Origin of the sequence: Pseudoalteromonas sp. SR43-3 (assembly GCF_014163875.1) — a bacterium.
Classification (GTDB): Bacteria; Pseudomonadota; Gammaproteobacteria; order Enterobacterales; family Alteromonadaceae; genus Pseudoalteromonas; species Pseudoalteromonas distincta.
This window is the reverse complement of sequence record NZ_JACJEC010000002.1, coordinates 97,838-155,508: the sequence shown is the minus strand read 5'-3', so window position 1 is coordinate 155,508 and position 57,671 is coordinate 97,838. Positions and strand designations below refer to the sequence as shown.

Below are 57,671 nucleotides of genomic sequence, written 5' to 3'. Positions count from 1 at the left end.
GTGGCCAACTATAAGTATTACGCACCAAACTATTCAAAGCTTTAGTAGTGAAGTTAAATTTGATGTTGTTATCTCTAATCCACCGTATTTTAATCATAGTTTAAAAGGCGATAATGCTGCGCGTAATACCGCGCGCCATACCGACGGCTTAAGTTTTGAAGAGTTAATAAATGCGTTTAAACGTTTAAGCCATAGTGGTTCTCGCTTTAGCTTAATACTCCCAAGCGTTGAAGGCGCATTATTTATTGAGCTTGCTACTCAAAATGGGCTTTATTTAAATACTCATTGCCAAGTAAAAGCCACGCCCAACAAAGATATTAGCCGCAGTTTAATGACATTTAGCTACGTAAAAAGCGATATAGAATCATCAATCCTGTGTATTAGAAACTTAGATAATACCTACACTGCTGATTATATAGCCCTATGCAAAGCATTTTATTTGAAAATGTAAATTGCCAAGTTATGTAGGTTATCTAGTAATAAAGGATAATTTACCTATTATGCATACGTATTCAGTTTTTATTTAATCAATTCTCAATCTAGTGTTAACCACTTGTAAATAACATCGGGTAGTTGTTTTGCTCGCTCAACAGTTGGATCACACACTATGAAACTCAATAAAATAATCACCACCGCAGGTTTAAGCCTAGGGTTGCTCTTACCGAGTATTGCCACAGCTACGCCCACCGCATTTGTGCATTTGTTTGAATGGAATTGGCAAGATGTAGCGCAAGAATGTGAGCAATACCTAGGACCAAAAGGCTACGCTGCAGTACAGGTCTCGCCGCCTAATGAGCACATTACAGGAAGCCAATGGTGGACACGTTATCAGCCAGTAAGTTATGAACTGCAAAGTCGTGGCGGAAACCGTGCGCAGTTTATCGATATGGTAAATCGCTGTAGTGCAGCTGGGGTTGATATTTACGTTGATACGCTTATTAATCATATGGCAGCAGGAAGTGGCACTGGCACAGCGGGAAATAGCTTTGGTAATAAAAGCTTTCCTATTTATAGCCCACAAGATTTTCATGAAAGTTGTACCATTAATAGTTCTGACTATGGCAACGATCGCTACCGAGTACAAAATTGTGAACTCGTTGGACTTGCCGATTTAGATACCGCTTCAAACTATGTGCAAAATACCATTGCAGCATATATTAACGACTTACAAGCTATTGGCGTAAAAGGCTTTCGGTTTGATGCTTCTAAACATGTTGCAGCAAGCGATATCCAAAGTTTAATGGCCAAAGTAAATGGCTCGCCAGTGGTTTTTCAAGAAGTGATTGATCAAGGTGGGGAGGCTGTTGGTGCCTCTGAATATTTAAGCACAGGTTTAGTAACTGAATTTAAATATAGCACTGAGCTTGGTAACACCTTTAGAAACGGCTCGCTTGCATGGCTGAGTAATTTTGGCGAAGGGTGGGGCTTAATGCCAAGCTCTTCTGCGGTGGTTTTTGTAGATAATCACGACAATCAGCGCGGGCACGGCGGCGCTGGTAATGTAATTACCTTTGAGGATGGCCGCTTATATGACTTAGCCAATGTATTTATGTTGGCTTATCCGTACGGTTATCCAAAAGTAATGTCGAGTTATGATTTTCATGGTGATACAGATGCTGGTGGGCCAAATGTACCTGTACATAATAATGGTAACTTAGAGTGCTTTGCTAGTAATTGGAAGTGTGAGCATCGCTGGTCATATATTGCAGGCGGGGTCGATTTTAGAAATAACACCGCCGACAATTGGGCAGTAACAAACTGGTGGGATAACACAAATAATCAAATATCATTTGGCCGAGGTAGCTCGGGTCATATGGCTATTAACAAAGAAGACTCAACACTTAGAGCAACTGTGCAAACCGATATGGCGCCAGGGCAATACTGTAATGTGTTAAAAGGCGAGTTGTCAGCTGATGCTAAAAGTTGTGGTGGTGAGGTTATAGCGGTTAATTCCGACGGTACTATTAATCTTAATATTGGCGCTTGGGATGCGATGGCAATTCATAAAAATGCCAAGTTAAATACAAGTTCAGCCCCAAGCACTGAAGGTGACTGGCAGCGAACGGTTATTTTTATTAATGCACAAACACAAAGCGGACAAGATATGTTTTTGCGCGGTGGGATTGACCACGCTTATGCAAACGCAAACCTTGGTCGAAATTGCCAAACAAGTAATTTTGAGTGTGCAATGCCTATTCGTCATAATAATTTAAAAAATGTAACAACAAGCCCTTGGAAAGCAAATGATAACTACCTTGATTGGTATGGTATAGAAAGTGGGCAAAGTAGCGAAGCAGAAGGTTCTGCGACCGACTGGACAACGAACGTTTGGCCTGCTGGTTGGGGCGCTGAAAAAACGGTAAACACCGATGGTTTTGGTGTAACACCATTAAATATATGGGGCGAACACTATTGGATGCTTGATGTGGATATGGATTGCAGTAAAGCGGTTAATGGATGGTTTGAACTAAAAGCATTCATTAAAAATGGCCAAGGATGGGAGACAGCCATTGCACAAGGCAATACACCTTATACAAGCACTAATCATATGGCGCAATGCGGAAAAGTTAATAAATTTGAGTTTAATAATTCAAGTGTAGTAATTCGTAGTTTTTAAAAGTAAACAAAAAAGCTCATATGAAAACCTAAACTAATGATTATTAGTTTAGTTTTTTTATTTTAGGTACAGCGCTTTAATAGTTTGTTTATAAATCACCTGTTATGATTCACTCATTAGTTACATTGAATTAAGACAACACAATGAAAAAATTAAATAAAATAATACTACTAAATACATTCTCTGCGGTTGTTTTGGCAAGCCAAAGTGCACTGGCAGCCATGACCCCAGTTGGGCTTTGGAAAACGATTGACGAGGATACAAACCAAGCTAAGTCGTATGTACGTATTACCCAAACCAACGGTACTTTAAGCGGTAAAGTTGAAACAATTCTTAACCCTGCAAAACAAAACGATATATGCAGTAAGTGTGATGATGAGCTAAAAGATCAGCCTATTTTAGGAATGACTATAATCACCGATGTAAAAGCAAAAGATGATGGCGTATGGGGAGACGGTGAAATACTCGATCCAACAAATGGTAAAACCTACACCTTACAATTAACCCCGCAGGATGAAGGTAAAAAGCTCGAAGTGCGCGGTTACATTGGCTTTTTTTACCGAAACCAATATTGGCTAAGAGTTGAGTAAGTTTAACTACTTACTTAATTACTAAACGTTAAATAATTAAGCATTAACTGAAATCATTTTTGCGCTTTGCCTTTCTTACTCACTAAGCCTGCCATATTTAATTGGCATAAAATTTTGAGTAAATAAAAGGGTAAAATATGATTAAGTACATAGTTGCTTTAATAATGCTTAGCACACTGTTAATAAGCGGTACGGCAAACGCAAAGGATGATGCGGTAAACACGGGCTGGTTTAATAACACGGCTATTAAAGGGTACGACAGTGTTGCTTATTTTACGCAAAATAAAGCCGTTAAAGGCAATGACAAATATACGTTTAGTTATTTAGGTGCCGACTGGCATTTTTCGAGTGAAGAAAACAAAACGGCATTTGCAGAAAACCCAAAGCGTTATGCTCCGCAATACGGTGGCTGGTGCGCTTATGCAATGGCTGATGAGGGGGATGCCGTAGGGGTTGACCCAGAAGCATTTTATATTCACGAAGGTAAGCTTTACTTAAATTACAGCCAAAGCGTACAACAAAAATGGTTAAGTAATTTATTGCCGTACATTGTAATGGCTGATGGATATTACCCACAAACGACCAATGTTATGACGTTTCAATAAATTACTCATATTACTAATCAAAAGCCCGCAACTAAACTAGTTGCGGGCTTTTTACTTATTAGCTAATTAATTAAAGCGTTTCGCTATATTCAGTCATTACCTGTTCAACCCATGTTGCAATACGCTCATCGCTTAGCTCGTATTGGCTGTCTTCGTCGAGCGCAAGACCAACAAACTGTTTACCATCAGGGGTTAATGCTTTTGAGGCTTCAAACTCGTAGCTACTGTCATTTGGCCAAAAACCAAGTTGAGTAAATGTTTGCGTATTTATTTCGTCGTGTAGCATGCCTAGGGCATCTTGAAACCATTGCCCGTAACCTTGTTGATCGCCCATGCCAAATAAAGCAATGGTTTTACCATTTAGGTTTACGTCGGCTATGTCGTCCCACTTTGACTCCCAGTCTTCTTGTATTTCACCAAAATCCCATGTTGAAATACCAAAGATGATAAAGTCGTACTGCTCTGCATTTTTTAGTGGCTCGTCTTTAATATTGTGCAGGGTAACTATATCGGCACCAATAATGTCGCGAATCTTTTCTGCTGCCATTTCGGTGTAGCACGTAGTAGAACCAAAAAATAAACCAATTTGCATCGTATTTATCACTGTGTAATTGCCTGATATGATAGGCTCAAGTTTACCGTAAGGTATTTTTAATTGATACCTTAGCAAAGCATGAGAGCATAATGTGACAACGCTATCTGACGATTCTTTTGAAAATAACAGCAGTATGAGCAGTAATAGCGACTACCTAGAAACCTTTTTAGATAGCCTGTACTTAGAACAAGGCGTAAGCGAAAATACATTAAGCGCTTATCGCAGTGATTTAGATAAGTTTTGCCTATTTTTAAAGGGCGAAAATTTAATGACGGTAACGGGGCTCGACATAGAAAGCTATTTAGCGCATCGAGTTGATTTAGGTTTAAAACCACGCAGTACAGCACGTAGCATTAGTGCGCTAAAGCGTTTTTATCAGTACTTTGTGCGCGAAAAAATAATTAGTGATTCGCCCATGCTAAACATAGCTCAACCAAAAGCCGGACAGTCGTTACCAAAAACACTCTCAGAAGCTGAAGTTGAGGCATTGTTAAATGCGCCCAACACAGAAGAAGCGATGGGACTGCGCGACAAAGCCATGCTAGAGCTACTTTATGCAACGGGGTTGCGTGTAAGTGAGCTTGTTGGACTGCGCATGGAGCAAATTAATTTGCGCCAAGCGGTGGTGTTTGTAAAAGGTAAAGGTAATAAAGAGCGCTTAGTGCCATTGGGTGAAGAAGCCATGTATTGGCTGGAGCAATTTTTAAAGGGTGGGCGTGCACAAATGATAAAACACGCCACCGATTTTGTGTTCCCATCTAAGCGCGGAGTAGGCATGACGCGACAAACCTTTTGGCATAGAATTAAACACTATGCTATTTTGGCATCAGTTGAGTCTCCATTATCGCCCCATACCATGCGCCATGCTTTTGCTACGCACTTATTAAATCATGGGGCAGATTTACGTGTGGTACAAATGATGTTGGGCCATAGCGATTTATCAACGACGCAAATTTATACCCATGTTGCCAATGAACGGTTAAAGTCGGTACACGCAGAGCATCATCCGCGAGCGTAAGTTTGAAAGTAAATATTATTAAGCCGGTCAATATATTAAGTATTTTTAGGATAGAGAGAAGTTATGAAAAAATTAATGTTAGCAGGTGCCATGTTGTGCACAAGTATTAGTGCATTTGCAAATGGCGTTGCTGTAACACCAGATGCTAATGATCCTATTATTACTAAATTTGCCGAGCTTGGTGTAACTGTAAAGCAAATTAACCCAAGCCCAGTAGCGGGTTTAAAAGAGTTGATCACTAATAAGGGCGTGCTTTACGCAAGTCCAGATGGTCAATTTTTAATGCAAGGCACGTTAATCGATTTAAATAATCGTAACAACTTAACAGAGCAAGCATTAAACGGCGTGCGTGTAGAGGGCATTAAAGAATACGAAGATTCGATGATTGTGTACAAAGCACCAAACGAAAAACACAGTATTACCGTATTTACCGACATTAGCTGTGGTTACTGTCGTAAATTACATCGCGAGTTAGACGATTTACTTGATGCGGGTATTACCGTTAAGTACCTTGCGTTTCCACGTGGTGGCTTACAAGGTTCAGGCTACGCCGATTTAATGAACGTATGGTGTGCACGCGATCAGCAAGAAGCACTAACAGAAGCTAAGTCGGGTACAAGCACTAAAGTAGTTGCAGGCTGTAGCGCACCGGTTGCAGAGCATTACCAGCTTGGTCAAAGCTTTGGTATTAGCGGCACACCTGCCATTATTTTAGAAGATGGTACGATGATCCCAGGTTACCAGCCAGCAGCAGCACTAAAAGCAGCATTAGATGCTAACAAAGCGTCGTAATACGTTTTATAGCTAATAAAAAGGCCTTAATGGCCTTTTTTTGTCTTTTTAATACGACCCAATAAGTTAAAACTCTGCATGAAAAAACTAATCATTGCGCGTGAAAACGTTGACGACTCGCATCTACCGAGTAATTTACACCCTGTAATTAAACAAATTTATGCTAACCGCAATGTATTTAATGCCGATGAGCTAAATAACAGCGTAGCTACGCTTCACGACTTTAAGTTGTTTAAAGATATCGACAAAGCCAGCGATTTATTAATTGAAGCATTAAAGACGCAAAGCCAAATATTAATAGTCGGCGATTTTGATGCTGATGGCGCAACAAGCACTGCAACATTAATGCAAGGCCTTGAGATGTTTGGCTTTAAGCATTTAGATTACTTAATTCCTGACCGGTTTAGCTTAGGTTATGGTTTAAGCCCCGCACTTGCAGAGCAAATAGTACAAATAAAGCCTGATTTAGTGATCACCGTAGATAACGGCATATCGTGTATTGCTGGTATTGATATTTTAAAAGCGGTTGGTATTAAAGTGCTGGTAACAGATCATCACTTACAAGGTGAGCAGCTGCCAAATGCCGATGCAATAGTAAATCCAAATAGGCACGAATGTAACTTCCCGTCTAAATCTATAGCAGGCGTTGGCGTTGCTTTTTACTTACTAATAGCACTGAGAAGCGTAATGCGAGACCTTGGTTATTTTGAGCAGCAACCGCCGCCTAATTTAGCTAACTTGCTCGACATTGTAGCGCTTGGTACGGTTGCTGACGTGGTCGCACTTGATGCAAATAACCGCACCCTAGTACATCAAGGTTTAGCACGTATTCGCAGTGGTAAAACACGCCCTGGCATCACCGCGCTTATTGAAGTGGCTAACCGCAATGCTGCGCGCTTAAGCGCAAGCGACTTTGGCTTTTCACTTGCGCCGCGTTTAAATGCAGCAGGGCGATTAGACGACATGAGTTTGGGTATAGCATGCTTACTTAGCACCGATATAAATCAAGCACGTAGTATTGCCAGCGAGCTCGATAGCTTAAACTTTGCAAGGCGCGAAATAGAACAAGGCATGCAAGCCGAGGCGCAAGCCGTGCTTGATAGACTCGCATTTAGCGACGATAACGTCCCTGATGCAATCTGCTTGTTTCAAGACGATTGGCATCAAGGTGTTATTGGCATTTTGGCTGGTCGCTTAAAAGAAAAATACCACCGACCAACCGTTATATTTGCTGGTGGCGAAAACGGTGAAATAAAAGGTTCGTGCCGCTCTATAGAAGGGTTGCACATGCGCGACTTACTCGAAGGGCTAAATACAGCCGACCCACACTTAATTAATAAGTTTGGTGGCCATGCAATGGCCGCTGGTTTAAGTATTAATGAGCAACACTTTAATGACTTTAAAAAAGCATTTGATGCTGCCGTGAGTGCGCAACTGAGTGAAGAAAGTAAACGCTGCATTGTATTTACCGACGGTGAGCTGCCAAACGACTGCTTTACGATGGAGTTTGCTCAGCTATTAAAGCAATCGGGCCCGTGGGGGCAGCAATTTCCTGAGCCGGTGTTTGAGCACACCTTTGAAGTAATACAGCAGCGCATAGTCGGCGAAAAGCATTTAAAGCTGGTGCTAAAGCATCAATCAGGGCGATTAGTTGACGCCATTGCCTTTGGTATTGATGTAAAAGAATGGCCCGACACAGAAGCGAAGTTTGTAAAAGTAGCCTATCAACTCGATATAAATGAGTTTAGAGGTAAATTTACGCTGCAATTAATAGTTAGAGAGCTTGAAAAAGTGCACTAAAAAATATGCACAAATCATGCATAAAAGGCTAATAAAGCGCGCGGTTTTTTGTTAAAATCGGGCGTTTTTATCATTTGACGATAATTTGTTGCGAAAATCCCATGTAAAGGGGCGCAATTACCTAGCCATTTTGGAGTGATGTACATGTTTGAAGTGAATCCTGTGATTAACCAAATCAAGGAAATTCGCGAACGTACTGAATTGCTTCGGGGGTACCTTTGACTACGCTCTTAAACAAGAACGCCTAGAAGAAGTTAACGCCGAACTTGAAGATTCAGCCGTATGGAATGAGCCTGAACGCGCACAAGCGCTTGGCCGTGAAAAATCAGCATTAGAGGCTGTTGTTGAAACAATCGACAACCTTGTAGCCGGTACTGACGACGTTGAAGGTCTACTTGAACTTGCTGTAGAAGCCGAAGATCAAGATACCTTTGATGAAGCACAAAGCGAACTTAGCGATCTAAACGAGCAGTTAGAAGGTTTAGAGTTTCGTCGTATGTTTTCAGGTCCTCATGACTCAAACGATGCGTACCTTGATTTACAATCGGGTTCTGGCGGCACTGAAGCACAAGACTGGTGTAATATTCTACTTCGTATGTATTTACGTTGGGGCGAGGCTAAAGGCTTTAAAGTTGAGCTAGTTGAAGCAACCGACGGTGATGTTGCCGGTATTAAAGGCGCAACAGTTCGCTTTGTTGGCGAATACGCTTACGGTTGGTTACGTACAGAAACAGGCGTTCACCGTTTAGTGCGTAAAAGCCCGTTTGACTCAAGTGGTCGTCGTCATACCTCATTTGCTTCTGCGTTTGTATACCCAGAGATTGACGATAATATTGAAATTGATATTAATCCGTCAGACCTACGTATAGACGTTTACCGTGCATCAGGCGCGGGTGGTCAGCACGTTAATACCACCGAATCGGCGGTTCGTATTACTCACGTACCAACCAATACCGTAGTGCAGTGTCAAAACGAGCGTTCACAGCATAAAAATAAAGCCCAAGCGATGAAGCAATTAAAAGCTAAATTATTTGAGCTTGAGCTACAGCAGCAAAATGCTGAAAAACAAACGCAAGAAGACGCTAAATCTGATATAGGTTGGGGTAGCCAAATACGTTCATACGTACTTGATGACGCACGTATTAAAGATTTACGTACAGGCGTTGAAAACCGCAATACCCAATCGGTACTTGACGGTAACTTAGATAAATTTATTGAAGCCAGCCTTAAATCTGGCCTATAACCACCAAGCTAATAAAGAGCTAAAAAATGACTGATAAAATCCAAGACGAAAACAAGTTAATCGCTGAGCGTCGCGGCAAGTTAGACGCGATACGCGAAAATTGCCCAGCCAACGGTCATCCAAACCAATTCCGTCGTGAGCATTACACGGCTGATTTGCAAGCCCAGTTTGGTGATAAGAGCAAAGAAGAATTAGTTGAACTACAAGAAGTTGTGTCTATTGCTGGACGTATTTTAGCAAAGCGTGGACCGTTTTTTGTAATTCAAGACATGAAAGGTCGCGTACAAGCGTATGCATCTAAAGATGTTCAAAAAGACCTTAAAGAAAAATATGGTCAGCTAGACACTGGCGATATTATAGGTGTTAAAGGCGCGTTAAATAAATCGGGTAAAGGAGATTTATACGTAGAAATGACTGAGTATCAATTACTAACTAAGTCACTTCGTCCATTACCTGAAAAATTCCATGGCTTATCAGATCAAGAAACAAAGTACCGCCAACGTTATGTTGACTTAATTACTAACGAAGCAACGCGCGAAACATTCCGCATTCGCTCACAAGTAGTTGAAGGCATTCGTCGCTTTTTAGCAGACCGTGACTTTATGGAAGTAGAAACACCTATGCTACAGGTTATACCTGGTGGTGCATCTGCGCGTCCGTTTGTAACTCACCATAACGCGCTTGATATCGACATGTACCTACGTATAGCGCCAGAGCTTTACTTAAAGCGCTTAGTGGTAGGTGGTTTTGATCGTGTATTTGAAATTAACCGTAACTTCCGTAACGAAGGGTTATCTACACGCCACAACCCAGAATTTACAATGATTGAATTTTACCAAGCATACGCTGATTACATCGACCTGATGAACATTACCGAAGACATGCTACGTACTGTTGCAGAAAACGTACTAGGTAGTGCAATTGTAGTTAATACAACTAAGGACGAAAACGGCGAAGTTATCGATTCAGTTGAATACGACTTTGGCCAACCGTTTACACGTTTAAGTATGGCGGATGCTATCTTAAAATATAACCCTGAGTTTGATGCTGCGGTATTTAACGACCCAGAAAACCATTTTGAAGAGTTAAAAGCGTACGCTAAACAAGTGCACGTTAAAATTCCTGAGAACTGTGTTTGGGGTCCAGGTAAGTTTCTTTGTGAAATATTTGAAGAAACAGCAGAGCACATGCTTATTCAACCTACGTTTATTACTGGTTACCCGTGGGAAGTATCACCACTTGCACGCCGTAACGACGAAAACCCATTTGTTACCGACCGTTTTGAGTTTTTTGTTGGCGGCCGTGAACTTGCAAATGGTTTCTCTGAGCTTAACGATGCACAGGACCAAGCTGAGCGCTTCACTCGTCAAGTTGAAGAGAAAGACGCAGGCGATGATGAAGCAATGCACTACGACGAAGACTACATACGCGCACTAGAGTACGGCTTACCGCCAACGGCTGGTGAAGGTATTGGTATTGACCGTTTAGTAATGTTGTTTACTGATTCATCAACAATTAAAGACGTTATTTTGTTCCCGCATATGCGTCCACAAGCTGACTAATCTTTAGTAGTACAAAGTAAGTTAATAAACGCCGCTTAATAGCGGCGTTTTTTTTGCTTATAATTAGTGTTTTAATTAATAAGTACTACACTAAAAATTAAAGGTAATTATTAGTGCTGATTAATGTGCAATTCAGCTTCACTAACTTATTGTTATTGGAAGTTTTTAATATTAAAACTAACAGTGCTATAACTTTTTAGTATGATTGTTTTTTAAACATATGTTGTGTTTATACAAAGGTTTTAGCTAGAATACGCACGAAATTTACACTGCTGGTATTTAGCAGTTAAATATAGATTCTTAAAGGACTTAGAATAATAGTATGAAAGACAAACGAGTAGATGATTTATCAGAAGAGTGTACGTCAGAGCAAGAACGAAACGCTTACTACCGTGCTTGTATCGCTGAATTTCAACAATTAGGTTACCAAGAACAGTATTTGGCTCAGTTAACTGATGACTTAGTTCCCGTGCTAGGTGTTAATCCTTCAAATAAAAATACGTAACCCGCTTAAATTTCAAACTAATTACACTTTTAAACCAAGCATATGTGCAATCTGTAACCATATAGTCGTTTTTGGTAGAAAAGTGTTTGACATATTTTCTGAAATCTTTATTATACGCCCCACAAGACGGAGAGGTGTCCGAGTGGCCGAAGGAGCTCCCCTGCTAAGGGAGTATAGAGTTTGTAGCTCTATCGAGGGTTCGAATCCCTCCCTCTCCACCATTTCTTTTAATGGCGTGTTTTGTAAAATTTTAAAGTATGGGTGCATAGCTCAGCTGGATAGAGTACTCGGCTACGAACCGAGCGGTCGGAGGTTCGAATCCTCCTGCGCCCACCATACTTTAATAACTCGCTTAGAGTCTAAATAAGCAAAAGCTCTACTTAGAGTTAAAATAAGTAAACTATAAAGTGGGTGCATAGCTCAGCTGGATAGAGTACTCGGCTACGAACCGAGCGGTCGGAGGTTCGAATCCTCCTGCGCCCACCACTTTATAGACTCATACTTAGAGTATAAAAAAGTAAAGTGTTGGCTAAAGCCAAACGGTCGGAGGTTCATTCTTACAAGATACGTCCTGGGCCCACCACTTTATAGACTCTCACTTAGAGTAAAAACAAGTAATAGTAAAAATGAAAGCGGGTGCATAGCTCAGCTGGATAGAGTACTCGGCTACGAACCGAGCGGTCGGAGGTTCGAATCCTCCTGCGCCCACCACTTTCATGTTTTCATACACTTTTAAGTGTAAGAAAAATAAACCGATGGAAATCGGTTTTTTTATGCCTGAATTAATACGCTCTGCTTAGAGTTTAAATAAGCAATCTATGAAAGTGGGTGCATAGCTCAGCTGGATAGAGTACTCGGCTACGAACCGAGCGGTCGGAGGTTCGAATCCTCCTGCGCCCACCACTTTCATAAACAAGCCGACATTAAGTCGGTTTTTTTGTGCCTAAAATAAAGTGAAGTGAAGTGAAGTGAAGTGAAGTGTAGGTTTAGGTGAATTGAGAACCAAGCAGTCGGAGGTTCACTCTTACAAGATACGTCCTGCGCCCACCACTTTTCATAAACAAGCCGACATTAAGTCGGTTTTTTTGTGCCTAAAATAAAGTGAAATGTAAACTACCACTCCTGTAGCCGCAGAGCTTGCTCGCGTGAGAAGCGCCAGCTTCTAATTACTTACCACCGATATAACTGATACTTTATTTACGAGCTTCGCTCGTCGCGTCAGCAAGCTGTATGCCTACAAGTAAAACCAGTGCTAATCGTTAAATCCAAACTCCGAGCTTATTCATCTGTGGTAGACGCTGAGCTTGCTCGCGTGAGAAGCGACTGCTTCTATTCCCCCTCAAAATATAATTTATAAGATTTTATTCGTTGGCAACGCCAGAAGTAAGTAATTTATTCACAAAGAGGTTAAGAGGCGCTGCGCTTTTAGAGGTAGTAATAAAGCTAAGCTAAACTAATAAACCCGAGTTTATGTCTTCTCATTTACTTCTCTTTCGCTTCTCTTTGTATAATAGATCTTTAAGTGGTTCATTGACCAAGAAATTAAATAACTAGAAGCGTTTAGCTCTAAGAAGGTTAAATACGGTCTTTAAGCTTAAAATGAGAGGTGGTATTTTCAAATAAAACTAGCTCTAATCTTTAAATCTAGACTCCGAGTTTATTTATCCGTTGTAGACGCTGAGCTTGCTCGCGTGAGAAGCGCCAGCTTCTAATGGCTATATCTAATCACTATATCTAAGCCCACTTAACCCCTTTCTAAAGCTGCTCTTTATTATTACCTATGTTATTTTAAACGCCTTGTTTAAAAGGATATTGCAGTATGTTTAAAACCCTATTTATTACGTTGTTTTTTATTTTTAGCGCCATTTTTATTGCAAGTGTGCAAGCCAACGAAGCTAATAACTCACTTGTAGTAGGTGCGCAGCAATATGCTAAATATTTACCGCAGTTAAAAAATAAACGTGTAGGGCTAGTCGTTAATCAAACATCAAGCGTAGGGGAAACTCACTTAGTAGATACTCTACTGACTAAAAACATAAACATAACTAAAATTTTTGCACCTGAGCATGGCTTTCGTGGCGATCACGATGCGGGCGCCCATGTGAAAAATGCTGTTGATGGTAAAACTGGTATTCCGCTTATTTCTATTTACGGTAAAAATAAAAAACCAAGCCAAGCTGCTTTAGCCGATGTTGATGTCATTATTTTTGACATTCAAGATGTGGGAGTGCGTTTTTATACCTACATAAGCTCTATGCACTACATGATGGAAGCCGCTGCAGAGCAGGGGATAGAATTTTTAGTACTCGATAGGCCCAATCCAAATATTGCCTACGTTGATGGGCCAATATTAGAGTCAGAATTTAAATCGTTTGTAGGCATGCACCCAATTCCTGTTTTACACGGCATGACCGTTGGCGAACTTGCCAAAATGATCAAGGGCGAGGGTTGGATCAATAAAGCGGCCGATTTAAAATTAACGGTGATCCCTGTTGATCATTACACTCGCAAAAGTACTTACAGCTTGCCTGTAAAACCCAGCCCTAACTTACCTAACGATCAAGCCATTGCGCTTTACCCATCACTTTGCTTTTTTGAAGCAACGCCTATTAGCATTGGTAGAGGCACCGACTTTGCATTTCAAGTAATTGGCTATTCGCCAGTAGCATTAGGTGATTTTAATTTTACACCGCGCGCAATTAAAGGCGCTGCTTTAAACCCTAAATTTAAAAACCAAACCGTGCAAGGGCTCGATTTAAGACAAGCAAATATCACAGGTTTAAATTTAACTTACTTAATAAATGCGTACACGAAGCTTACTAAAAATAACATCTCGCTTTTTGAGCGCGCTGACTTTATGGATAAGCTAGCGGGTACTAATAAATTGCGCTTAGCTATTGAAGCAGGGCAATCAGAAGCGCAAATAAAACAAAGCTGGCAGGCGGGGCTTGCGCAATTTAAAGCGCAAAGAGCGCCTTACTTGTTATATAAATAAGGGCTAAGCATGTTTATTGCTGTAAAATATCAAAGGTGTGGTTATATCAAACAAGCATTTATAGCGGCATTGAGCTTTATTATTGTGGGTTGTAGTACACCACCGGAGCCTATTAGCTCGGTGCTACCACTTACAAAAAGCCAACTTGTAGAGCTGCCTAATGCACAAGTGGTTGTAACGTTTCCTGAGGTAAATCCAAGTAGCCGGTTTTATGTAAATAACCGAGGAACGTTTAAAGCTTACAAAGGGCGCGGGCAATTATTAATACAAAACCATAACGCACAAAGCGCCGATATTTACATTAATAATCAAAAGCTCGACGTTAACCAACTAAGCGCCAACACCTTATACAATTACAGCTTGGCAAAAAATACTCACAACGGTGTTAATACCTTTAAAGTTGAAAATATTCTCCCTGCTGGCGCAAGTTTAACGCTGCGTTTTGCATTTCCTACTTTAAGCGATGAACCAAAAAAGCATATAGATTTTACTGAAGTAGACACATTAATTGAACGCGATGTTAAAGCAGGTTTTCCTGGGGCTGTGCTGGCCGTTGTTAAAAATGGCGAGCTAATAAAATTAACCGCCTATGGCGATGCAAAGCAATACCAGCAAAGTGATTTAATGCTACTACGCCCAGAGCCCATGCAAACTAATACTTTGTTTGATCTTGCCTCAAACACCAAAATATTTGCCACAAACTTTGCACTTATGAAATTAGTAAGTGAAGGGCTGTTAAATATTAATAAACCCGTGCAAAGCTACCTAAGCGAATATAAAGGCGAAGGGCGAGCAAAGCGCACAGTAAAAGACTTACTCACACACAGCGCTGGATACCCGCCAGTATTTGACTTTCATCGTAAAGATGGCAGCTACGGCGACGCGTTTTATTCGCAAAACAGTAAAACCACCAAACAGCTATTACTTACCAGCGTGCCTTTTAGTAGTAAATCATCTGGGCAGCATGTTTACTCAGATATTGATTACATGATTTTAGGCGTACTCATTGAGCGCATAACTGGGCAGCCCCTTGACGAATACCTAGAGCAGCAAGTGTACGCGCCATTAAAATTAACTAACACGTTATTTAATCCACTTAAAAAAGGCTTTAAGCCGCAGCAATTTGCAGCCACTGAGCTTAGCGGCAACACACGAGATGGGCGCATTAAGTTTGATAATGTTCGTACCACTGTTTTACAAGGCCAAGTGCATGATGAGCGCGCTTACTATTCTCTTGATGGCGTAGCAGGGCATGCAGGATTATTTAGTAATGCTCACGACTTAGCCGTGCTTTGCCAGCTATTACTAAATAATGGTGGCTACGGCGACCAACAATTATTTAGTGCAAGCGCCTTAGCGCAATTTTTAACGCCGCAATCAAGCGATGAAACCTACGGGCTTGGCTTTAGGCTTGCTGGTAACAACCAAGCAAGGCGCTGGCACTTTGGCCCTTATGCAAGCGCGCAGGCTTATGGGCACACAGGTTGGACGGGGACAGTGACCGTAGTTGACCCCGCTTACGATTTAGCTATTGTTTTACTTACCAATGCTCGCCATAGTGCAATTAAAGGCTCGCTAAAACGTTACGAATTTACAGGTAAACAATTTGAAACCGCGCAGTACGGATCGGTAGTGTCGCTTATTTATGAAGCGCTACTAAATCAATAAGCTATCGTATAGGTTAAAACGTACTAACAGCATTACTCTAAGTGATTTATTTACAGGTGACTTGAGTAAGGCAATCCATTAAGCTAAGCGGTTTACAAATCTAAGCCAGTTTATGCTGCTAGGCTTAACAAATAAGCGATAAAACGCGTACAAAGCGAGAGTGGCTCGCTAATAATTAAGGTTAACTTTTTATGCATTGGTATTCTATTTTACCGCCGCTAATTGCGATTGCTATCGTGTTTTGGCGAAAAGAAGTGATTATGGCGCTACTTGTTGCTGTTGCTTCTTCTGAGTTTTTACTTGCTTTTCAGGGCGAAGGTAATAGCTTGTTTGACACTTTTTTAAATACCATAGAACGTATTATTTCGGTTGCCAGCTCGCCAGGTAATACACGCATATTAATATTTAGTATTTTAATTGGTGCACTGCTTGCCTACATTCGCGAATCTGGCGGCGTTGCAGCAACTGTTAATATGTTAATGAACAAAGGTATTGCAAAAAGTAAGCGCCAAGTGGGCTTTTTAACCATGTTTACCGGCATTGCGGTGTTTATAGAATCTAACTTGAGCGTACTTACCTCAGGGATTTTATCGCGTGGCTTATTCGACAAATTTAAAATGAGCCGAGCGCGTCTAGCGTACATTATTGATAGCACCAGTGCGCCAGTGTGTATTTTAATACTGCTTAATGGCTGGGGTGCGTTTGTACTTGGTTTGTTAGGTAACTACGAGCTAGGTGAGTCGGCTGTATCGGTGTTGTGGGGCAGCGTAGGGTATAACTTTTACGCCATAATTACCCTTGCCATTGTTTTTTATACCATCGCGTTTGATAAAGTGCATGGCCCAATGAAAGAAGCCGAAGAAAAACTAGAGCTTCAAACAACTGACTTAAAAGAAGAAGTAAAAGGCTCTAAAGCGCGTTACATGTTAATCCCGCTTATTACGCTTATTACCAGCATGGTTGGCTTTATGTATTACACCGGTAATGGTGTGTTGGCAGAGGGCAGCGGCTCTAAATCAGTATTATATGCAACGGTTTTAGCCATTGTTGTCGCTTACTTTTTAATGATTGGCTCACGTAAATTTACGCATCATCAATTAGTTGATACCGGTTTTAAAGGTATGGGCGAATTAATGCCATTAGTCGCCATTGTACTGCTTTCGCTTACACTTGGCGCAAGCTTAAAAGAGTTGGGTACTGGTGTATTTGTAGCATCGCTTGTTGGCGACTACCTACCTATTTACTTAATAGTACCGGTGCTGTTTTTAACCGGCGCAGTTATGTCGTTTACTACGGGTACATCGTGGGGCACGTTTGCCATATTAATCCCAATTGGCGTGCCACTTATTCAAGCGCTAGGTTTACCGCCATCGCTTGTGGTAGGTGCTATTTTAGGTGGTGGTATATTTGGCGATCACTGCTCGCCTATATCCGACACCAGCGCTGTATCGGCTATTGCATCTGGATGTGACTTACTCACCCACGTTAAAACGCAGCTACCATATGCCTTATTTGGTGGCGGCCTTACGTTTATAGCGTACTTAATAACAAGCATTATTGTTTTATAAAATACGATTGCTTAAATAGTCAAAAGCCTGCTTATTGCAGGCTTTTTTGTTTTTAAATTAAGACCGAGGCTAGTAATACCAAGCTTAACGACGCTCTAGCTATTAAATAAACAATTTAAATATTGACTTAAGTACCCGTATTTATATTTTTTAGGTTATTGTATAGCATGAGCTTTAAGCTTTTTGGTAGCTATAAATTCTTACTTTTTAACTCATATAAGGCTGTAAACCCACACTATGTTTGTAATTGATAATATCATTCTCGTTAGTGCCATTTTAATTTTACTTGGAGTGATCTCGAGCAAGTTATCTGCACGCGTTGGCTTACCGGTGCTGGTGCTATTTTTACTTGTAGGTATGCTCGCAGGTGAAGATGGTATTGCAGGTATTTCATTCGACAACGCAGAGGCCGCACATGCTCTGGGTACTCTAGCGCTTGCTATTATTCTATTTGATGGTGGCTTACAAACGCCCACCAGTTCAATTAAACAAGTGTGGAAACCCGCGTCTGCTTTAGCAACCATCGGGGTGTTATTTACCGCTGTAATTACAGGCCTTGTGGCCACTTATATTTTAGACCTACCCATATTACAAGGTGTATTACTGGGCGCCATTGTTGGCTCTACAGATGCCGCAGCCGTGTTTGCACTTTTACGAAGTGCGGGTATTCACTTAAACAAAAAGCTTAAATCGACCCTTGAAATAGAAAGTGCATCGAACGATCCAATGGCTATTTTTCTAACGGTTGGATTGCTCGAAATGCTCGTTAACGACATGCCAATAGGGCTGGATTTACTACAGTTATTTGCTCAACAGATGGGTGTTGGCGCTATTTGTGGTCTTTTAATTGGTAAGGTATCGGTTTGGTTTATTAATCGAATTAAACTAAATGCATCGGGTTTGTATTTAGTGATGGTAACCGCATTTGGGCTGCTTTCTTTTGGCCTTTCTGCAACGCTCGGCGGCAGTGGATTTTTAGCTGTATTTATAACGGGTGTTATTTTAGGTAACAGCAAATTTGTATATAAACGCGGTATTTTTCTGTTTCATGACGGCTTAGCATGGCTTGGGCAAATAACCATGTTTGTTGTTTTAGGCCTCCTTATTAATCCGTCGTCATTGGTTGATGTATGGTTAGAAGGACTGCTTATTGCACTGGCACTCATTTTTGTTGCTCGCCCATTAGCGGTAGCGCCTATTTTAAAACTGTTTGGCTTTAATAATCGCGAAACCCTGTTTGTATCTTGGGTTGGCCTTAGGGGCTCAGTACCCATTATTTTAGCTATATTCCCATTACTATTTGGCCTTTCAGGGGCTGAGCTTATTTTTAATGTCGTTTTTTTCGTGGTATTAATTTCAGCCACGTTACAGGGCTCAACAATGCCGTGGATGGCTAAAAAACTAAATTTAGTAGAGCCGCCACCTGATTTGGCTGCTGCAACACTCGAAATCACAGCGTTAAACGATATTGATATAGAAATTGTAGAATACACCTTAAGTGACGTTTCTCGGGTTTCTGGGCGCAGCTTGTCACATGCTGCACTTCCTGAAAGTGTAGTTGTTGCTATGATTACACGGGGTCCGTCAATCATACCGCCACGAGGCTCAACTAAGTTAAAAGCAAATGACCATTTATTTGTTGTTTTAAAACCAGATAACAGACCTTTTGTTGATTTAGTTTTTACAGCAACCGATAAAACAAACCATCAAGATAGCCACTTAGCGCACAACGAACTTAAAGTGAAAGGGGTAACGTTGGTAGGCGATATATTTTACTCTTACCACATGCACATAGACGCCCCAGAAGAGATAAGCTTGGAAGAAGTGATCAACCAAAAGCTTTCAGGAGAAGTCAGTAAAGGCGATATTGTTGTTATTGGTAATGTGCAAATGCGCGTTATAACAATGGTACATACACGCATAGTGACCATTGGCTTAAAGTACTTAAATAATCCAGAAAAGCGACTTTTGAAGAAGTAATCATTAACAGAGGTTTATTAAGTGGTGACAGCACTTTTATAGCTAAGTAGGTTGGGTTGGGTGACACGAAACCCAACGGTCCACCAATACAATGAGCACCCCAAAGCTAGTTGTATGTGGTGTTTATTGTAGGCGCTTAGCTTGCTGGCGCGTCGGGCGGTAGCTTTATTTTTTTGCTTATTTTATTTCAAGAATTATTGTTTTGTACGTATGATTTTTAAATGCTCAAAGGCCTGCTTAATCGCAGGCCTTTTGTTTGGAAGTGAATGATTTAATATGCTATTTAACTGTTAAACGGGTAATCAACGTTTGTAAAAGGCCATTCGTTTTTAACCCATGTTTTAACGTTTGTTTTAAGCTCATCAAAAAGCGGTGTAGAAAGGTGCTCTTTAGCAACCCAGCTAAATACAGTGGCATCAAATTCACTATCAACCGTACCTGTAATATAAATACAGCCAATCACCTTCGTTTTATCGTTATTCATTACATGAAAAGTAAAAGATTCTTTATTATTAAATGCGATTAAGTCACTTTCCAATGATTGCGTGTTTTCTTGCAAAGTAAAGTCATCAGCAGGCCATGTGGTGCCTAAGCTAATTTGAATAAACTCGCGAGCAGACATAAGCGCTTTGTAATCAAGTTTTGTGTACTTAGGGTTTACCTTAACTAAGGTGAAATTTTCAAAGTGCTTTTCAATCGGTACTACAAATTCGTTATTTACTAAAGTCTCAGCCTGCACAAATGAGCAGCAAAATGTATAAATAGCAAAAACGAATATAAGTAGTTTTGTCATATTTCTTCCTTAAATTTAAACTAATAGCTCTATGAAAATTAAGTTAAATTATAGCTTTATAGGGCTGAGCCTTAAAGAACTAATATTGTGTATTTCTAAATGTGCTGAGAGTTGCTTTCAAGTTTTTAGTACATTAATTCTGGTGAACTATAATACTAAGTGTCATAGTTGGTGGTGTGATATTTATGGGTATATTTAAATCAAAATGGTTTAACAAGTGGGCTGCAAAAGAGGGCTTACCTGACAAGGTGTTAATTGATGCTGTTAGAGATTTAGAAAACGGACTTAACGATGGGGACTTAGGTGCTCATGTTTATAAAAAGCGAGCACCAGCGAAAGACAGGGTAAACGAGGTGGCTATAGAACCATAGTTGCTTTTAAAGTTGCGGATAAAGCATTTTTTATGTTTGGCTTTTCTAAAAACCAACGAGACAATATCGATAAAAAAGAATTAAAGGCACTAAAGTTAATGGCGAAAGAGTTACTAAGTTATTCACAGCAGCAACTCAAAATAGCTATTAATGAAGGCGAGCTAATAGAGGTAAAAAATCATGAGTAATAGTATTTTAGGCGTAATGCATGATACAGCTAAAGGGCTAAATGATGCCGGTGTTATGGATAGACAAACTATGCGGAGGTTTGATGCAATGTGTCTGCCTGAAGTCGAGCAATATGATGCCGCGCATATTAAAGCAATTCGTGAGCACGCTCATGTTAGCCAAGCGGTATTCGCCGCTTATTTAAATACCAGTGCTTCAACAGTTAGAGCTTGGGAGCAAGGTGGCAAGTCCCCAAAAGGTGCTTCCTTAAAGCTGTTAAATTTGGTCGCCAATAAAGGCTTAGATATACTTGTTTATTAATCTAAGCGGCCGGTAGCTAAGGTTGAGTGATACGAAATCCAATTCCACGATATTGCTCTAAAGCCTTATCCTATCTCCTTAGTTTAATCAGTAGTTTTACTAATTTCTCATATTGTAACCATATTTCAGGGTTCTCTTTGTGAGCTCGACGATAGAAAATATATGCTTCGTACCTATGGTAACTATTAATTATCTCCTGACCTGATAGTGAGTTTAATGCTTTTATTTCATATGCCTTTAAATCCACTCCTGTAGCTAGCTGCTCATATTTATTCAGGATATGGTGAAGAGTTTCTTTAGTATCGGATAAATTTACGACTTCCCTGACCTCATTAGCATGGAGCTTACCTGGGTATTTATTATTAAACTTAACAAGATACGGGATAACTTCTTGATGAAACTTCCCCCAATACTCTAAGGTTGATTTGATTCTCTCTTTTCTTGAGTTAACTATATAAATATAAATACCAAAAAGAAATGAGCATCCAGTAAACAGTACAGCGACTACTTTACTTATTTCTATTATGTAATTTAATTCCATTTCGATTACTCCGTGTAATTAGTTTAATCTTAGCTAAAATTTAGGTTAGACTAAAATATATCTAAGCCCCACACTGCCTAACCCCAGCACCCGCATGTTTAAGCGCAATAATTTGCCCTTTGCCGTTATGCGCCATAGCGAGCATATCACCGGTATTTATATTACTTTCGACCGCGTGTTTACCTTTTAAATCACTTAACAGTGAATGCTTAATTTGCACGAGCACCTCGTCATTACAGCTGGCTATGTACCAGTCGTTATCTACCTTCACTAGAGTGCCGTATTCTATGTGGCGTTGTTGGTGGCGGCGTAAATCGTTAGCTAATTGACTATCGAGGGCGTGTTTTTTCTCGTTTATGGAGCTTGCGTAGCTACCAGCTTGGTTTATTTCGTGTGTTTTAATAATTGAATAGTCGTGAATGTCTATAGTGTTAAATACGCTGTTAAGCACGGTTTTTGGCGCGTGGTTAATGCTATCGTTATTATCAAACACAATAAAAGAAAATACACCCAGTGCGCAGGCAAGGCTGGTTAGCTGCAGCGTAAAGCCGAACTTTTTAGGCTTTGTGTGCGTGGCCTTTTTAAGTAGCGCTTTTTGCTGAGTGCTTGTAAGTGTAGTGCGCGCTTTTCGCTCTTTGTAATGTTGTGTGAGCTTTTGATCAAGCGGCTCATCAGGCTTGTTCATTGTTTGCTCCTAATAAACGTTTAAGGTTTTGCTTGGCATAGCGCAGCCTTGTTTTAATGGTCTCGAGGCTGCTTTGCGTTATAAGTTCTATGTCGGTGAGCGAAAAGCCTTCTTGTTGTAATGTTATGGCTTCACGCTGTACAAAGCTGAGTTGTTTTAGGGCGGCGTCGAACGCTTCGTAACTTATGTTTGAGCTTCCTATATGCGAGTCTTTGCTAGTTAAGTCACCACTATTTAAGTTGTTTTCGCTTTTATCATTTTGTGCTGCTAAATGCGTGTTTTCGTCAAGCTCTACAAAGTGCTGTTGCCTGCGGTATTCGTCAATGAGTGTGTTGCGGGCAAGTTTAAACAACCATGCTTTTGGTGTGGTTTGGGCTTGGTAAAGGTGGCGTTTTTCGATTACTTTTAGCCATGTTTGTTGGCTTACGTCGTATGCTAAATGCGTATTAGATTGTGTAACAAGGTAGTGGTATAAGTCGTTACTGTAGAGGGCAATAAGCTGCTCTAAATAACGATTGTCGCCACTTTTTGCGTAACTTGCCATGCAGTCCTTGCTTGGCGTTTCAAATAACCATGACTTAATACTTAGTAGCATAGGCTCATCGCTTTTATTGTTGTAATTTGAAGTCGAGTTGTACGGTTTGACCTGTTTGTAATTGTGCCACACCTTCAATTACTTTGGGGCGATATTTCCAGCGTTTAATAGCTCTTATTGCTTCGCGGTCAAAGGTGCGTTTTGGCTCGGCGTTAATAACTACTGGGTCGATTACTTCACCGGTGGGCGAAATACTAAAGCTTAGTTGTACCCAACCTTCAATACCATCGCGCGCGGCTGTAGTTGGGTATTTAGGGTTTATGCGCACTATGGGTGTTGCATCCCCTGTTGGGCGATTAATGGTATTGTTAATGTCGCCACCAAAATCGTCAATTGTAACTGGCGTAAGGTCGCTAATTGCCAACACAGGATCGGCTGATGTATCAAGCGGTGGAGCTTTTTGCGGCACTTTAGGCATTGGCGGTGGCGGCTGTATTTTTTGTATATGCCTTAGCTTTGAATCCTCAGGCGCCTGAAAAATCTCTACTATAATATCGTCTCCTGGTTTAACCGGTGCGCGTTGCTCGCCACTTATTAAATATTGCATAAACGCAAAAGCTGCAAAGGTCATTGCGGCGCCGCCGATAACGGCAGTCGATGTTTTAATAAATACTGGGTTGTTGGGTATTTCAAGTGTGTGCATAAGCCGCTCCAAATTTTATTGACCACTACTATTAGGGTGTTTTCAAAGCTATAACGGGTGGCAAATCAAAAAGGGGTGAAATAATTTTATAAAAAATGTGGGGTTTAGTTACAATAGCCATTCGCATTCTTTTACTTATTAACTTTTTAGGCTGTTATGCAACTCATTGAAATAAATAAAGCGCGTTACCGTAAACATTTAAACCGTGTTATTGCAGGATGCGGTATTGGTTTGGCTGTAGGCAGCTTGGCTATATCGCAAACGCTGATTGCTTTATTTCCTGATGAAAGTGGTAGCCACTTTCATTGGAACTTAATAGGCGTTGCTATTACAAGCGTTGGGCTTGCGTGGTTACTTAATAAATACCGTACACATAGCTTTATGACTGAAGTTGTTTATGTGTGGGAGCTTAAAAAAGCACTTAATAAAATAACCCGTAAAATGGCTAAGTTAAAAGCCGCTGGCCGTGAAGGTAATGCCGATGCGTTATTGGCGATTCATTATAGCTACGCGGGCTCTCGGTTATTGTGGCAACTAGACGATAACCTAATCACCATGGACGATTTAGCCATTAAACAAGCTGAGCTTGAATCTGTTGCAGCGCAACATAACGTAACGCTTAACGTTGAAGATTACGATGAAAGCATTTTAAAACAGTTTTAAAGCTTAGATTTTTAAATTAGTTAGAGGAGCCTCAATGAAGAAAGTACTCATAGTGTGTTTAGGTAATATTTGCCGCTCGCCAACCGCAGAGGCGGTATTAAAAGCCCGTGCTAAAAAACTAGGTGTTAACGTTAAAGTAGATTCGGCAGGGACTATTGGTTACCACGAAGGTAAAACGCCTGATAGTCGCTCAATGGCAGCAGGGGAGAAGCGCGGTTACAGCTTTAAAGGTATTTATTCACGTAAAGTGCGTACAAGCGACTTTACTGAGTTTGATTTAATTTTAGCGGCCGATACGCAAAATTTAGCTGATTTAACAGCGCAATGCCCTGAGCATTTACGCTATAAGCTGGCGCTATTTTTAGAATATGGCGAGCAAGCCCAAAGCGCTATTCCCGATCCCTATTACGGCGGCGATGATAGCTTTGAAAATGTGCTCGATTTAATAGAAGCGGCTAGCGATAAAATACTCGCTAAAATTTAATCCCTATTTTATTACTAAAGCTAAATTTAACGAGCTTTTAGTCGTATTGCATGGTGTCCCTAAAGTAAGTACATTTTATACTTACTCAAAGGGAACTTTATGAAAATAAAAATATTACTACTCACTTTATCTATCGCTTCTTGTTCTACTTTTGCTAAGGATGTTAGTTTTTCGATTGGGGGTGGCTATCCTTACTTAGTTATTCCTGAGGTATCTTTATCGGCTAACGACGATACACAGCGCTGGTATGCAAATTATAAACTAGGCCTTGATGATGGTTTTTCAGCCGGTTTTGAACAAGCAGTTAGCGATAATAAAAAACATGCTTTTGGCGTACTTGTGGGCGCTATTGGTGCAAGAGATACAGACCAAGAGTGTGAAAGTTCAACTAATGATGTAGCAACTGACTTTGCTAATACGCTAGGTTGTGTAATTGGCGGTATTTTTGATGAAGAAACAACAAATGGTATAGGGCTTACGTACAACTACAACTTTAATGGATTGAACAGCGCTGGTTTTAGATTAGAGCTAGATGTGGGCTACGGTAAAGCAAGCGATAGCAATGAAAAAAGAGCCGATGGCGGAATTAGCGTAAGTTATGAATTTTAACTACGTAGAATTTGTATTAGTTGGTATTAAAAAAGACGCTTAAAGCGCCTTTTTTAATGAGCCGCTTTTAGTGGCGGTTAATTTTAAAGTCGAGTTGTACCTGAGAAATAGCGCTAACAGGTTTGCCATTTTCAAACTTTGGCGCGTAACGCCATTGCTCAAGCGCTGCTTTGGCTGATTTTTCAAATGCGCTGCCGCCTTCTGAGCTAAGTACTTTTGGGTTTTTTACAAAGCCAGCTGCGTCTACTTCAAACTCCATAACAACGCTACCATCGGTACTAAATCTGGCTTTGTTAACTGGGTATTTAGGATTAACACGATAGAGTGGTGTTTGCTCTTGCGATTCTTTCCATGGCACCATTTGAGCGATAGCTAGGCAATGTTTAGTTGCTTCTTCGCTTTTACCTTGTTTTTCGTACAGGCCTACAAGCTTTGAATGAGCTGTTAGCTCTGCACTGTGATCAAAGTTTAAGTTACTATCGAATACAGTAACTATACGGTTTAGCCTTTCAATCGCTTGATTGTATCTTTTACGACCCTCTGCGAATGAGGCCATTAAAAAATCGGCTTTTATGCGCTCTAGTGAGTTTTCAGGTAAGTTTTCTTGGTAGTATTCGTCGGCTTCTTCTAGGTAGTTTTTAGCCTCACGATATTTTTTAGAACTAAACTTTTTAGCCAGTAGCGTTGCAGCTTCAAGTTTCATGTCGTAGGGTTATTTTGTGTTTTAGCTATACCTATTACTTCTTCTAAAAAGTTAGCTGCTTTGTAAGCTGATGTTGTGTAGTTAGCTTTTCCGAGCAGTGCATCAACTGTTTCTATTGATTGTTTGCCGTGATTAGCCGCTAAAATAGTATGTGCTTCATCATAAAGTGCAAAACGTTGTTCGTATAGCTCATCGCCGTAGCCTTTAATAGCTTTAGCGTAGTTAATAGCTAAGTTAGCAGTATTGTCGTCGCTTTTACCGTAAACGGCTTTACCTGATGTGTAAGCAAGTTTGGCAGCTTGTTGTACGTTTTCGTCTGCTTTAACTGCTGCTAAATAGCCTTGGTATGCTTGGTTAAATACCGTTTGAGGATCGCTTGCTTGGCTGGCGAATGCTGTAGTGCTTAAAGTTGTTGCGCTTAAAGCAGACAAACTTAAACCTATAAATAAAGCGAGTTGCTGACGTTTCATAATAATCCCTATCGTTGTTTAAAATACAAAATACCAAACGTGCCTGCAGGTGTCACTGATTAAGGTAAATCAACGTAAATAATATTGGCGGTTATTTGTATTAATTTATTGCTTAACAATCATTGAAAATAACGCCTGTCGTCGCCATATATTTGCCATAAACAGTCTTGTACTACGGTGTATTTATCCTATTTTGTGATACTATCACTTTATTGTCGTGTCGTAGTTATTTAAATATTTGGATTTGTCGTGGCGCAAGTAAGAGCAAGAGTCCAGCTTAAAGTTGGCAGAAATAGTGATATCCCTGCAGAAATAATCTCATTTACTGATTTAAAAGATGGTAAAGAACATATTGCTATGGTGTTTAACAACGCCGATACAGAGCAAGATGTACCGCTAATTCGTATGCATTCAGAATGCCTAACGGGCGATGTATTTTACTCATCGCGTTGTGATTGCGGCGAGCAGCTAAATGAATGTATTGAAATGATGCACGAGCAAGGCGGTATTTTATTGTATTTACGCCAAGAAGGCCGTGGCATTGGTTTATACAACAAAATAGACGCTTACGTATTGCAATCGCAAGGTATGAACACCTACGAGGCTAATAATCATTTAGGCTTTGCTGATGATTTACGTGACTTTTCGGATGCAGTATTAATGCTCAATGCGCTTAATTTAAGTCACGTTAAATTAATGACTAATAATCCTAAAAAGCTTAATGCATTAAAAGATGCCGGTATTAATGTTGACTCGGTTGTGGGCACGCATGCGCACATTAAAGCGGGTGTTGCGGGTAATAAATCGTACCTAGAAACAAAAATTAAGCATGGCGCGCATATGTTAGATATTAAGAAAATTAAAAAACCTTAATCATTTAATTACGTTTCGTCTATTAATCCCCCCTTACGCCAAGTTATACTTGGCGTGTTTCGTTTTAAATTAAGAGCAAGTATGTCTACACAATTACGAATTTTTAAAGCCGATGCAGGGCTAAAGTGGTTAAAAGCCGGATGGCTTATTTTTAAAACCCAGCCAGCAACCTTTATTTTTATGCATTTATTTATTGGCATTGTAGGGCTGCTGTCTTTATTTTTACCGCTGCTGCAAGTAGTAGCAGCACTCGCTACGCCATTTTTAACCGCAGGGTTTTACCAAGCGGTGCTTAGTAAGCAACAGGGCGGAAAAATTATGCTAGCCGATATTCTCAAGCCATTTACGGCTAAGGGAAATCGTTTAGGGTTATTACGTTTAGCACTTTATCAAATGGGTGCGGGTATTTTAATGGCGTTACTTGCTAATGGCTTATTTGCCGATGCAGTGGCTGTTATGAGCCAACCAGGACTTGATCCAAACGTAGCACTTGAGCAAATGCTTGAGAGTATTTCGGGCGCGAATGTAATTTTATTTTTTATGGCAATGCTAATTTATTTAACGGCATTTGCGTACGCTGTGCCACTTGTTTATTTTAGTAAAGAAACACGCATTTTAACGGCGCTTAAAAAATCGTTAATGGTGTTTTATCATAATATTTTGCCACTTGGCGTTTTTGGCCTTATTTGCGCATTATTTATGGCGCTTTCGATGTTCTTATCGTTCTTACCACTGTTGATTTTAATGCCGATTTGCTACATTAGCTTTTTTGTATCTTATCAAGCCATTTTTATGCCTGTTGTGCCATTAAGTGACGACATTAATGTTAAGCCACTTAGCAGTGAAACAAGCGGACGTTTTGACGCTTAATGGATGATAAATTAAAGCAAAAACTAAAAAACTATGTACTTTGGTTACTAGGGCGCCAAGAATATTCGCGTCGTGAGTTAACGCTCAAATTACAGCAAAAAGAAGCGACAGAAGAGTTTATTGAAACGCTGCTTGATTGGTGCGAAAAGCACAATTTTATTAACGAGCAGCGATACTGTGAAGGCTTTGTAAGAAAACACATATTTAAATGCCACGGGCTTAAGCGAATACAAAGCGAAGCTATGGGCAAAGGGATTGATCGTTCGCTACTTGAAATGGTAGTTGAAGAGCTTGAAATAGATTGGTTTGAGCTTGCGCAGGATGCGTACAATAAAAAATATTCGAATACACCGCCAGACCTCGATTACAAAGATAAAGCTAAGCGCGTGCGCTACTTAATGTATCGGGGTTTTAGCTACGATGAAATTAATTTTGCAATGCAAGCACAGTAAATACAGGTGAGACTTTCAAATGCAGCACATGACTACCGCACAAATTAGGCAACAGTTTTTAGACTTTTTTGCCAGCAAGCAACATCAAATAGTACCTTCTAGCTCGCTTATACCGGGTAACGATGCCACGTTGTTATTTAATAATGCCGGCATGGTGCAATTTAAAGATGTATTTTTAGGCGCAGAAAGCCGCCCTTATACACGTGCGACAAGTTCGCAGCGCTGTGTACGTGCTGGCGGTAAGCATAACGATTTAGAAAACGTAGGCTACACTGCTCGCCACCATACATTTTTTGAAATGTTAGGTAACTTCAGCTTTGGCGATTACTTTAAGCAAGACGCGATTAAGTTTGCGTGGGAGTTTTTAACTGAGGTTGTTAAATTACCTCAAGAAAAACTGCTTGTTACTATTTATCACGATGATGAAGAAGCGTTTGAGTATTGGTCAAAAGATATTGGCTTAAGTGAAGATCGTATTATTCGTATTGCGACCTCTGACAACTTTTGGTCTATGGGCGATACTGGTCCATGTGGTCCGTGTTCTGAAATATTTTATGACCACGGCGAGCATATTTGGGGCGGACCTCCGGGCACTCCCGAGGAAGACGGCGACCGTTTCATCGAAATTTGGAACCTTGTATTTATGCAATACAACCGTCAAAGCGACGGTACTATGTTGCCTCTACCTAAGCAATCTGTTGATACAGGAATGGGCCTTGAGCGTATTTCTGCTATTTTGCAGGGTGTGCATTCAAACTACGAAATCGATTTATTCCAAGGCTTAATTGCAGCAGCTGCAAGTGTAACTAACGCGCAAGATATGGACGATAAGTCACTACGCGTAGTGGCGGATCATATTCGTTCGTGTGCGTTTTTAATCTCTGACGGTGTTATGCCATCTAACGAAGGTCGTGGTTATGTACTACGTCGTATTATTCGTCGTGCTGTGCGCCACGGTAATAAGTTAGGTGCGCAAGGTTCGTTTTTCTATAAGTTAGTTGCTGCGCTAATTGAGCAAATGGGTCAAGCGTACCCAGAGCTTGCTAAGCAACAAGAAATTATCGAAAAAGTATTACGCATTGAAGAAGAACAGTTTGGTAAAACACTTGAGCGTGGCTTAGCTATTTTAGAAGAAAGCTTAAGTGACCTTAAAGGCGATATTATACCGGGCGACTTAGTATTTAAACTTTACGATACGTATGGCTTTCCAGCTGATTTAACGGCCGATGTTGCGCGTGAGCGCCAGATGACGATTGATCATCAAGGTTTTGAAGAGTGCATGGCTGTACAACGTAAAACAGCGCAACAAGCGGGTAAGTTTGGTGCTGATTACAACGAGCAATTAAAATCAGAAAAGCTTACTGAGTTTAAAGGCTACGACAGCACACACCATAGCGCGACAGTGGTAGAAATTTTTGCTGGTGGCGAAGCTGTTCAGTTATTAGAAGATGGTCAACAAGGTATTGTAGTATTAGACCGCACACCGTTTTACGCTGAATCAGGCGGCCAAACGGGCGACACGGGTACTATTGCAGTTGCTGGTGGCGAATTTAATGTTACTAATACCACTAAACTTGGTAATGCTTTTGCTCACCACGGTACTGTGCAAGGCCGCATTGGTGTTAACGATAAAGTGGATGCGACTATTGATGATGCACGCCGCGATAGCATTAAGAAAAACCACACAGCTACACATATTTTACACGAAGCACTACGTCAATTATTAGGCGACCATGTAGGCCAAAAAGGCTCACTTGTTCAGCCTGATCGTTTACGTTTTGACTTTTCGCACTTTGAAGCGGTTACTAAAGATGAGCTACGTGAAATTGAGCGTGTAGTTAATGACGAAATTCGTCGTAACTTTGCACTCAATACTGAGCTTATGGCTATTGATGATGCTAAAGCGAAAGGTGCTATGGCGTTGTTTGGCGAAAAGTACGATGACGAAGTACGCGTAGTTACTATTGGCGACTACTCTATTGAGCTTTGTGGTGGTACTCACGTTGAGCGCGCAGGCGATATTGGTTTATTCAAAATAGTATCTGAAAGCGGTATTGCAGCAGGCGTTCGCCGTATTGAAGCGGTAACTGGTGCTGATGCAGTTGCTTATGTTAGCGAGCAAGAGCAACAATTACATGATGTAGCTGCTTTAGTTAAAGGCGATAGCGCATCGGTACTTGAAAAAGTAACCGCGTTACTTGAAAAGTCTAAAGGTCTTGAAAAGCAAATTGCGCAACTTAACGATAAGTTAGCAAGTGCAGCGGGTGCATCTTTACTTGATTCGATTGTTGAAATTAACGGCATTAAGCTACTTGTAGCAAATGTTGAAGGTACTGAATCTAAAGCACTGCGCGGTATGGTTGATGACCTTAAAAACAAAATTGGCTCAGGTGTTATTGCACTGGGTGTTGCCAGTGGCGACAAAGTAAGCCTAATTGCTGGTGTAACTAAAGACTTAACAGGCAAAGTAAAAGCCGGTGAGTTAGTTAACCACATGGCAGGCCAAGTAGGTGGTAAAGGTGGCGGCCGTCCAGATATGGCACAAGCCGGTGGTAGTGAGCCACAAAACCTTGCTGCTGCACTAGATAGCGTTACAGCTTGGTTAACTGAGCGTACTTAAGCCTAAGTGGCGCTTATTGTTCAAAAATTCGGTGGCACTTCGGTCGGCTCAATAGAGCGAATTGAAGCGGTCGCCGACCTTGTTGTAAAAACCAGACAACAAGGACATCAAGTGGTTGTGGTGCTCTCGGCTATGTCGGGAGAAACCAACCGCTTAATTAATCTCGCCAAACAAATCGATACTCGCCCGAGTAGCCGTGAACTAGATGTACTAATTAGCACCGGAGAGCAGGTTTCTGTATCACTACTTGCTATGGCTATTATTAAACGTGGTCATTCAGCTGTAAGCTTGTTAGCCGATCAAGTCAATATTTTAACCGATAACATGTTTGGTAAAGCTCGTATTGCAGAGGTTGCTGCTACGCGTTTGAAGCATGAGCTTGAGCATAATCGTATTGCTATTATTGCTGGGTTTCAGGGGCGTGATGTTGAGGGCAATATTACAACGCTTGGGCGCGGCGGCACTGATACATCGGCTGTAGAAATAGCAGCGGCTATAAAAGCTGACGAATGCCAGATCTATACAGACGTTGACGGCGTATATACTACAGATCCTCGTGTTGAACCTAACGCGCGCAGAATGAGCCAAGTTACCTTTGCCGAAATGCTAGAACTGGCAAGTTTAGGGGCGAAAGTTTTGCATATTCGCTCAGTAGAAGCCGCAGGAAAACATAATGTGCCACTTAGGGTGCTTTCGAGCTTTGATCCCGATAAAGGTACATTAATAAGTTTTGAGGAGAACGATATGCCAAGCAAGGTTGTATCGGGGATTGCGTTTAATCGTGACGAATGTTTAATTAAGGTACAAGGTGTGCCAACGGGCACGCAATATCTTTCAAAAATATTGAAACTTTTTGCCGAAAATGGCATCGAAATAGATATGATTAATCAAGTTAATCATAACTTTGAAAAAATAGACTATGCTTTTACTGTGCACTCGAATGATTATCTGCAAGCACTTGAATTATTGAGTGAAGATCAAGCTCAGCTCAGTGCTCAAAATATAAGCGGATTGCAAGCAGTAGCTAAAGTTTCTGCTGTTGGCATGGGTATGAAATCACATTCTGGTGTCGCTAGTTTATTTTTTGATGCATTAGCGCAGGAAAATATTAATGTGGTTTTAGTCTCGACTTCAGAGATTAAAATTTCAGTTTTAATAGATGAAAAGTACTTAGAGTTGGCTGTTCGTGCATTACACAAGGCATTTTTAACAGAAAATGGATAGATTGCGAGTTTTTACTTACTTTTCAGTCTAATTTTCATTAGTATGTTTAAGCGGAATCTTATAATTTTTATTGGAACATGGGAGCAAGAGAATGCTAATACTAACTCGTAGAGTAGGTGAAACCCTAATGATTGGTGACGAAGTAACAGTTACTGTTCTAGGTGTTAAAGGAAATCAAGTTCGAATCGGTGTTAATGCACCAAAAGACGTATCAGTGCATCGTGAAGAGATTTACATGCGCATACAAGCTGAAAAGTCGAACCCTAATCCGGGCAATGCTTAATCAACACGTATACGTAGTTGAGTAATTAACTCAACTAGACTAAAAGCCACTCACTGAGTGGCTTTTTTGTTTATAAAAGCGAGTGTTTCAGGACTAAGTATTTGTTTTGATATGTACTGCATGCCGCTTTTGTTTTTAATAATAATACCTTGTTGGGTGTCTATTACTTCGCTTATATTTTGCCATTCTAATTGATAGCTTTTGTAATGATTAGCAGATTTAATACCTTCTTCATCAAAGGTAAGTGTTACCTCAGAGCCTGATGCTCTGCTGAGCATTTGTCTGGTTACCCACCATGGTCTGCGATAGTAAAAAGCGACGCACTCGAGTACCGCTAACATGATCATAAACGATCCTAAGTAATGATCGTCTAAAACATAAATGCCAAATAGACCAAGCGCAACTAACAACACAAGTAAAAAGTATTTAGGTTTTGCACGCTTACTATAAGGGAGTGACTCATCAAAACACTCGTAAAAGTAGGGTTTATCTAATGTGTAGGTGGTTGTGAATGCCATTTTGCCTTGCTTTAAATATCGTTTTTTTTATTTTAACAAGCTAACTGCTAAATGAGCAGCTTTATAGTCAGTGATTTTATTACTGGCACAAAAAAACGGCTCGAAAGCCGTTTTTTTAGCGGTACAAGAAGAATTAACAGTTAGTTTCTTCAGCGTTCACGCCTTCTTTAACATTTTCACATGCATCTTCAACAGAGTTTTGCACATCAGTTACTGCTTCGTCGATACGTTCGCCAGCATCTTCTGCATGGTTGTCTTCACAACCCATCATGAAAAAACCTGCAAATACTGCGATTAGTGCTGCTTTTAAAGTTGTAGAGTTCATAGTGTAATTCCTTGTAAGTATTAATTAAATTTTAGTGTTTGTTAGTTGAATGCTTTATCTACCTGGGTGATTTACCACGTAGTGCACCTGAAACTAATGAAATCACTAAAAGTACTAAAAAGATAAAAAATATAATTTTTGCTATACCAGCTGCGGCACCTGCGATGCCACCAAAACCTAACACTGCAGCGATTAAAGCAATAACTAAAAATGTAATTGTCCAGCGTAACATTGTTTTCTCCTTGGTTATCAAATTTGCTCATAATAACTAATGCCAGTTATATGCCAAAGTTTATTTGGCATAAATATCAATTAGTTATGGGTTTTTGCTGTTATTCTAGTTATTAGTTGGTTAGTAACTTTTACGCTTTGTTATGTAAGTTATTCACACTGTTGCAAATAACTGCTAAATATTCACTAAATAAACTTATTTTGGTAAGACCAATTAACAATTGGTGTGTGGCTTTGCATTTTATATTAAGAATTAGTGTTTATTTTTACTTAGCTTGATAGTTAATTAACAACTTCCATATAACTATTAGCTATAGTCGTTATTTCTTGTATGTATTGTAGAGCGCGTGATTGCTGAGTTATGGCATGTAAATTAATTGAGTGTTATGTTATTTATTGTTTAATTGGTTTTACCAATTTACAAGATGTAGACAAAGCGATTAGTTTTGTTATTATCCAGTGAATAAATATTTAATTAAATCGATTTTTTATTTTCGATATGGGTTTCAAGGGGAGAAAAATGGATATAGGTGCTCTACTCACAACGGCCGGTAACTTAATGCTTACTGGCATGGTTGGAGTGTTTGTATTTCTGTCGATATTAATTGGTGCAGTAACGCTTATGTCTAATTTGGTGACGCGCTTTAGCGAACCTGACGTGGCGACACCAGTTAAATCACCATCTTTTAAATCTCAAGGTGTGCCTAATGAGCACATCGCTGCTATTAGTGCTGCCATTGCTCAGTACAAATCAAATAATAAATAAGGGGCACACACATGGCTAAATTAAAACTAACAGAATTGGTATTACGCGATGCTCACCAATCATTATTAGCAACGCGTATGCGCCTAGACGATATGCTACCGATTGCTAGCAAATTAGACGATGCGGGTTATTGGTCTATTGAATCTTGGGGCGGTGCTACATTTGACTCGTGTATTCGTTATTTAGGCGAAGATCCTTGGGAGCGTATTCGTGCACTAAAAAAAGCGATGCCTAATACTAAACAGCAAATGCTATTACGCGGTCAAAACTTATTAGGTTACCGCCATTACGCTGATGACGTAGTTGAAAAATTTGTAGAACGTGCACATAAAAATGGCGTTGACGTATTTCGTATATTTGATGCAATGAACGATGTTCGCAATCTAGAAACAGCTATTAAAGCGGCTGTAAAAGTAGGCGCTCACGCTCAAGGTACTATTTCGTACACAGTTAGCCCAGTTCATACACTTGATATGTGGCTAACTCTTGCAAAGCAGCTTGAAGATATGGGTTGTCACTCAATTTGTATTAAAGATATGGCGGGTTTATTAAAGCCGTACGATGCTGAAAAACTAATTAAAGCACTTAAAGAAACTGTATCTATTCCAATTGCTATGCAGTGCCACGCTACAACAGGTTTAAGTACTGCTACTTACCAAAAAGCAATTGATGCTGGTATTGATATGCTCGATACCGCTATTTCATCAATGAGTATGACTTATGGACATTCTGCAACTGAAACTATTGTATCGATAGTTGAAGGGACTGAGCGTGATACTGGGCTTGATTTAAACCACCTAGAAGAAATTGCTGCTTACTTTAGAGATGTACGTAAAAAATATGCGGCATTTGAAGGTAGCTTAAAAGGGGTTGATGGGCGCATTTTATTAGCTCAAGTACCTGGTGGCATGCTTACAAACATGGAAAACCAACTTAAAGAGCAAGGCGCAGCCGATAAGCTTAATGAGGTTTTACTTGAGATCCCACGTGTACGTGAAGATCTTGGCTTTTTACCTTTAGTAACACCAACGTCGCAAATTGTTGGCACTCAAGCGGTACTTAATGTGCTAACGGGTGAGCGTTATAAAACAATTACTAAAGAAACTGCTGGCGTATTAAAAGGTGAGTATGGCTTAACACCAGCACCAATGAATAAAGAGCTACAAGAGCGCGTGCTTGATGGAGCGGAAGTTATTACTTGTCGCCCTGCTGATAACATTGCACCTGAGCTTGCAACGCTTGAAGCTGAGTTATTAAAAGAAGCACAAGAGCAAGGTTTAACACTTGCTGATGATCAAATTGATGACGTATTAACTTATGCATTATTCCCACAAGTTGGTTTGAAGTTTATTAAAAACCGCAACAACCCAGATGCATTTGAGCCAGTACCTTCTGTTGAAGATAAAAGCAGTAAAGCACCTTCTAAATCAGTTTCAAATAATAACAAAGTGAAGGCTGAGCAATACAGCGTAAAAGTAGATGGTAAAGTTTATGACGTAGTCGTAGCGCAAGGTGGTGAACTTAAGGAAGTAACATTAAAAGACTCTGAGCACATTCCTCAATCTGCTTCGGTTGCATCAGGTGAAACACTTAACGCGCCTCTAGCCGGTAATATTTTTAAGATTAAGGTAAAAGCTGGGCAAGTTGTTAACGAAGGCGATGTAGTGATTATTATGGAAGCCATGAAAATGGAAACTGAAATACGCGCTACGCATACCGGAACAATTGCTGAAGTGTTAGTTAGTGAAGGCGATGCTGTAACTACCGGCGACGCTATGATTGCATTAGCTTAGGAGTAAATAGAGGATGGAAGGTATTTTAAACCTCTGGAATGCGACAGGCATTGCTAACTTTACAATCCCATCGTTAATAATGATTGCGGTAGGGTGTTTATTACTGTTTTTAGCGATAGCTAAAGGCTTTGAACCACTATTATTACTACCTATTGGTTTTGGTGCAATTTTAACAAATGTACCAGTGGCAGGTTTGTCAGACCCAGGTGGGCTTTTGTACTACGTTTATTATGTGGGTATTGATACGGGGATTTTTCCGCTGTTGATATTTATGGGAGTAGGGGCGCTGACCGACTTTAGCGCACTTATTGCAAACCCACGTATGTTGTTATTAGGTGCGGCTGCACAGTTTGGTATTTTTGCTACATTGTTTGGCGCTATATTACTTAACTATGTGCCAGGTTTTGAATTTACTCTACAGGACGCATCGGCTATAGCCATTATAGGTGGTGCCGATGGGCCAACAGCAATATTTTTAGCATCAAAACTGGCACCTGATTTACTAGGCGCAATAGCAGTAGCTGCGTATTCATATATGGCACTTGTGCCAATTATTCAGCCGCCAATTATGCGTGCACTAACAACCCCAGAAGAGCGTAAAATAAAAATGCCAGAGCTTCGCAAAGTATCTAAAAAGGAAAAGATTATTTTTCCACTTATGGTGCTTAGTTTAACGGCTATGTTTTTACCGGCTGCTATACCGCTGGTAGGTATGTTTTGTTTAGGTAACTTAATGCGAGAGTCGGGTGTTGTTGATAGATTAAGTAACAGTGCTCAAAACGAAATCATTAATGTTACAACTATATTTTTAGGCTTAGCTGTTGGTTCAAAGCTTGCTGCAGATAAGTTTTTAACTGTTGAGACGATTGGTATTTTAGTGCTTGGCGCACTGGCTTTTGCAATTGGTACGGCATCTGGCGTATTTATGGCAAAAGGACTTAACCGAATATCTAAAACGCCTATAAATCCATTAATTGGGGCGGCAGGTGTATCGGCTGTGCCAATGGCGGCACGAGTAGTTAATAAAGTTGGCCTTGAAAGTAACCCACATAACTTTTTACTTATGCATGCAATGGGACCCAACGTAGCGGGTGTACTTGGTAGTGCAGTTGCTGCGGGTATTTTATTAGCACTTGTTGGCTAAAAATGTAATTTAAAATAGATTAACCATTAAGCGCAGTTTACTGCGCTTTTTTTGTTCTTAATTTGTTCACCGCTAAATGGTTTCTTGTTCAGCACTTTTTGTTTACAGTAACAGCTCTTCAACATTTTAAGGATAGTTATCATGCTTCACACGCCTTTAGCAAAGCACTTGCCTCACGTTAGTAAACTTGTATTTGGATGTATGGGTCTTGGCGGCGGTTGGAATAAAGACGCAATCACTGATGCACATGTTAAGCAAGCTCATGAGTGTATAGATAACGCCATTGAAGGCGGTATTAATTTTTTTGACCATGCTGATATTTATACTTTTGGTAAAGCAGAGCAGGTTTTTGGTAAAGCATTAAGTGAGCGGCCAGAGCTTAGAGAGCACATGTATATTCAATCTAAGTGTGGGATTCGATTTGAAGATGACTTAGGGCCAAAGCGCTATGATTTTTCATCAAAGTGGATTGAGCAATCAGTTGAAGCATCATTAAAACGATTAAATACAGACTATTTAGACGTACTTATGCTGCATCGCCCTGATCCACTCATGGAAGTTAACGAAATTGCTCGTATATTTAGTTGCTTAAAAGAAAGCGGTAAAGTGCGCAATTTTGCAGTATCGAATATGCAGCAGCACCAAATGAACTTTTTACAGCACGCACTTGATATGCCGATTGTGGCTAACCAAATTGAGGCTAGTTTACAAAAACATCAGTTTGTTGATGAAGGTGTATATGCCGGTAACAGTGACGGTAAAGACCTTAATTTTACACCAGGTAGTATTGAGTACTGTCGACATTTTGAAATCCAAATTCAAAGCTGGGGTAGTTTATGCCAAGGCTTGTACAGCGGTAGTGATTTATCAAACGCATCTCAGGCAGATATAAACACCAGTCTTTTAGTTAATAAGCTGGCTGCACTTTATGAAACCTCTGCTGAGGCAATTGTACTTGCATGGTTGCTTCGCCATCCCGCATCTATTCAGCCAATTATTGGAACAACTAATGCTAAACGGATTAAAGCCTCTTGTGATGCTGTAAACGTAGAGCTAACTCGTGAGCATTGGTATGCACTTTATGTAAGCGCTAAAGGCCACGAATTACCATAAGTAGGGCGTTAATATGAACATATTCGTTATTTTAATTGGTTTGTTTGTTGCGCTGGCGATACTTATACCCTTGCTTGAAAAGTATCAAAGTAAAATAGGGCTTGATGGCGCAACCAAATACAGTAAATATATTTGGCCATTAGTGATGGTGTCTTTAGTTATTCAGCTCATTTATGTACTGATGTACTGATGTACTGATGTACTAATGGTTTATAGCGTATACAAAAAAGCCTTTGCAGGTTAAACCTGCAAAGGCTTTTTTAATGTTTATTGATAAACTTTATTTAAGTGCTAACTGTAGCTCGCGATTGCGCTCAAGCTGGGCAATAAAGTTATCAGCAATAGGTTTAAACTTGGCAAGTTCTGAGCGAGGTAATGGCTCTGACTTAGGAAGTTTTACAGTTTTAGGATTACGGTGAACGCCATTTACTAAAAATTCATAGTGTAAATGTGCACCAGTAACACGACCTGTAGAACCTACAGTACCAATTTGTTGGCCCTGTTTAACTTTTTGGCCCGTATTAACTAGCTTCTTATTTAGGTGTAAGTACTTAGTTACATATTGCGTGCCATGGCTAATAAATACGTAGTTACCGTTGTACTTGCTGTAACCGGCTTTAATTACTTTACCGTTACCAGATGCAACAACTGGTGTGCCAGTGCGTGCAGCAAAGTCGATACCACGGTGCGCTCTAACTTGCCCAGTAACAGGGTGTAAGCGGCGAGGATTAAAGCTCGAACTAATATACTTAAAGCTTACAGGTGCACGTAAAAATGCTTTTTTCATGCTACGCCCTTCAGGCGTATAAAAATTGCCATCGGTATGGCGAATAGCTGCAAAGCGCTGACCTTGGTTTACAAATTCAGCTGCAATAATTTTACCGGTACCAATAAACTCGCCATCAACATAGTGAGACTCGTAAATTAAGCCAAATACATCGCCTTTACGAATGTCGTTTGCAAAATCAACATCCCAACCAAATATGTCAGCAAAGTTCATTATTTGGCGTTCGCTTAAACCTGCTGCAATTGCTGAAGTCCAAAAGTTATTAGATATTTCGCCGCCAGCGGTTTTGGTTAGCGTTTCAATTTCTTTGCTATCAATAGCTGTATCGTAGTTACCTTCTTCGTTTAAGGTAACAAATAAAGTATCTGTTTTTGAAATCACATAGCGCAGTTGAGCTAAGGAGCCATCTTCAGCTGTCGCAAAACTAAGTATTTCACCTGGGTGAATTTTAGTCAGTTTGCGAGTCTCCGCATTAGTGTTAATTAGTTTATGAAGCGTTTGAGCCGAAAAACCAGCACGCTTAAAGATAATTGCTAAATTGTCGCCATTTTTAACTTTATGATCGACAAAGTCGTATTCTGGTAACTTTTCTGCTGCTTGCTCTGAATTTAACTCAGTTAATTTTTCGTTGTTATCAACTTTAACTTGTAACTCATAGCGCTTACCAATTTCTAGTGCATTTGCACTATTGTCTTTGGATGCAGTGGCTTTTTCAGAAGGAAGAAAGGCTAAGCCAACAATAGCAGAAACCAAACCTAGAATAAGCAATTTGTGTTTTTTGGGGAGCGTGTGAACCACGTGAACCATAACGTGCCTTTTTCTGCTGTCAAGATAATAAATACATAATATTGCAGGATATACTTAATAATGTACGAATACTAGTGTTTTGTAGATTTAAACTGACCTTAAACTACGCTAAAATCGGGCTTAGAAAGCCTTTTTTAACGCTCTACCTAGCTAAGACTCAATTGATTTAGTTTAGTTGCATGAATCACTTAAAAAGTTGTTTTAATTAGGTAGAAATTTGTTATGTTAGCTACATCTATTTATTCGGTTTAAACCTTTATTAAACCGTGACTACGCAAGTAACTAGTCGCCCCTTCGTCGGCAGAATTTTGGAGTAATACACAGTGGATTTACAAACCGCTCTAGCAGAGATAAAACGCGGTGCAGAAGAAATATTAATTGAAGACGAACTAGTTGAAAAACTAAAGTCGGGCAAGAAGCTAAAAATAAAAGCAGGCTTTGATCCTACAGCGCCTGATTTACACTTAGGACACACTGTACTAATTAATAAAATGAAAACCTTTCAGGATTTAGGTCATGAGGTTATTTTCTTAATTGGTGACTTTACTGGCATGATTGGTGACCCAACGGGGAAAAACGTAACGCGTAAACCACTTACTCGTGAAGACGTACTAGCCAATGCCGAAACATATAAAGAACAAGTATTCAAAATTCTAGATCCTGCTAAAACCACTGTTGCATTTAACTCTACTTGGATGGAAAAGTTAGGCGCTGCAGGCATGATTAAACTTGCTGCAAACCAAACCGTAGCACGTATGCTTGAACGTGATGACTTTAAAAAGCGTTATGGAAGCGGCCAACCAATTGCAATTCATGAGTTTTTATATCCACTGGTACAAGGTTGGGATTCGGTTGCACTAGAGTCAGATGTTGAACTAGGTGGTACTGATCAGCGCTTTAATTTGTTAATGGGCCGTGAGCTACAAAAAGTAGAAGGTCAAAAGCCGCAAACAGTATTAATGATGCCATTACTTGAAGGTACTGACGGCGTTCAAAAAATGTCTAAGTCGCTTGGTAACTACATTGGTATTACTGATGCACCTAACGATATGTTTGGTAAAATAATGTCAATTAGTGATGTGCTAATGTGGCGTTACTACGACTTATTAAGTGCGCTTTCTATTGAAGAAATTGCAGCTCAAAAAGAACGTGTTGAGCAAGGTACGAATCCGCGCGATATTAAAATTGAACTAGCTAAAGAGCTAATTGCTCGTTTTCATAGTGAAGCTGATGCACAAGGTGCACATGATGATTTTATTCAACGTTTTCAGAAAAAAGCGTTACCAGATGAAATCCCAGAGCTAACAATCACTATTGCAGAAGATACTATTTTAATTGCTAACTTGCTTAAAGAAGCAAATTTAGTAGTAAGTACATCAGAAGCAATGCGTATGATTAAGCAAGGTGCAGTTAAACTTAACGGTGAAGATAAAATCACTGATACCAAACTTGAAATAGCAAAAGGCACAACGGCTATTTACCAAGTAGGTAAACGTAAGTTTGCAAACATCACTGTAGCTTAAGCACAGTTTAAAAACTAAAAAACCAGCCTCGGCTGGTTTTTTTGTGCTCGTATTTTGAGCCCTTTAAATCAATTTTAATATTTCAATGCTGGCTATCACTAGCAACCAAAATACACGCGCCTGATTTAACCTATTAATTATTACAGGTACATCCTCGGGTGTAGGTAGTCTATCAGTGCCAATACGCATTTTATTAAAGCGAGTACCTAAATAAACTGCAGGCCCGCCCAGCTGCACGCCAAGTGATGCAGAACATGTGCTTAAGAGCCAGCCTGTATTTGTTTGATAAAAATGCCTGCCATAATGCTTTATATAATGCATGCTTTGTTTGCTTGCTCGACTTGCTGCAATAGTTAAAGCGAGTAAGCGCATGGGAATATATTCAATAATAAACAAGAGTGTTTTAAGCGGCTTTAAAAAGTAACTATTTGGGGGGATATCACTACGCCAGGCTTGTTGTATTAAGGTAAGTAACCGATAGGCAAGGGCAGCAATAGGACCAAATGCTAAAAATATAAATATGACTACGAAATAGTATCGAGCGGTGCGCAGTATTAAGCTCTCAATTAATGCTTTGATAATACCAGCAGATGAAAGTCTATTAACTTCACGGGCAAGCAGTGGTTTTAGTAATTCGCGTGCTGTGGATTTTTGATTTTGTTTAGTTAGCTTTGCAATGCGAAGTGCTTTTTTATCAATGTTCTTACTTTCTAGGCATAAATATAAAATAAGGCCAGCGAGTAATTCAGGATAAAAAGCAAACTCGAGTAGTAACACTACAATAATGAGAATAACACTTAAAATAAGTGAGCTTGCGAGGATAGCTGCCAAATATTGATAGCTTTTAGGTTCTTTGCTTTTGTATATACGTTTGCCAATAGCACTAAAAACAGCATTTAACGCCGTATTAGGATGATACCAGCTAATAAGGGGAATAAAGCGCTCAGCAAGGAGCGCTAGTATAAAGGCAATAAAGTCCAAGTGATTTTGAACAATATTGCTAAGCATTTACAGAGATACTGCTGTAAGCTTTTCTAAAAGTGCAACAACCATTTTAGATGAGTTGATTGATGCTGTTTCTAGGTATTCTTCAAATGATTGTGGTGACTCTTTACCAGCAATATCAGACATTGAGCGAATTACAACAAATGGTGTGTTTAGCGTAAAACACGTTTGTGCAATTGAAGCGCCTTCCATTTCAACAGCAAGCATTGTAGGAAAATCACTACGTGCTTTATCAATGCGTATAGGGTCACACATAAATGTGTCACCAGTACAAATTAAGCCAACGAGTGTTTTAACATCACTGATTTGTTCGATAGTTTGCTGTGCTGCTTCAACTAATTTAGGGTGTGCTGCAAAGCCTGCCGGCATTTGTGGTACTTGGCCAATTTCGTAGCCAAAAGCAGTTACGTCTACATCGTGGTGACGTACTTCTGACGAAATTACTACATCGCCTACACTAAGAGAAGGATCGAATCCACCGGCTGAGCCTGTGTTAATTATGCAATCAGGTTTGAAGTTATCGATCAGTAAGGTAGTTGCAATAGTTGATGCGACTTTACCAATACCAGATTGAACAAGTGTCACCGTGTTACCAGCCAACTCGCCAGTATAAAAAGTGAAACCTGCTTTAGTTAAAATTTGTGGGTTTTGCATAGCTTCACGTAAAATTTTAACTTCTGGCTCCATTGCGCCAATAATACCAACATTCATAAAGTTTAATTCCTGAGTTTGAATCACTTGATTATACGTGAAGTTAGCAATAAAAAACAAAAAAGCGAGCTTGTTTATGAGCTCGCTTTAAATACTTTTTAGGAGAGTATTTAATTCGTTTTTTAAATTTCAGCTAACGCGGTGGTTTGCGCTTTAGCCTGAGAAGGTGAAAGTACCGCTGGCTTATGTGAGCGGTTACGAACAGGGCGCTGAGTTTGTGTTGCTGCAGGCTTACCAAGTTTAAACATAATTGCATCGCGTACTTCAGAAGGGCGGTAGCCCGATTTAACTTTCATACGAATATGTGGAATGCCCGCAGACTCTAGTGCACCGTTTACAAACCAGTCGCGTTGAGCTTTGTGGCCATCTTTGTTGGCATTGTTAACTAGGTCAACAGCAGCAATGATTGTTAGTTTTTCTTTATCGATTAATACAAAGTCGAGTTGCTTATTTTTAGCTTTAGCTAAAGCAGCACGTTTAGACTTTACTGAAAGGCCTTGCTTACAGTCAATAACGTCGATTAACTTAACGCGACTAACAATTTTATATTGATCGCCAACAGCACGCTCTAGAAGATTTAAAAAAGCGCCTTCAACCTGCGTAAAAACAGTTTGCTTGCGAGTAAAAGGATACGGGTTTCCGCCATCGTCATTAAATTTTGACGCAACAACAGAGGCCCCGACAACTAATACTAGGATTAATAATAAAGCGAATTCCATACGGTAACTCCATAACAACAAATTGACACTGCTCAAACAAAGCAATTTACGTGCCTAAAAAGTATGGGTTATAAAATAATTACCGGCTGGTTTACAAGCAATAGCTACACAGCGATTAAGCTTTGTAGCCTCCTTTAATACCTTTTACTGCAATAGCTACAGCATCGTGTGCATGCAGTGACTCATAGTGGTTTATTTGCAGCCAATAATCACTGTAATGGTTTGCCTCTAGCAATGCTTTAATTTTACGCGCTGCATCTTCACAAAACATAAGGTTTTGACCATTCAAACGGGCAAATTCTTGCTCATCTTCACGTTTTACTGCTGCTTGTACTGGTGTTTTAAGCTCAGCTTCAAGAGTGTTAATTAGCGTAACTACGTCAAATTCTTGAATGTTGCTATCAAGCTTTACTTTTACGTTGGCAATAGAGCGCTGCGAGTGGGGAGTCGCTACAATACCTTGTGTAGTGCCTAGCCATTCGTGCACATCTTTTTGGCTCAACGTTTCTTGGTTAAACTTTTCGTTAAACGCGTTTTGTATAAGCTGGCGCGCAAGTGCAGCAGAGCATGGGCACGTTGAAGAATAAGTAACATCTACGGTTAGCTCGTAGCTAATAACGTTATTTTCAATTGTACTGGTAAGTACAACTGGGTAGCTTTTCCAGCCCGCTTTGCCACTTAATAGTGACTTACGGCGTAGCGGTAATTCAAATTTAAATTCAATTTGTGCTTTATTGCTCAGCCCTTCGTGGCTAGTTATAAAGGTATCGAGTGCCTGCGCTATTGTTTGCGGATTGACTTGCTGCTCGGTTGAAAGCAGATCAAGTGCCAAAAATAGACGTGACATATGAATGCCTTTGGCATCTTCTTTATGTAAATTTACAAATGCACGAGCTTTGGCGTTTACTGTAACTGGAGATAAGTCTCGGGATTCAAAAATAAATGGCAGTTCTATTTCGCCCATGCCAACCCAGTCTAATTTACCTGTTTGTAAAGCGGGTGCAGTGTCTGCTATATCTGGCATATTGGTTTGCATGTGCGCTACTCGTATTTTGGGGATAATAAAGCGGGGCATTTTACACTAAATAATTTATTGCTGAAATGATGAGTTTAATAGATGAGCTAAATCAAACATGAAAAATTCTGTTTTTATCGCACAACGTGAGTAGTGGTAGGAGAAAAATGCTAAAATCTGGGAAAATGGTATGTTTATACATACGCATTGCCTTCTTTATATTAAGTACACAGCTAAGAGATAAAATTACGTATGACCGATTATTCTTTGAGCCCTTGGGCTCGGGTACTTTCCAGCTCAATAACGCGATTTGGTGAATTTAAAACCGCTGCTATTTGTTACACTTTATTTTTAACTGTATCTCTTATTTTATCGAGCATGTTTTATTATGTGGCGATAGGCGAATTACACCTGGTTGATATTTTAGCCGTGGTATTTTTTACGGCTGTGGTTTCTCCTTTAATTATAAGTGTGTTGCTTAATTCAATTCGACAACTAGATGCCTCATATGCTTATTTAGACAGCGCCACCAAGCAAGAAAAGCTTTTAAATCAAACCCTAAAAGATAACATTAACCGTCTAAACATCGAAATTGATGAGCGTAAAATGGCATTTCATGCCAAGCACCGCGCTATCGAAGAACTACGACGAGAAATTGCTGAGCGTAAAAAAACACAACAAGAACTTGCTCAACAAAGCATGCTGCAGCGCTCAATAGTTGATTCATCTCCTGATTTATTTTATTACCGCGATAACAATGGCGTGTTTGCCGGTTGTAATAAAATGTTTGAAGAAGTAATGGGTAAATCAAGTAGCGAACTAATTGGCAAAACGGTGGAGCAGATATTCCCGAGTCACTTTTTATCTGAAGTTTTGAAAACCGATAAAGAAGTAGAGCAAAGCCATAAAGCACTAACCATTGATGTGGGTTATGAGGTAAATGGCGAAACGCGTTGGTTTGAGCTGCGTAAATTACCTTTTATAAATGATGAAGGTGATTACATTGGTCTACTGGGCTTTGGTCGTGATATCACAAGTCGTAAGGAGGCCGCTCAAGCGCTCGAAACGGCCTATAAAGACAAAGGTAAGTTTATTGCCACATTAAGCCATGAACTACGTACACCGCTCAATGGTATTGTTGGTTTAACACGAATGCTGCTTGATACTGACTTAAACAAACAGCAGCGTAGTTGGGGTAATACTATATTTTCGAGTGCTGAAACGCTCGGCAATATTTTTAACGATATTATTGATTTAGACAAAATAGATAGAGATCAGCTCGATATAGTGACCAACTCTATTAACGTATCAGACTTTATAAATGACGTTGTTAACTTTGCGGGCTTAATCGCGGAGCAAAAAGAGCTAGAGTTTGATATTAAGCGCAATGGGGTGCTGGATATTTACGCACAGCTCGACCCAACTCGCTTACGCCAAGTTGTTTGGAACTTAATTAATAATGCCGTTAAGTTTACACAGCAAGGAAAGGTAACACTTGAATGTAGCCGAGAAAACAGAGTTGAAGGCCCATGGTTAGTTATGAAAGTATCGGATACCGGCCAAGGTATTCCGCCAGAGCAGCTTGCTCATATATTTGATATGTATTACAAAGCGCCAGATTTAAAAGGGACTAACGCAATAGGTTCCGGTATTGGTTTGGCTGTAACTAAGGCACTTGTAAGTGCGATGAAAGGGATAATTACAGTAAATAGTACTGAGGGCGAAGGAAGTTGCTTTACAGTTCAAATACCGCTTAGTCTATGTGTAGCACCAACAGAGCAAAGTTATGTTGGTCGTGGTTTGTATATTTTACTAGTAGAAGATGTACCTCTTAACGCCGAAATTGCTACAAACTTATTAGAGCAACGCGGGCATGAAGTGTTGTGGGCTGAAACCGGTGAAGATGCACTCTCGTTTGTCGAAACCGAAGATGACTTAGATTTAGTATTACTTGATATGCAATTGCCTGATATAAATGGTGACGTAGTTGCCAAGCAAATACGCTCAGATAGTCATTTTGATAAACTACCTATTGTGGCACTTACGGCCAATGTTCGTAGTGCTGAAGAAGAGCTTGAAGGTATATCAATACAAGGGGCGCTTGCTAAACCAATTAACACAGTGAAGCTTGATAAAATGCTGGCTGATTTATTTGGAATTAAGCAAAGTGAATGCACAGAGCCACTGTTAAAAGTAAGTGAAGAAGCCCTTAAAGGCATTGATGCACACTTATTAGATATAGAAACAATAGAAGACTTTGTCAATTCAATGGGCTTAGTTGTGTTTAGACGCAGTAGTCAGCTATTCGAAAAGCTAAGTCCACAATATCAGCAAGAGTTACTTACTTCATTAAATACTAGTGATAGAGAAGAGTATGAATCAGTAGCGCATAAACTCAAAGGGGCGGCTGGCTCAGTAGGTCTTAATGATGTGCAGCTTCATGCCAAAATAATGGAACATGGTGCGATTGATGAATCTGATGAGGTGTTAAAGCAGTGGTTAGATATTTTGGCAGATAAAATAAATGAAGGACAAAAAGCCCTTCATTTATTTTTACAGCAATTAGAGTGAAACTAATTAGCTCTAATTAAGCGTCAATTTTACCAATGAAACGGTAACCTTCACCATGGATGGTGCTGATTAACTCAGACGTTGAGTTATCACTTTCAAAATGCTTACGAATGCGACGAATAGTAACGTCAACAGTACGGTCATTTGCGCGAAGCTCACGGCCTGTCATATGCTTAATTAATTGCTCACGGCTGAAAATGCGACCTGGAGAATCAAGCATTAAACGAAGTGCTCTGTACTCACCTTTAGGTAAACGTTTAGCGTCGCCATTTGGAGAAGTAAGGCAACGGCTGTTTTCATCAAGTTCCCAACCATTAAACGTAATAACACCATTTGTTTCTAGTGCTGACTCTTCGCCACCTAAGGCAGTACGAGTAATAAGGTTGCGAGCTCTGATAGTTAATTCACGCGGGTTGAACGGTTTAGTGACGTAGTCATCTGCGCCAATTTCAAGACCTAAAATACGGTCAACATCGTTGTCACGACCAGTTAGGAATATAAGACCTACTTTACGCTTTTGGCGTAATTCACGGGCTAAAATAAGACCGTTTTTACCAGGAAGGTTGATATCCATAACTACAAGATTAACGTCATCGTTATTTGTAAGCTTGTCATGCATATCATCGCCATCAATGGCTTCAATAACTTTGTACCCTTCAGCTTCAAATAAACTAACTAGGTTCAGTCGAGTTACGTCTTCATCTTCTACGATTAGAATGACTGGCGTTTGCATTATTAATTAACCTTTTGGAATATATTATTTATAAAAAATCGGTGACTAATTTATAACCGATTACTAGAGATTATAGGATTATACCCATTTGTTAACAAGGAAAAAACAAATTGGATAAAAATAAAACAGTAGGGTGTCCAAAGTCTACTAAAAAAGGGCAGTGCAAAAACTACTGTTTAATTGATATATACATGGATGTAGCTATTTGAATCATAAAGTCGAAGCCATTTTCCTTTGATAATTGACATATCATTCAATTAAACAAGGTACTTAAAATAATCAGACTAATTCAAAGCAAAACTATATCACTTTTTAACCTTTTAACCTTTCATCAATGTATGTGATACAGCAAAGATAAAAAAGTTCATAAATCGCTTGGTAATATTTATTTAAAGCAATTAAATAATGTTACGCACTTATCACATGCCTCATTAATGAGGTCATTAAATGCTAATTCAAGGATAAATTTTAAATATATGCACTTTTTAATGATCTTTATTTAAGGAATAGTAATTATAAAGCGAGCACCGCGTTTTTCTTCAAGATCAAACATCACTCTTCCGCCAAGTGCTTGTGTTACTAGGTTATAAACTAAGTGCATGCCTAAGCCACTTGCGCCTTGCCCGCGCTTTGAAGTTACAAATGGGTCAAAAATTCTATTTTTAATGTTTTTGTCAACGCCCTGACCATTGTCAGAATAAACGATTGTTAATTTTTTCCCGACGAGTTCTACGTCAAAGCGAATTTCATTGTTTTCTTTACCTATAAATCCATGAATTACAGAGTTCATAAGTAACTGCTGAAAAACTTGTTGTAGAGGTTCAGACTTACTATGAATAGCCAAGTCGGTCGGACAGTTAATAGTTACAACAGGCTTTTTGGGCAATAATTCAGATTGAATCGACGTTAAAACATCACTTATTAATTTGTGCACATTAATATAGGTATTTACACCGTCATCTTGAATAACCGCTACCTTTTTAAAGTTAGATATAAGGTCAGCTGCACGATTTAAGTTGCGGTAAATTAAATCTAAGTTTTCAATACCTTCATCTATAAAGCGTTTTAGATGGCTTGAGGTTAGTTTTTTGTCATCAAAGCTTTGCTGTATGTCTGCTAGTTTATCTCTAAGTAACGTAGAACCGGTAATACCTAGCCCTATTGGTGTGTTAACTTCATGGGCAACACCTGCAACCATTTGCCCTAAAGATGCCATTTTTTCGTTTTCAACAATTTGTGTTTGGTATTGATGCATCCGCTCAAGAGTTGATAAAAGCTCTTGATTTGCCTCTCTAAGGGCGATTGTTCGTTGGTTTACTTTTTCTTCAAGGCTTAGGTTTAGTTGTTTGATTTCTTGCTTATCTTTTTCGTGGCGTTCAAGTTGTTTTTTTGTACGCGTAAGCATGATATTTAAACTATTTGAAAGAGCACTTATTTCTTTTACATCAGTTACTGGTGCGCGTGCATCGTAGTTATGATTTTTAGACACATCCTGCAATAACATGCTTAATTGCTCTATTGGCTTAGCTATACGTCGTTGAACTTTAATAGCAATAAAGTAAACAACAGCCAGAATTAATAATGTTAATAACACGTCTATTAATATTTTTCTCTCAATATAAACCTCTAAACTCTCGAGGCTTCCTCGCATATACACATAACCTACTACTTGTTCGTTATCGTAAATAGGGCGGGTTAGCTCAATATGGTCACTCGTAATTCGTGGTGTTTTTAGCTCTTCTACACTGTCTATTCTCAGTGGCACAGGAGGTGTTTTTTTAGCATTAAAGCTAATAAAGAAAACAGGCTTTTGGGATGCTTTTTCTATTGAGTAAATATGTATGTTTTTTACAAGAGGGATCTTTTCAAATGACTTGAGGCGTTTTTCTTCTGTTTTACGATCATCTTCAATTACCGATTGCCCAGCATCAAAAGCTACAATTTCAGAAAGAATAACAAGCTTATTAACTATTAATTGCTTTTGTTCTTTCACGCTTAAATACGTAGAGATAGAAATAGATAACGATAAGCAAATAGCTGTAATAAGCATGATCAAATTAATGAGTGCTTTTCGAATGCTACTTTGATGAACTTTTTTAGGCATTATTTCATTATCGCCTGAGTTAATTTTAATTATTTAGAGTTTTAGTTTAGCAAAGACGTGGAAAAATGAAGGAAAAAAACTAAATTAATTCTTATATTTATTCGAAAGTTAGCTTGAGCACGTTTGTGCTCAATCATTTTACAAATTTAAATTAGCTGCTATAAACAGCAAATTTATTGTTCTTAAATACAGTTTGATAGCTTTCAAACTGAGTTTCTAAAATAGGCGGGTACTTTAAAAAGCTGTTAGCAACAATATTTAGCTTCCCTAATTTAGTTAAATGCTGTTTTGCATTAGCTAAAAATGTTTCTGCTACTGTGTAGTCGGTTGCAATACCAGTATGAAAAGGTGGATTGCTAATAATTAAATCAAACTTGCCATTAATGCTTTTAAGGCCGTCACTTAATATAGCCTCACCATTGATGTTGTTAAGCTTTAGGGTTTGCTGTGTTGCATAAGTTGCCAGCGCACTTACATCACTACACACAAACTCAAGTGCTGGATTATGAAGCCCTAAAAAAGTTGCTATTAAACCAGCGCCACAACCAAAGTCGAGAACTTTGCCTTGCTTAATTGTCGGTGCGTTTTCCAGTAGAACTTTCGTTCCTATATCTAAACTACCGTGATTAAACACCCCAGGAACACTAATAGCTGTAAATTCAGTGTCGGCAACATTAACAACAAACTTTTTATGGTAAGTCGTAATATCAAAGTGAGGGTGCTTAGAAATTTCAGCAAATGAGTAAAGAACGCAGTGCTTAGCTGAATCAATCTTGTTACTAAACTCAGCTTTACCAGCTAATTGCTTTTCAATTGACTTAACACCACTTTTGTTTTCACCTACTACTAATAGTTCGGCATCATCAGTAATAGCAGATCGAATATTATCAAGTGCCATTAATAACTCTGGTTTTGATTTAGGGTAGTAAAGAATAACTAAATCGTAGTCGTTACCAGGTATTGTGTGGCTTACATGAACATCAACATCTTTGGTGTTTTTAGCAAACTCTCCGTTAGCATGGTTGTAGCTAAACGCAGTTACTTTGCTTTGCGGATTAAGTCTTTTAAGCTCTGTTAAAAAGCCATCTTGAACAAAGTTGACCACCAAGATAGATTTTCCCGTTAGTGCCTCGCTATTACGAAGTAACAGTAAACTTGGGTTGGTTAGTACGCTCATAAATGGCTTTGCCTTACAGTATATTTAGTTTTATAAAAGTAAAAGTGAGTAATTAAATTTAATTATTCTGTGCGCTCAAACATTAAATCCCACACGCCATGACCTAGGCGATGTCCGCGCTGCTCAAACTTAGTAAGCGGGCGTAAATCTGGACGTGGAACATAATCATTTGTTTCTGATTGGTTTTTGAAACCAGGAGCTACGTTCATTACTTCGAGCATGTGCTCTGCATAGTTTTCCCAGTCTGTTGCCATATGAAAAACGCCACCCATTTTAAGTTGGGCTCTTAGCTTTTCAACAAACTCAGTTTGTACAATACGGCGTTTGTGGTGACGCTTTTTATGCCAAGGGTCAGGGAAAAATAGTTGTAGTGTTGTTAAGCTTTCATTAGGTATGCAATCTGCAAGTACTTCAACTGCATCGTGTTCAAAAATACGTAAGTTGGTAATGCCTGCTTCATCGGCATCCATTAAACAAGCACCAACGCCTGGGCGGTGTACTTCAATACCGATAAAGTTTAGGTGAGGGGCATTTGTTGCCATTTCGACAAGCGACTTACCCATACCAAAACCAATTTCTACTACTACATCGTTGTTGTTGCCAAAAACTTCGCTTAAATCAAGCATACCGTTTTTATGCTCTAGGCCCATTGTTGGCCAGCATTTTTCGATTGCAGCGGCTTGGCCTTTGGTTAATCGACCTTCGCGTTTTACAAAACTGCGAATGGTGCGGATGTATTTACCTTCTTGCTTAGCTTGCTCAAGGTTAGTGTTGCTTGATTCACTCATATTATTGGCCTGACAAAAACAATGTGTTTAAAAATGGTTGCATATTATCCCTGACCGAGGCCGCAATCACAAGTATTAGCTGGTTTTACACCCCGTATAGCTTGATCTTTTTGTTAACTGCAATAGACTGAGCCGCCATTGGGCATCAGTAAAAGTTAAAAATGTTGGATTTAAATAAAGAACAGTCACACTGGTTTTCTAATCAAGTTGTTGATTGGTATCACCTTCATGGGCGTAAAACACTCCCGTGGCAGCTAGGTAAAACACCTTATAAAGTGTGGGTGTCTGAAGTGATGCTGCAGCAAACCCAAGTTATTACTGTTATTCCATACTTTGAAAAGTTTATGCAAAGCTTTCCAGATATTATCGCTTTAGCTGATGCGGATGAAGACTTAGTACTGCATCACTGGACCGGCTTAGGGTATTACGCTCGTGCGCGTAACTTACACAAAACAGCTAAAATAGTGCGTGACAAATACCAAGGTGAGTTTCCGAAAACACTCAATGAAGTAATGGATTTACCTGGAATAGGGCGCTCTACTGCAGGGGCTGTTTTATCATTGTCGCTTGGGCAGCATCACCCTATTTTAGATGGGAACGTGAAGCGAGTTTTAGCGCGCTATTTTATGATTGAGGGCTGGTACGGCGTTAAAAAAGTCGAAAACCAGCTTTGGCATTTATCAGAGCAGTTAACGCCTAAAGATAATGTTACTGAGTTTAATCAAGCTATGATGGATTTAGGGTCTAGCGTTTGCTCACGCAGCCGGTTTGATTGCGAGGCTTGCCCATTAAACTCAGGCTGTGGTGCTTTTAATACAGGTAAAGTAAAAGAGTTTCCACATTCAAAACCTAAAAAAGCAGTTCCTAAAAAGAGTTGTCATCAGTTAATTATTCAGTGTGGTGATAAAGTGCTTATGGAAAAACGTCCTAACAGCGGTATTTGGGGCGGATTGTTTGGCTTTTTTGAATTTAATGAGTACGAAGAGCTTCAAATGTTTTTAGCTCAGCAAGGCCTAGAAGCCGACTTAGTAGAGCTTGAAGCGTTTATTCATGTGTTTTCACATTTTGAGCTGAGGATTAACCCGCATGTGCTCAATGTTAAGAAAACTCCTGATGTGGTAAACGATAAGCAATTAATCTGGTATCCGCTTGATCAATCAATAGAGGTTGGCCTAGCAGCACCAACTAAAAAGTTGGTTAAAAAAATTACAGCAATAGTATAGAATAGCCCCATATTTAGCGTTAGAGAGAATCAATCATGGCACGTACAGTATTTTGTCAAAAGTTACAAAAAGAAGCCGAAGGGCTTGGCTTTCAGTTATACCCTGGTGAAATTGGTGAAAAGATTTTTAATAACATCTCTAAAGAAGCGTGGGCTCAGTGGCAACATAAACAAACAATGCTTATTAACGAAAAGCATTTAAATATGATGGACCCAGAACACCGCACATTTTTAGAAGAGCAAATGGTTGGCTTTTTGTTTGAAAATAAAGATGTAGAAATTGAAGGTTATCGACCACCTGAAAAGTAATGTTTTAAACATAAAAAAAGGGCTATTAAGCCCTTTTTTTATGTTTATTTATTCATTTAACTCATCTTCTTGCTCAGATGTTTTAATTTGTTCCTTTAAAAATTGAGCAGCTTTAGAGTATTCAATTTCCAGCTTATCTCTTAACTCTATTAATTCATCGGTTGTGAGTTCACCTTCTTTACATTTATCTTCAAATGCACTTGAAAGTTCTGCCACCGTTTGGGCACCAATTGTCTTGGAGATCGATTTTAATTGATGACACCCCTCAATAATCTCATTTAAATCGTTAACCATAACGCCGGAATTAATACTCTTAATTAAGCCTTGGCTTTGTTCTAAATACATTTTGAAAAAACGAATTTGCTTAGCGTTATCACCGTTTACATATTTAGCAACAGCTTCCATATCAATAGGTAGTGCCATAGTTTGATGAATAACTACATTTGGGTTTTGGCTTTGTTTATCGCTCCAACGTTTTAGAGTTTCTTCTAACGCGTTTAGCTCTATAGGTTTGGTAATGAAGTCGTTAATACCTACTGCTAAACAGCGCTCTTTTTCGCCTTTAAGTGCGTTTGCTGTTACTGCAATAATGTAAGGCTGTGCATCAATCGATTCTAATAACTCTGCTTCATTACGGATTTTTTCGACCATATCGTAACCCGACATTTTAGGCATGTGTAAGTCGGTTAAAATAAGTGAGTAATCACCTTTTCTCCACATATCTAGACCTTCTTCACCGTTGTTAGCTATTTCAACGCCAAAGCCCAGTATATGTAGTTGATCGGTGAGGACTTGTTGGTTTAGAAGGTTATCTTCAACAAGTAGAACCAATTTGTTTGAATTACGTGCCTGCTCAACATTTAAATAGTTATTAAGTGTTTTGGTTTTTTTAATTTGCTTAGGTGTATGTAACCCTGCAGCCACCAATATAGAAAGCATAAAGTTAGATTTACATAGAGGAGAGGCATTAATATAAAAAATGTTTTTATGATTTATAGCTGCTTCATCAAGCTTACTTAGTACAACAACTTGTTGGTTATAATCCTCTAATGAATAAAATAAACGTCTTAGCAGCGCATTAGTTTTATCCATATTGTCTATGCCATCAGCTACCCAAATAATATCTTGTGAATGCTGGTGCTCTTCAATTTCTTCTTCTGTGTGTGCATAAATTATTTTAGCGCCCATGAACGATAAATAACGGTACATTGTTTTTTCACGTTCTAGGTGATTACTAACTACAACAATTTGCTTACCATTTAATGCACCTTTATGTGCGTACTTAATTTTACCCGATGTGCTAAACGGCAGCTCTACTGTAAACTCACTGCCAATTCCGGTATGACTAGTTACATGAATAGTACCTAGCATAAGCTCAGTTAAGCTTTTACAAATAGAAAGACCTAAACCGGTGCCACCATATTCTCGGGTAATTGAGTTTTCGGCCTGAATAAATGGATTAAATATTTCGCGAAGTTGCGTCTGCGACATGCCTTTACCGTTATCAGTGACGCAAAAGCGTAAGGTAAAGTGATCAGTCGTATTATGAACCACCTCTACTGATATTTTTACATGGCCTTGGGTTTTTTCATCAGTGCTAGTGAATTTAATTGCGTTGCTACATAGGTTATAAAGCACCTGACGTACACGCACACTATCACCGGTAAGGTTGACTGGAATATCTGGTGCTATTGCTAGTTCTAAATCAAGCTCACGTTTTTTAGCAACTGATGAGAGCACTCGAGCAACTTCTTCAATGGTATCGGTTACCGAAAATGGGATCGGGTCAATATTTAGCTTTCCAGCCTCAATTTTAGAAAAATCTAAGATATCATCTAAAATGCTCAATAAAGAAAATGCTGATTCACGAATAATTGTACTTAAACGATGTTGAGCGCCATCAAGCTCGGTCTGGCGCAGTAAATCAATAGTGCCTATAACACCATTCATCGGTGTTCTTATTTCGTGGCTCATTGTGGCTAAAAAGGTCGTTTTGGTTTCGCTTGCTCGCTCTGCTTTTAATGTGGCTTGCTCAAGTGCTATAGTACGATTTTGCACTTCGGCTTCTAGGCCATTTTGTAATTTATAAAGCTCTTTTTGTGCGGCGTCATTCTCACTCATCGCAGTCTGTACTTTTTGTAGCAGTAAGTTAATGTTTTTTGCCACTACACCTAAACCAATATCAAGCTGCTCATCAACACTACTATTGTAATTAGCATTTTCGGTGATTGCCTGCAGCTCTTGTGTAAGAGTGTCAGTACTTTTTCGTAAGCGACTATTAATGTACATATTAAACATTAAAGTAAATATAAATAATGCAGCTACGCTTGCTATCGCAATAATGTAGGCAATAACTTGAGAGTTTTGAGCGCTTAAAGGAGCGGTTGGTAGGTTTTGCTTAATAATAAGCTCGCCAATAGGTTGATCGTTTAACAGCAGTAAGTGATGTAGGATGCCTTCTTCTACTAGATGCTTTTCAGTTTTAATTGAAGCGATAGCAGGTTTACTGCTGCTATATACCAACTGAGTATCTGATGTAGCATTGAAGCGATATAGAGTATATTCAAAGTCATCATCTAATAACGACGTTAAATCAAGTAACTGCCTTACTTTACCTTGACCATACATAGTTAATGCATCAACCATAGGTAAGTCTAATCTATCGGCAAGCGTTACAATATTAACAGATGATGCAGGTTGGGCTGTCTTAACTTCAGTTTGTGAATAAAATGAGTGGGCAATAATAGCAAGCGCTGTTACTGCAATATTTATGATTAAAAAAAGAGGTAATAAGCCTTTGACTGGCGATGAAAATTTACTCTGCATTGATTGTTTCCAATTGATGTGATTTTACTACGATAAGTCCCTATCGTACGTATCTAAGCTAATCGTAACATTTACAAAAAATAATTCACTACGGTTTTAGTCTGATTTATTTATATTTATAGTTCGATTTGTGGTAAAAATGAACGTTATTAATAAAAAATACACTGAGTTGTCTGAAAACCGTTCAAACAGTTATAAAGAATAAAAAAAAAGTTGACTTGTAAGGGCAAAACTCGTTTAATACGCCGCACGCCCAGATAGCTCAGTCGGTAGAGATGAGTGGGAATTGCATTAAAAATACTTTAAGATTTTTAATTAGCACTGTTTAAGTGCCTCGATAGCTCAGTTGGTAGAGCAGAGGATTGAAAATCCTCGTGTCCCTGGTTCGATTCCGGGTCGAGGCACCATTTATTAAAGTAGTGGTGTTTAATCAACAGTTTAAACATTATTACGCGTGCCTTAGCACACAGTTTTGTGTGCCGACTTAGCTCAGCTGGTAGAGCAACTGACTTGTAATCAGTAGGTCAACCGTTCGACTCGGTTAGTCGGCACCATTTATATAAAGTTAATTGTAAAGT

General features: G+C 39.5%; 52 protein-coding genes, 7 tRNA genes and 2 pseudogenes (1 of these 61 cut by a window edge). 41 read left to right on the top strand and 20 right to left on the bottom strand.

Annotation, left to right across the window (positions count from 1 at the left end; translation table 11 throughout):
• The 4 genes from H5088_RS03055 to H5088_RS03040 all read left to right on the top strand — a co-directional run.
• Positions 1-451: the 3' portion of a tRNA1(Val) (adenine(37)-N6)-methyltransferase gene (locus H5088_RS03055; protein WP_182752180.1), read on the top strand. 248 nt of this gene lie to the left of the window's left edge; only the last 451 of its 699 coding nucleotides appear in the window; its start codon lies off the left edge, out of view; it ends in the stop codon at positions 449-451.
• A gap of 156 nt (positions 452-607) precedes the next feature.
• A complete protein-coding gene (locus H5088_RS03050) occupies positions 608-2,617 on the top strand; it encodes an alpha-amylase family protein (protein ID WP_182752179.1) in 2,010 nt (669 codons plus the stop codon).
• A gap of 143 nt (positions 2,618-2,760) precedes the next feature.
• Positions 2,761-3,207: a DUF2147 domain-containing protein gene (locus tag H5088_RS03045; protein ID WP_182752178.1), complete on the top strand. Its 447-nt coding sequence runs from the start codon at positions 2,761-2,763 to the stop codon at positions 3,205-3,207.
• A 137-nt stretch (positions 3,208-3,344) separates the two neighbouring features.
• Positions 3,345-3,812, top strand: a complete 468-nt coding sequence (locus H5088_RS03040) for a YHS domain-containing (seleno)protein (RefSeq protein ID WP_182752177.1) — start codon at positions 3,345-3,347, stop codon at positions 3,810-3,812.
• A gap of 70 nt (positions 3,813-3,882) precedes the next feature.
• On the opposite strand, the gene fldB is transcribed toward H5088_RS03040, so the two are convergent.
• Positions 3,883-4,404, bottom strand: coding sequence for a flavodoxin FldB (gene fldB / locus H5088_RS03035; RefSeq protein WP_024605911.1), 522 nt, complete (start codon positions 4,402-4,404; stop codon positions 3,883-3,885).
• A 94-nt stretch (positions 4,405-4,498) separates the two neighbouring features.
• On the opposite strand from fldB, the gene xerD reads away from it, so the two are divergent.
• From xerD to H5088_RS02960, 15 genes are all read left to right on the top strand, one after another.
• Positions 4,499-5,425: a site-specific tyrosine recombinase XerD gene (gene xerD / locus H5088_RS03030; RefSeq protein ID WP_002961416.1), complete on the top strand. Its 927-nt coding sequence runs from the start codon at positions 4,499-4,501 to the stop codon at positions 5,423-5,425.
• A gap of 63 nt (positions 5,426-5,488) precedes the next feature.
• Positions 5,489-6,217 carry a bifunctional protein-disulfide isomerase/oxidoreductase DsbC gene (gene dsbC / locus H5088_RS03025; protein WP_002961417.1) on the top strand — a complete coding sequence of 243 codons (729 nt, stop codon included), beginning with the start codon at positions 5,489-5,491 and terminating at the stop codon, positions 6,215-6,217.
• A 78-nt stretch (positions 6,218-6,295) separates the two neighbouring features.
• Positions 6,296-8,017, top strand: coding sequence for a single-stranded-DNA-specific exonuclease RecJ (gene recJ / locus H5088_RS03020; RefSeq protein WP_182752176.1), 1,722 nt, complete (start codon positions 6,296-6,298; stop codon positions 8,015-8,017).
• A 144-nt stretch (positions 8,018-8,161) separates the two neighbouring features.
• A protein-coding gene (gene prfB, locus H5088_RS03015; RefSeq protein WP_100218355.1) for a peptide chain release factor 2 occupies positions 8,162-9,260 on the top strand; the annotation gives its coding sequence in 2 pieces (ribosomal slippage) (positions 8,162-8,236 and positions 8,238-9,260; 1,098 coding nt in all).
• A 26-nt stretch (positions 9,261-9,286) separates the two neighbouring features.
• Positions 9,287-10,822 (top strand): lysine--tRNA ligase, encoded by a 1,536-nt coding sequence (gene lysS, locus H5088_RS03010; RefSeq protein ID WP_002961420.1) that lies wholly within the window; start codon positions 9,287-9,289, stop codon positions 10,820-10,822.
• Between the two features lie 322 nt (positions 10,823-11,144).
• The gene (locus H5088_RS03005; protein WP_010553261.1) at positions 11,145-11,327 is read left to right on the top strand and encodes a hypothetical protein; all 183 of its coding nucleotides are present in this window, start codon (positions 11,145-11,147) and stop codon (positions 11,325-11,327) included.
• Between the two features lie 128 nt (positions 11,328-11,455).
• Positions 11,456-11,548, top strand: a tRNA-Ser gene (locus tag H5088_RS03000).
• Between the two features lie 38 nt (positions 11,549-11,586).
• A tRNA-Arg gene (locus H5088_RS02995) sits at positions 11,587-11,663 on the top strand.
• A gap of 73 nt (positions 11,664-11,736) precedes the next feature.
• Positions 11,737-11,813, top strand: a tRNA-Arg gene (locus H5088_RS02990).
• A gap of 148 nt (positions 11,814-11,961) precedes the next feature.
• A tRNA-Arg gene (locus tag H5088_RS02985) sits at positions 11,962-12,038 on the top strand.
• Between the two features lie 115 nt (positions 12,039-12,153).
• Positions 12,154-12,230 (top strand) — tRNA-Arg (locus H5088_RS02980).
• 916 nt (positions 12,231-13,146) lie between these two features.
• Positions 13,147-14,322 carry an exo-beta-N-acetylmuramidase NamZ domain-containing protein gene (locus tag H5088_RS02975; protein WP_182752175.1) on the top strand — a complete coding sequence of 392 codons (1,176 nt, stop codon included), beginning with the start codon at positions 13,147-13,149 and terminating at the stop codon, positions 14,320-14,322.
• A gap of 9 nt (positions 14,323-14,331) precedes the next feature.
• Positions 14,332-15,990 (top strand): penicillin binding protein PBP4B, encoded by a 1,659-nt coding sequence (pbp4b, locus tag H5088_RS02970; RefSeq protein WP_182752174.1) that lies wholly within the window; start codon positions 14,332-14,334, stop codon positions 15,988-15,990.
• 191 nt (positions 15,991-16,181) lie between these two features.
• Positions 16,182-17,558 (top strand): Na+/H+ antiporter NhaC family protein, encoded by a 1,377-nt coding sequence (locus tag H5088_RS02965; protein ID WP_154903628.1) that lies wholly within the window; start codon positions 16,182-16,184, stop codon positions 17,556-17,558.
• A gap of 237 nt (positions 17,559-17,795) precedes the next feature.
• Positions 17,796-19,538, top strand: coding sequence for a potassium/proton antiporter (locus H5088_RS02960; RefSeq protein ID WP_182752173.1), 1,743 nt, complete (start codon positions 17,796-17,798; stop codon positions 19,536-19,538).
• Positions 19,539-19,821: 283 nt separating this feature from the next.
• On the opposite strand, the gene H5088_RS02955 is transcribed toward H5088_RS02960, so the two are convergent.
• On the bottom strand, positions 19,822-20,331 hold the full coding sequence (locus tag H5088_RS02955) for a hypothetical protein (RefSeq protein ID WP_182694113.1): 510 nt from the start codon (positions 20,329-20,331) through the stop codon (positions 19,822-19,824).
• Positions 20,332-20,516: 185 nt separating this feature from the next.
• Between H5088_RS02955 and H5088_RS20475 the strand changes: the two are divergent.
• Positions 20,517-20,890: pseudogene (locus tag H5088_RS20475) on the top strand (type II toxin-antitoxin system RelE/ParE family toxin).
• The gene (locus H5088_RS02945) at positions 20,883-21,191 is read left to right on the top strand and encodes a DNA-binding transcriptional regulator (protein ID WP_182752172.1); all 309 of its coding nucleotides are present in this window, start codon (positions 20,883-20,885) and stop codon (positions 21,189-21,191) included. The pseudogene H5088_RS20475 and the gene H5088_RS02945 overlap by 8 nt, the downstream one beginning before the upstream one ends.
• Positions 21,192-21,261: 70 nt before the next feature.
• On the opposite strand, the gene H5088_RS02940 is transcribed toward H5088_RS02945, so the two are convergent.
• The 4 genes from H5088_RS02940 to H5088_RS02925 all read right to left on the bottom strand — a co-directional run bounded on the left by H5088_RS02940 (position 21,262) and on the right by H5088_RS02925 (position 23,655).
• Positions 21,262-21,732 (bottom strand): DUF4760 domain-containing protein, encoded by a 471-nt coding sequence (locus tag H5088_RS02940; protein WP_182724689.1) that lies wholly within the window; start codon positions 21,730-21,732, stop codon positions 21,262-21,264.
• A gap of 61 nt (positions 21,733-21,793) precedes the next feature.
• Positions 21,794-22,417: a hypothetical protein gene (locus H5088_RS02935; protein ID WP_182752171.1), complete on the bottom strand. Its 624-nt coding sequence runs from the start codon at positions 22,415-22,417 to the stop codon at positions 21,794-21,796.
• Complete coding sequence (locus H5088_RS02930; RefSeq protein WP_154903632.1) at positions 22,404-23,012, bottom strand: sigma-70 family RNA polymerase sigma factor; 609 nt, start codon at positions 23,010-23,012, stop codon at positions 22,404-22,406. Before H5088_RS02930 ends, H5088_RS02935 begins: the two co-directional genes overlap by 14 nt.
• Positions 23,013-23,025: 13 nt before the next feature.
• Entirely contained in the window at positions 23,026-23,655 is a 630-nt protein-coding gene (locus tag H5088_RS02925; RefSeq protein WP_182752170.1) for an energy transducer TonB, read from the bottom strand.
• Between the two features lie 156 nt (positions 23,656-23,811).
• Between H5088_RS02925 and H5088_RS02920 the strand changes: the two genes are divergently transcribed.
• The 3 genes from H5088_RS02920 (at position 23,812) to H5088_RS02910 (ending at position 25,411) form a co-directional block, all read left to right on the top strand.
• Positions 23,812-24,318, top strand: a complete 507-nt coding sequence (locus tag H5088_RS02920; protein ID WP_024606258.1) for a DUF3087 domain-containing protein — start codon at positions 23,812-23,814, stop codon at positions 24,316-24,318.
• Between the two features lie 34 nt (positions 24,319-24,352).
• Positions 24,353-24,802 (top strand): low molecular weight protein-tyrosine-phosphatase, encoded by a 450-nt coding sequence (locus H5088_RS02915; protein WP_182752169.1) that lies wholly within the window; start codon positions 24,353-24,355, stop codon positions 24,800-24,802.
• 99 nt (positions 24,803-24,901) lie between these two features.
• On the top strand, positions 24,902-25,411 hold the full coding sequence (locus H5088_RS02910; protein ID WP_182752168.1) for a hypothetical protein: 510 nt from the start codon (positions 24,902-24,904) through the stop codon (positions 25,409-25,411).
• Between the two features lie 67 nt (positions 25,412-25,478).
• Here the strand turns inward: H5088_RS02910 and H5088_RS20440 are convergent.
• Positions 25,479-26,584 (bottom strand): annotated as a pseudogene (locus tag H5088_RS20440) (TonB family protein).
• A gap of 249 nt (positions 26,585-26,833) precedes the next feature.
• Here H5088_RS20440 and ribA point away from each other — a divergent pair.
• From ribA to csrA, 6 genes are all read left to right on the top strand, one after another.
• A complete protein-coding gene (gene ribA / locus H5088_RS02900) occupies positions 26,834-27,457 on the top strand; it encodes a GTP cyclohydrolase II (RefSeq protein ID WP_002961931.1) in 624 nt (207 codons plus the stop codon).
• 81 nt (positions 27,458-27,538) lie between these two features.
• A complete protein-coding gene (locus H5088_RS02895; RefSeq protein WP_024595741.1) occupies positions 27,539-28,327 on the top strand; it encodes a BPSS1780 family membrane protein in 789 nt (262 codons plus the stop codon).
• On the top strand, positions 28,327-28,779 hold the full coding sequence (locus H5088_RS02890; RefSeq protein WP_002961933.1) for a regulatory protein RecX: 453 nt from the start codon (positions 28,327-28,329) through the stop codon (positions 28,777-28,779). Before H5088_RS02895 ends, H5088_RS02890 begins: the two co-directional genes overlap by 1 nt.
• Before the next feature lie 19 nt (positions 28,780-28,798).
• The gene (gene alaS, locus H5088_RS02885; RefSeq protein ID WP_182711828.1) at positions 28,799-31,399 is read left to right on the top strand and encodes an alanine--tRNA ligase; all 2,601 of its coding nucleotides are present in this window, start codon (positions 28,799-28,801) and stop codon (positions 31,397-31,399) included.
• 6 nt (positions 31,400-31,405) lie between these two features.
• Positions 31,406-32,623 (top strand): aspartate kinase, encoded by a 1,218-nt coding sequence (locus H5088_RS02880; RefSeq protein ID WP_182752167.1) that lies wholly within the window; start codon positions 31,406-31,408, stop codon positions 32,621-32,623.
• A 91-nt stretch (positions 32,624-32,714) separates the two neighbouring features.
• Positions 32,715-32,906 (top strand): carbon storage regulator CsrA, encoded by a 192-nt coding sequence (gene csrA / locus H5088_RS02875; protein WP_004587515.1) that lies wholly within the window; start codon positions 32,715-32,717, stop codon positions 32,904-32,906.
• 50 nt (positions 32,907-32,956) lie between these two features.
• Here csrA and H5088_RS02870 read toward each other — a convergent pair whose 3' ends face one another.
• From H5088_RS02870 to H5088_RS02860, 3 genes are all read right to left on the bottom strand, one after another.
• Positions 32,957-33,424, bottom strand: coding sequence for a YcxB family protein (locus H5088_RS02870; protein ID WP_165744115.1), 468 nt, complete (start codon positions 33,422-33,424; stop codon positions 32,957-32,959).
• Between the two features lie 133 nt (positions 33,425-33,557).
• Positions 33,558-33,749 (bottom strand): hypothetical protein, encoded by a 192-nt coding sequence (locus H5088_RS02865; protein ID WP_002961938.1) that lies wholly within the window; start codon positions 33,747-33,749, stop codon positions 33,558-33,560.
• Between the two features lie 58 nt (positions 33,750-33,807).
• Entirely contained in the window at positions 33,808-33,981 is a 174-nt protein-coding gene (locus tag H5088_RS02860; RefSeq protein WP_002961939.1) for a DUF1328 domain-containing protein, read from the bottom strand.
• A gap of 519 nt (positions 33,982-34,500) precedes the next feature.
• Here H5088_RS02860 and H5088_RS02855 point away from each other — a divergent pair.
• The 5 genes from H5088_RS02855 to H5088_RS02835 all read left to right on the top strand — a co-directional run bounded on the left by H5088_RS02855 (position 34,501) and on the right by H5088_RS02835 (position 38,986).
• Complete coding sequence (locus H5088_RS02855) at positions 34,501-34,746, top strand: OadG family protein (RefSeq protein ID WP_002961940.1); 246 nt, start codon at positions 34,501-34,503, stop codon at positions 34,744-34,746.
• 11 nt (positions 34,747-34,757) lie between these two features.
• Positions 34,758-36,539 (top strand): sodium-extruding oxaloacetate decarboxylase subunit alpha, encoded by a 1,782-nt coding sequence (gene oadA, locus H5088_RS02850; protein ID WP_138489620.1) that lies wholly within the window; start codon positions 34,758-34,760, stop codon positions 36,537-36,539.
• 13 nt (positions 36,540-36,552) lie between these two features.
• Positions 36,553-37,683, top strand: a complete 1,131-nt coding sequence (locus H5088_RS02845) for a sodium ion-translocating decarboxylase subunit beta (protein WP_002961942.1) — start codon at positions 36,553-36,555, stop codon at positions 37,681-37,683.
• Positions 37,684-37,824: 141 nt separating this feature from the next.
• Positions 37,825-38,796 carry an aldo/keto reductase family oxidoreductase gene (locus tag H5088_RS02840; RefSeq protein WP_024604017.1) on the top strand — a complete coding sequence of 324 codons (972 nt, stop codon included), beginning with the start codon at positions 37,825-37,827 and terminating at the stop codon, positions 38,794-38,796.
• A gap of 13 nt (positions 38,797-38,809) precedes the next feature.
• Positions 38,810-38,986, top strand: coding sequence for a hypothetical protein (locus H5088_RS02835; protein ID WP_164487640.1), 177 nt, complete (start codon positions 38,810-38,812; stop codon positions 38,984-38,986).
• 90 nt (positions 38,987-39,076) lie between these two features.
• Here H5088_RS02835 and H5088_RS02830 read toward each other — a convergent pair whose 3' ends face one another.
• Positions 39,077-40,390, bottom strand: a complete 1,314-nt coding sequence (locus tag H5088_RS02830) for a peptidoglycan DD-metalloendopeptidase family protein (RefSeq protein ID WP_182752166.1) — start codon at positions 40,388-40,390, stop codon at positions 39,077-39,079.
• A 323-nt stretch (positions 40,391-40,713) separates the two neighbouring features.
• Between H5088_RS02830 and tyrS the strand changes: the two genes are divergently transcribed.
• Positions 40,714-41,913 carry a tyrosine--tRNA ligase gene (gene tyrS, locus H5088_RS02825; protein ID WP_007585427.1) on the top strand — a complete coding sequence of 400 codons (1,200 nt, stop codon included), beginning with the start codon at positions 40,714-40,716 and terminating at the stop codon, positions 41,911-41,913.
• A 63-nt stretch (positions 41,914-41,976) separates the two neighbouring features.
• Here tyrS and H5088_RS02820 read toward each other — a convergent pair whose 3' ends face one another.
• From H5088_RS02820 to folE2, 4 genes are all read right to left on the bottom strand, one after another.
• Complete coding sequence (locus tag H5088_RS02820) at positions 41,977-42,921, bottom strand: regulatory signaling modulator protein AmpE (protein ID WP_182752165.1); 945 nt, start codon at positions 42,919-42,921, stop codon at positions 41,977-41,979.
• The gene (gene mtnN / locus H5088_RS02815) at positions 42,922-43,629 is read right to left on the bottom strand and encodes a 5'-methylthioadenosine/S-adenosylhomocysteine nucleosidase (RefSeq protein WP_024597687.1); all 708 of its coding nucleotides are present in this window, start codon (positions 43,627-43,629) and stop codon (positions 42,922-42,924) included. It lies immediately after the preceding gene.
• Between the two features lie 122 nt (positions 43,630-43,751).
• Positions 43,752-44,348: a DUF2726 domain-containing protein gene (locus H5088_RS02810; RefSeq protein WP_002962552.1), complete on the bottom strand. Its 597-nt coding sequence runs from the start codon at positions 44,346-44,348 to the stop codon at positions 43,752-43,754.
• A gap of 115 nt (positions 44,349-44,463) precedes the next feature.
• Positions 44,464-45,384: a GTP cyclohydrolase FolE2 gene (folE2, locus tag H5088_RS02805; RefSeq protein ID WP_024597688.1), complete on the bottom strand. Its 921-nt coding sequence runs from the start codon at positions 45,382-45,384 to the stop codon at positions 44,464-44,466.
• A gap of 231 nt (positions 45,385-45,615) precedes the next feature.
• Here folE2 and arcB point away from each other — a divergent pair, with 231 nt between their 5' ends.
• Positions 45,616-47,934 (top strand): aerobic respiration two-component sensor histidine kinase ArcB, encoded by a 2,319-nt coding sequence (arcB, locus tag H5088_RS02800; RefSeq protein ID WP_182693561.1) that lies wholly within the window; start codon positions 45,616-45,618, stop codon positions 47,932-47,934.
• Positions 47,935-47,950: 16 nt separating this feature from the next.
• Here the strand turns inward: arcB and arcA are convergent, their stop codons facing one another.
• The 4 genes from arcA to trmB form a co-directional block, all read right to left on the bottom strand.
• Positions 47,951-48,667 (bottom strand): two-component system response regulator ArcA, encoded by a 717-nt coding sequence (gene arcA, locus H5088_RS02795; protein WP_002962549.1) that lies wholly within the window; start codon positions 48,665-48,667, stop codon positions 47,951-47,953.
• Between the two features lie 499 nt (positions 48,668-49,166).
• Positions 49,167-50,771, bottom strand: a complete 1,605-nt coding sequence (locus tag H5088_RS02790) for a sensor histidine kinase (RefSeq protein ID WP_182671521.1) — start codon at positions 50,769-50,771, stop codon at positions 49,167-49,169.
• Between the two features lie 151 nt (positions 50,772-50,922).
• Complete coding sequence (rsmC, locus tag H5088_RS02785; protein WP_024605357.1) at positions 50,923-51,948, bottom strand: 16S rRNA (guanine(1207)-N(2))-methyltransferase RsmC; 1,026 nt, start codon at positions 51,946-51,948, stop codon at positions 50,923-50,925.
• Between the two features lie 62 nt (positions 51,949-52,010).
• Positions 52,011-52,736, bottom strand: coding sequence for a tRNA (guanosine(46)-N7)-methyltransferase TrmB (gene trmB, locus H5088_RS02780; RefSeq protein ID WP_007582957.1), 726 nt, complete (start codon positions 52,734-52,736; stop codon positions 52,011-52,013).
• Between the two features lie 161 nt (positions 52,737-52,897).
• On the opposite strand from trmB, the gene mutY reads away from it, so the two are divergent.
• Positions 52,898-53,959, top strand: a complete 1,062-nt coding sequence (gene mutY, locus H5088_RS02775) for an A/G-specific adenine glycosylase (protein ID WP_182752164.1) — start codon at positions 52,898-52,900, stop codon at positions 53,957-53,959.
• A 35-nt stretch (positions 53,960-53,994) separates the two neighbouring features.
• A complete protein-coding gene (locus H5088_RS02770; RefSeq protein WP_002962543.1) occupies positions 53,995-54,267 on the top strand; it encodes an oxidative damage protection protein in 273 nt (90 codons plus the stop codon).
• Between the two features lie 48 nt (positions 54,268-54,315).
• On the opposite strand, the gene H5088_RS02765 is transcribed toward H5088_RS02770, so the two are convergent.
• Positions 54,316-57,093, bottom strand: a complete 2,778-nt coding sequence (locus H5088_RS02765) for a hybrid sensor histidine kinase/response regulator (protein ID WP_182715612.1) — start codon at positions 57,091-57,093, stop codon at positions 54,316-54,318.
• 331 nt (positions 57,094-57,424) lie between these two features.
• On the opposite strand from H5088_RS02765, the gene H5088_RS02760 reads away from it, so the two are divergent.
• Positions 57,425-57,500, top strand: a tRNA-Phe gene (locus H5088_RS02760).
• Positions 57,501-57,571: 71 nt separating this feature from the next.
• Positions 57,572-57,647, top strand: a tRNA-Thr gene (locus tag H5088_RS02755).
• Positions 57,648-57,671: the final 24 nt, after the last annotated feature.

What these genes read in the sequence shown, in the direction of transcription:
- H5088_RS03050 (WP_182752179.1), top strand. Translation starts at nt 608, where the DNA reads ATGAAACTCAATAAAATAATCACCACCGCAGGTTTAAGCCTAGGGTTG.
- H5088_RS03045 (WP_182752178.1), top strand. Translation starts at nt 2,761, where the DNA reads ATGAAAAAATTAAATAAAATAATACTACTAAATACATTCTCTGCGGTT.
- H5088_RS03040 (WP_182752177.1), top strand. Translation starts at nt 3,345, where the DNA reads ATGATTAAGTACATAGTTGCTTTAATAATGCTTAGCACACTGTTAATA.
- fldB (WP_024605911.1), bottom strand. Translation starts at nt 4,404, where the DNA reads ATGCAAATTGGTTTATTTTTTGGTTCTACTACGTGCTACACCGAAATG.
- dsbC (WP_002961417.1), top strand. Translation starts at nt 5,489, where the DNA reads ATGAAAAAATTAATGTTAGCAGGTGCCATGTTGTGCACAAGTATTAGT.
- recJ (WP_182752176.1), top strand. Translation starts at nt 6,296, where the DNA reads ATGAAAAAACTAATCATTGCGCGTGAAAACGTTGACGACTCGCATCTA.
- lysS (WP_002961420.1), top strand. Translation starts at nt 9,287, where the DNA reads ATGACTGATAAAATCCAAGACGAAAACAAGTTAATCGCTGAGCGTCGC.
- H5088_RS03005 (WP_010553261.1), top strand. Translation starts at nt 11,145, where the DNA reads ATGAAAGACAAACGAGTAGATGATTTATCAGAAGAGTGTACGTCAGAG.
- H5088_RS02975 (WP_182752175.1), top strand. Translation starts at nt 13,147, where the DNA reads ATGTTTAAAACCCTATTTATTACGTTGTTTTTTATTTTTAGCGCCATT.
- pbp4b (WP_182752174.1), top strand. Translation starts at nt 14,332, where the DNA reads ATGTTTATTGCTGTAAAATATCAAAGGTGTGGTTATATCAAACAAGCA.
- H5088_RS02965 (WP_154903628.1), top strand. Translation starts at nt 16,182, where the DNA reads ATGCATTGGTATTCTATTTTACCGCCGCTAATTGCGATTGCTATCGTG.
- H5088_RS02960 (WP_182752173.1), top strand. Translation starts at nt 17,796, where the DNA reads ATGTTTGTAATTGATAATATCATTCTCGTTAGTGCCATTTTAATTTTA.
- H5088_RS02955 (WP_182694113.1), bottom strand. Translation starts at nt 20,331, where the DNA reads ATGACAAAACTACTTATATTCGTTTTTGCTATTTATACATTTTGCTGC.
- H5088_RS02945 (WP_182752172.1), top strand. Translation starts at nt 20,883, where the DNA reads ATGAGTAATAGTATTTTAGGCGTAATGCATGATACAGCTAAAGGGCTA.
- H5088_RS02940 (WP_182724689.1), bottom strand. Translation starts at nt 21,732, where the DNA reads ATGGAATTAAATTACATAATAGAAATAAGTAAAGTAGTCGCTGTACTG.
- H5088_RS02935 (WP_182752171.1), bottom strand. Translation starts at nt 22,417, where the DNA reads ATGAACAAGCCTGATGAGCCGCTTGATCAAAAGCTCACACAACATTAC.
- H5088_RS02930 (WP_154903632.1), bottom strand. Translation starts at nt 23,012, where the DNA reads ATGCTACTAAGTATTAAGTCATGGTTATTTGAAACGCCAAGCAAGGAC.
- H5088_RS02925 (WP_182752170.1), bottom strand. Translation starts at nt 23,655, where the DNA reads ATGCACACACTTGAAATACCCAACAACCCAGTATTTATTAAAACATCG.
- H5088_RS02920 (WP_024606258.1), top strand. Translation starts at nt 23,812, where the DNA reads ATGCAACTCATTGAAATAAATAAAGCGCGTTACCGTAAACATTTAAAC.
- H5088_RS02915 (WP_182752169.1), top strand. Translation starts at nt 24,353, where the DNA reads ATGAAGAAAGTACTCATAGTGTGTTTAGGTAATATTTGCCGCTCGCCA.
- H5088_RS02910 (WP_182752168.1), top strand. Translation starts at nt 24,902, where the DNA reads ATGAAAATAAAAATATTACTACTCACTTTATCTATCGCTTCTTGTTCT.
- H5088_RS02895 (WP_024595741.1), top strand. Translation starts at nt 27,539, where the DNA reads ATGTCTACACAATTACGAATTTTTAAAGCCGATGCAGGGCTAAAGTGG.
- H5088_RS02890 (WP_002961933.1), top strand. Translation starts at nt 28,327, where the DNA reads ATGGATGATAAATTAAAGCAAAAACTAAAAAACTATGTACTTTGGTTA.
- alaS (WP_182711828.1), top strand. Translation starts at nt 28,799, where the DNA reads ATGCAGCACATGACTACCGCACAAATTAGGCAACAGTTTTTAGACTTT.
- csrA (WP_004587515.1), top strand. Translation starts at nt 32,715, where the DNA reads ATGCTAATACTAACTCGTAGAGTAGGTGAAACCCTAATGATTGGTGAC.
- H5088_RS02870 (WP_165744115.1), bottom strand. Translation starts at nt 33,424, where the DNA reads ATGGCATTCACAACCACCTACACATTAGATAAACCCTACTTTTACGAG.
- H5088_RS02865 (WP_002961938.1), bottom strand. Translation starts at nt 33,749, where the DNA reads ATGAACTCTACAACTTTAAAAGCAGCACTAATCGCAGTATTTGCAGGT.
- H5088_RS02860 (WP_002961939.1), bottom strand. Translation starts at nt 33,981, where the DNA reads ATGTTACGCTGGACAATTACATTTTTAGTTATTGCTTTAATCGCTGCA.
- H5088_RS02855 (WP_002961940.1), top strand. Translation starts at nt 34,501, where the DNA reads ATGGATATAGGTGCTCTACTCACAACGGCCGGTAACTTAATGCTTACT.
- oadA (WP_138489620.1), top strand. Translation starts at nt 34,758, where the DNA reads ATGGCTAAATTAAAACTAACAGAATTGGTATTACGCGATGCTCACCAA.
- H5088_RS02845 (WP_002961942.1), top strand. Translation starts at nt 36,553, where the DNA reads ATGGAAGGTATTTTAAACCTCTGGAATGCGACAGGCATTGCTAACTTT.
- H5088_RS02840 (WP_024604017.1), top strand. Translation starts at nt 37,825, where the DNA reads ATGCTTCACACGCCTTTAGCAAAGCACTTGCCTCACGTTAGTAAACTT.
- H5088_RS02835 (WP_164487640.1), top strand. Translation starts at nt 38,810, where the DNA reads ATGAACATATTCGTTATTTTAATTGGTTTGTTTGTTGCGCTGGCGATA.
- H5088_RS02830 (WP_182752166.1), bottom strand. Translation starts at nt 40,390, where the DNA reads ATGGTTCACGTGGTTCACACGCTCCCCAAAAAACACAAATTGCTTATT.
- H5088_RS02820 (WP_182752165.1), bottom strand. Translation starts at nt 42,921, where the DNA reads ATGCTTAGCAATATTGTTCAAAATCACTTGGACTTTATTGCCTTTATA.
- mtnN (WP_024597687.1), bottom strand. Translation starts at nt 43,629, where the DNA reads ATGAATGTTGGTATTATTGGCGCAATGGAGCCAGAAGTTAAAATTTTA.
- H5088_RS02810 (WP_002962552.1), bottom strand. Translation starts at nt 44,348, where the DNA reads ATGGAATTCGCTTTATTATTAATCCTAGTATTAGTTGTCGGGGCCTCT.
- folE2 (WP_024597688.1), bottom strand. Translation starts at nt 45,384, where the DNA reads ATGCAAACCAATATGCCAGATATAGCAGACACTGCACCCGCTTTACAA.
- arcB (WP_182693561.1), top strand. Translation starts at nt 45,616, where the DNA reads ATGACCGATTATTCTTTGAGCCCTTGGGCTCGGGTACTTTCCAGCTCA.
- arcA (WP_002962549.1), bottom strand. Translation starts at nt 48,667, where the DNA reads ATGCAAACGCCAGTCATTCTAATCGTAGAAGATGAAGACGTAACTCGA.
- H5088_RS02790 (WP_182671521.1), bottom strand. Translation starts at nt 50,771, where the DNA reads ATGCCTAAAAAAGTTCATCAAAGTAGCATTCGAAAAGCACTCATTAAT.
- rsmC (WP_024605357.1), bottom strand. Translation starts at nt 51,948, where the DNA reads ATGAGCGTACTAACCAACCCAAGTTTACTGTTACTTCGTAATAGCGAG.
- trmB (WP_007582957.1), bottom strand. Translation starts at nt 52,736, where the DNA reads ATGAGTGAATCAAGCAACACTAACCTTGAGCAAGCTAAGCAAGAAGGT.
- mutY (WP_182752164.1), top strand. Translation starts at nt 52,898, where the DNA reads ATGTTGGATTTAAATAAAGAACAGTCACACTGGTTTTCTAATCAAGTT.
- H5088_RS02770 (WP_002962543.1), top strand. Translation starts at nt 53,995, where the DNA reads ATGGCACGTACAGTATTTTGTCAAAAGTTACAAAAAGAAGCCGAAGGG.
- H5088_RS02765 (WP_182715612.1), bottom strand. Translation starts at nt 57,093, where the DNA reads ATGCAGAGTAAATTTTCATCGCCAGTCAAAGGCTTATTACCTCTTTTT.